The organism is Nonomuraea sp. NPDC051191, assembly GCF_044455665.1.
Lineage (GTDB): Bacteria > Actinomycetota > Actinomycetes > Streptosporangiales > Streptosporangiaceae > Nonomuraea.
In genome coordinates this window covers 113,385-162,767 of the sequence record NZ_JBITEZ010000022.1, presented here as the reverse complement: position 1 = coordinate 162,767, position 49,383 = coordinate 113,385, and the positions used below count along the sequence as shown (strand labels likewise).

Annotated in this window: 49 protein-coding genes; 34 read left to right on the top strand and 15 right to left on the bottom strand. The window is 69.9% G+C overall.

All coding sequences use genetic code 11. The features are described from left to right. From ACIA8R_RS45535 to ACIA8R_RS45520, 4 genes are all read left to right on the top strand, one after another. The coding region (locus ACIA8R_RS45535; protein WP_397044038.1) for a ricin-type beta-trefoil lectin domain protein at positions 1-191 on the top strand (191 nt) is incomplete at its 5' end. Positions 192-699: 508 nt separating this feature from the next. Then, positions 700-3,420, top strand: coding sequence for a beta-L-arabinofuranosidase domain-containing protein (locus ACIA8R_RS45530; RefSeq protein ID WP_397044036.1), 2,721 nt, complete (start codon positions 700-702; stop codon positions 3,418-3,420). After that, entirely contained in the window at positions 3,417-5,429 is a 2,013-nt protein-coding gene (locus tag ACIA8R_RS45525; protein WP_397044034.1) for an RICIN domain-containing protein, read from the top strand. The genes ACIA8R_RS45530 and ACIA8R_RS45525 overlap by 4 nt, the downstream gene beginning before the upstream one ends. A gap of 15 nt (positions 5,430-5,444) precedes the next feature. Then, positions 5,445-6,893: a non-reducing end alpha-L-arabinofuranosidase family hydrolase gene (locus ACIA8R_RS45520; RefSeq protein WP_397044032.1), complete on the top strand. Its 1,449-nt coding sequence runs from the start codon at positions 5,445-5,447 to the stop codon at positions 6,891-6,893. Between the two features lie 449 nt (positions 6,894-7,342). Here ACIA8R_RS45520 and ACIA8R_RS45515 read toward each other — a convergent pair whose 3' ends face one another. Continuing rightward, positions 7,343-7,756, bottom strand: a complete 414-nt coding sequence (locus ACIA8R_RS45515; protein ID WP_397044030.1) for a hypothetical protein — start codon at positions 7,754-7,756, stop codon at positions 7,343-7,345. A 72-nt stretch (positions 7,757-7,828) separates the two neighbouring features. Here ACIA8R_RS45515 and ACIA8R_RS45510 point away from each other — a divergent pair, with 72 nt between their 5' ends. Next, the gene (locus tag ACIA8R_RS45510) at positions 7,829-8,482 is read left to right on the top strand and encodes a TetR/AcrR family transcriptional regulator (protein ID WP_397044028.1); all 654 of its coding nucleotides are present in this window, start codon (positions 7,829-7,831) and stop codon (positions 8,480-8,482) included. Between the two features lie 26 nt (positions 8,483-8,508). Here the strand turns inward: ACIA8R_RS45510 and ACIA8R_RS45505 are convergent, their stop codons facing one another. Continuing rightward, on the bottom strand, positions 8,509-9,117 hold the full coding sequence (locus ACIA8R_RS45505) for a TetR/AcrR family transcriptional regulator (protein ID WP_357710595.1): 609 nt from the start codon (positions 9,115-9,117) through the stop codon (positions 8,509-8,511). A gap of 98 nt (positions 9,118-9,215) precedes the next feature. On the opposite strand from ACIA8R_RS45505, the gene ACIA8R_RS45500 reads away from it, so the two are divergent. The 3 genes from ACIA8R_RS45500 to ACIA8R_RS45490 all read left to right on the top strand — a co-directional run bounded on the left by ACIA8R_RS45500 (position 9,216) and on the right by ACIA8R_RS45490 (position 12,050). Continuing rightward, complete coding sequence (locus ACIA8R_RS45500) at positions 9,216-10,067, top strand: alpha/beta hydrolase (protein WP_364100751.1); 852 nt, start codon at positions 9,216-9,218, stop codon at positions 10,065-10,067. 111 nt (positions 10,068-10,178) lie between these two features. Further along, the gene (locus tag ACIA8R_RS45495; protein ID WP_397044025.1) at positions 10,179-10,670 is read left to right on the top strand and encodes an SRPBCC family protein; all 492 of its coding nucleotides are present in this window, start codon (positions 10,179-10,181) and stop codon (positions 10,668-10,670) included. Positions 10,671-10,730: 60 nt separating this feature from the next. Beyond that, the gene (locus ACIA8R_RS45490; RefSeq protein WP_397044023.1) at positions 10,731-12,050 is read left to right on the top strand and encodes a serine/threonine-protein kinase; all 1,320 of its coding nucleotides are present in this window, start codon (positions 10,731-10,733) and stop codon (positions 12,048-12,050) included. 573 nt (positions 12,051-12,623) lie between these two features. Here the strand turns inward: ACIA8R_RS45490 and ACIA8R_RS45485 are convergent. Both ACIA8R_RS45485 and ACIA8R_RS45480 read right to left on the bottom strand, forming a co-directional pair. After that, positions 12,624-13,871 (bottom strand): esterase/lipase family protein, encoded by a 1,248-nt coding sequence (locus tag ACIA8R_RS45485; RefSeq protein WP_397044022.1) that lies wholly within the window; start codon positions 13,869-13,871, stop codon positions 12,624-12,626. A 306-nt stretch (positions 13,872-14,177) separates the two neighbouring features. After that, positions 14,178-14,630 (bottom strand): MarR family winged helix-turn-helix transcriptional regulator, encoded by a 453-nt coding sequence (locus ACIA8R_RS45480; RefSeq protein WP_397044020.1) that lies wholly within the window; start codon positions 14,628-14,630, stop codon positions 14,178-14,180. 210 nt (positions 14,631-14,840) lie between these two features. Between ACIA8R_RS45480 and ACIA8R_RS45475 the strand changes: the two genes are divergently transcribed. From ACIA8R_RS45475 to ACIA8R_RS45435, 9 genes are all read left to right on the top strand, one after another. Beyond that, positions 14,841-15,803, top strand: coding sequence for a zinc-binding alcohol dehydrogenase family protein (locus ACIA8R_RS45475; RefSeq protein ID WP_397044018.1), 963 nt, complete (start codon positions 14,841-14,843; stop codon positions 15,801-15,803). Positions 15,804-16,394: 591 nt separating this feature from the next. Then, on the top strand, positions 16,395-16,700 hold the full coding sequence (locus ACIA8R_RS45470; RefSeq protein ID WP_397044016.1) for a hypothetical protein: 306 nt from the start codon (positions 16,395-16,397) through the stop codon (positions 16,698-16,700). A 31-nt stretch (positions 16,701-16,731) separates the two neighbouring features. Then, the gene (locus ACIA8R_RS45465; RefSeq protein WP_397044014.1) at positions 16,732-18,243 is read left to right on the top strand and encodes a hypothetical protein; all 1,512 of its coding nucleotides are present in this window, start codon (positions 16,732-16,734) and stop codon (positions 18,241-18,243) included. A gap of 201 nt (positions 18,244-18,444) precedes the next feature. After that, positions 18,445-19,287: an aldo/keto reductase gene (locus ACIA8R_RS45460; RefSeq protein WP_397044012.1), complete on the top strand. Its 843-nt coding sequence runs from the start codon at positions 18,445-18,447 to the stop codon at positions 19,285-19,287. Then, positions 19,287-19,886 (top strand): TetR family transcriptional regulator, encoded by a 600-nt coding sequence (locus tag ACIA8R_RS45455; RefSeq protein WP_364100727.1) that lies wholly within the window; start codon positions 19,287-19,289, stop codon positions 19,884-19,886. The genes ACIA8R_RS45460 and ACIA8R_RS45455 overlap by 1 nt, the downstream gene beginning before the upstream one ends. A 73-nt stretch (positions 19,887-19,959) precedes the next feature. Continuing rightward, positions 19,960-20,895 (top strand): NADP-dependent oxidoreductase, encoded by a 936-nt coding sequence (locus ACIA8R_RS45450; RefSeq protein WP_397044010.1) that lies wholly within the window; start codon positions 19,960-19,962, stop codon positions 20,893-20,895. A 309-nt stretch (positions 20,896-21,204) separates the two neighbouring features. Then, the gene (locus tag ACIA8R_RS45445; protein ID WP_357711071.1) at positions 21,205-21,537 is read left to right on the top strand and encodes a winged helix-turn-helix domain-containing protein; all 333 of its coding nucleotides are present in this window, start codon (positions 21,205-21,207) and stop codon (positions 21,535-21,537) included. Continuing rightward, a complete protein-coding gene (locus ACIA8R_RS45440) occupies positions 21,534-21,782 on the top strand; it encodes a hypothetical protein (RefSeq protein ID WP_352326865.1) in 249 nt (82 codons plus the stop codon). The genes ACIA8R_RS45445 and ACIA8R_RS45440 overlap by 4 nt, the downstream gene beginning before the upstream one ends. A 122-nt stretch (positions 21,783-21,904) precedes the next feature. Next, positions 21,905-23,899, top strand: a complete 1,995-nt coding sequence (locus ACIA8R_RS45435; RefSeq protein WP_397044008.1) for a serine hydrolase domain-containing protein — start codon at positions 21,905-21,907, stop codon at positions 23,897-23,899. A gap of 37 nt (positions 23,900-23,936) precedes the next feature. Here the strand turns inward: ACIA8R_RS45435 and ACIA8R_RS45430 are convergent, their stop codons facing one another. The 4 genes from ACIA8R_RS45430 to ACIA8R_RS45415 all read right to left on the bottom strand — a co-directional run bounded on the left by ACIA8R_RS45430 (position 23,937) and on the right by ACIA8R_RS45415 (position 28,319). Further along, a complete protein-coding gene (locus ACIA8R_RS45430; protein WP_397044006.1) occupies positions 23,937-25,454 on the bottom strand; it encodes an RtcB family protein in 1,518 nt (505 codons plus the stop codon). Between the two features lie 414 nt (positions 25,455-25,868). Beyond that, complete coding sequence (locus tag ACIA8R_RS45425; protein ID WP_364100713.1) at positions 25,869-26,495, bottom strand: TetR/AcrR family transcriptional regulator; 627 nt, start codon at positions 26,493-26,495, stop codon at positions 25,869-25,871. Between the two features lie 46 nt (positions 26,496-26,541). Continuing rightward, entirely contained in the window at positions 26,542-26,832 is a 291-nt protein-coding gene (locus ACIA8R_RS45420) for an antibiotic biosynthesis monooxygenase family protein (RefSeq protein ID WP_397044004.1), read from the bottom strand. A 485-nt stretch (positions 26,833-27,317) separates the two neighbouring features. Continuing rightward, positions 27,318-28,319 (bottom strand): magnesium and cobalt transport protein CorA, encoded by a 1,002-nt coding sequence (locus ACIA8R_RS45415; protein ID WP_364100707.1) that lies wholly within the window; start codon positions 28,317-28,319, stop codon positions 27,318-27,320. Positions 28,320-28,829: 510 nt separating this feature from the next. Between ACIA8R_RS45415 and ACIA8R_RS45410 the strand changes: the two genes are divergently transcribed. Genes ACIA8R_RS45410 through ACIA8R_RS45400 form a run of 3 tightly spaced genes read left to right on the top strand, consistent with a single transcriptional unit; the run spans position 28,830 to position 29,903 of the window. Then, the gene (locus ACIA8R_RS45410) at positions 28,830-29,264 is read left to right on the top strand and encodes an SRPBCC domain-containing protein (protein WP_397044002.1); all 435 of its coding nucleotides are present in this window, start codon (positions 28,830-28,832) and stop codon (positions 29,262-29,264) included. After that, complete coding sequence (locus ACIA8R_RS45405) at positions 29,251-29,550, top strand: ArsR/SmtB family transcription factor (protein WP_397044000.1); 300 nt, start codon at positions 29,251-29,253, stop codon at positions 29,548-29,550. Before ACIA8R_RS45410 ends, ACIA8R_RS45405 begins: the two co-directional genes overlap by 14 nt. Beyond that, the gene (locus ACIA8R_RS45400; RefSeq protein WP_364100701.1) at positions 29,520-29,903 is read left to right on the top strand and encodes a VOC family protein; all 384 of its coding nucleotides are present in this window, start codon (positions 29,520-29,522) and stop codon (positions 29,901-29,903) included. The genes ACIA8R_RS45405 and ACIA8R_RS45400 overlap by 31 nt, the downstream gene beginning before the upstream one ends. Before the next feature lie 192 nt (positions 29,904-30,095). Here the strand turns inward: ACIA8R_RS45400 and ACIA8R_RS45395 are convergent, their stop codons facing one another. Both ACIA8R_RS45395 and ACIA8R_RS45390 read right to left on the bottom strand, forming a co-directional pair. Further along, entirely contained in the window at positions 30,096-30,725 is a 630-nt protein-coding gene (locus tag ACIA8R_RS45395) for an NAD(P)-dependent oxidoreductase (RefSeq protein WP_397043998.1), read from the bottom strand. Next, entirely contained in the window at positions 30,722-31,183 is a 462-nt protein-coding gene (locus ACIA8R_RS45390; RefSeq protein ID WP_397043996.1) for a DUF6640 family protein, read from the bottom strand. The genes ACIA8R_RS45395 and ACIA8R_RS45390 overlap by 4 nt, the downstream gene beginning before the upstream one ends. Before the next feature lie 123 nt (positions 31,184-31,306). On the opposite strand from ACIA8R_RS45390, the gene ACIA8R_RS45385 reads away from it, so the two are divergent. The 3 genes from ACIA8R_RS45385 to ACIA8R_RS45375 all read left to right on the top strand — a co-directional run bounded on the left by ACIA8R_RS45385 (position 31,307) and on the right by ACIA8R_RS45375 (position 32,948). After that, positions 31,307-31,990, top strand: a complete 684-nt coding sequence (locus tag ACIA8R_RS45385) for a TetR/AcrR family transcriptional regulator (RefSeq protein ID WP_397043994.1) — start codon at positions 31,307-31,309, stop codon at positions 31,988-31,990. Positions 31,991-32,421: 431 nt separating this feature from the next. After that, positions 32,422-32,619: a hypothetical protein gene (locus ACIA8R_RS45380; protein ID WP_397043993.1), complete on the top strand. Its 198-nt coding sequence runs from the start codon at positions 32,422-32,424 to the stop codon at positions 32,617-32,619. 26 nt (positions 32,620-32,645) lie between these two features. Further along, entirely contained in the window at positions 32,646-32,948 is a 303-nt protein-coding gene (locus ACIA8R_RS45375) for a hypothetical protein (RefSeq protein WP_397043991.1), read from the top strand. Positions 32,949-32,964: 16 nt separating this feature from the next. Here ACIA8R_RS45375 and ACIA8R_RS45370 read toward each other — a convergent pair whose 3' ends face one another. Then, positions 32,965-33,291 carry a hypothetical protein gene (locus ACIA8R_RS45370; RefSeq protein ID WP_397043989.1) on the bottom strand — a complete coding sequence of 109 codons (327 nt, stop codon included), beginning with the start codon at positions 33,289-33,291 and terminating at the stop codon, positions 32,965-32,967. A gap of 655 nt (positions 33,292-33,946) precedes the next feature. On the opposite strand from ACIA8R_RS45370, the gene ACIA8R_RS45365 reads away from it, so the two are divergent. The 3 genes from ACIA8R_RS45365 to ACIA8R_RS45355 all read left to right on the top strand — a co-directional run bounded on the left by ACIA8R_RS45365 (position 33,947) and on the right by ACIA8R_RS45355 (position 37,573). Next, positions 33,947-34,522: an ABC transporter permease subunit gene (locus ACIA8R_RS45365; RefSeq protein ID WP_397043987.1), complete on the top strand. Its 576-nt coding sequence runs from the start codon at positions 33,947-33,949 to the stop codon at positions 34,520-34,522. 350 nt (positions 34,523-34,872) lie between these two features. Then, positions 34,873-36,276 carry an FG-GAP repeat domain-containing protein gene (locus ACIA8R_RS45360; RefSeq protein ID WP_397043985.1) on the top strand — a complete coding sequence of 468 codons (1,404 nt, stop codon included), beginning with the start codon at positions 34,873-34,875 and terminating at the stop codon, positions 36,274-36,276. A 451-nt stretch (positions 36,277-36,727) separates the two neighbouring features. Beyond that, a complete protein-coding gene (locus ACIA8R_RS45355) occupies positions 36,728-37,573 on the top strand; it encodes an SAM-dependent methyltransferase (protein WP_397043983.1) in 846 nt (281 codons plus the stop codon). Between the two features lie 328 nt (positions 37,574-37,901). On the opposite strand, the gene ACIA8R_RS45350 is transcribed toward ACIA8R_RS45355, so the two are convergent. Next, a complete protein-coding gene (locus ACIA8R_RS45350; RefSeq protein WP_357708141.1) occupies positions 37,902-39,005 on the bottom strand; it encodes an ROK family protein in 1,104 nt (367 codons plus the stop codon). Between the two features lie 72 nt (positions 39,006-39,077). Here ACIA8R_RS45350 and ACIA8R_RS45345 point away from each other — a divergent pair, with 72 nt between their 5' ends. The 6 genes from ACIA8R_RS45345 to ACIA8R_RS45320 are packed head-to-tail and all read left to right on the top strand — an operon-like array spanning position 39,078 to position 45,291. After that, positions 39,078-40,310, top strand: a complete 1,233-nt coding sequence (locus ACIA8R_RS45345; protein ID WP_364100672.1) for a Gfo/Idh/MocA family oxidoreductase — start codon at positions 39,078-39,080, stop codon at positions 40,308-40,310. Beyond that, positions 40,307-41,548: an ABC transporter substrate-binding protein gene (locus ACIA8R_RS45340; RefSeq protein ID WP_364100669.1), complete on the top strand. Its 1,242-nt coding sequence runs from the start codon at positions 40,307-40,309 to the stop codon at positions 41,546-41,548. The genes ACIA8R_RS45345 and ACIA8R_RS45340 overlap by 4 nt, the downstream gene beginning before the upstream one ends. A gap of 29 nt (positions 41,549-41,577) precedes the next feature. Continuing rightward, positions 41,578-42,438 (top strand): carbohydrate ABC transporter permease, encoded by an 861-nt coding sequence (locus ACIA8R_RS45335; protein WP_397043981.1) that lies wholly within the window; start codon positions 41,578-41,580, stop codon positions 42,436-42,438. Further along, positions 42,435-43,241 (top strand): carbohydrate ABC transporter permease, encoded by an 807-nt coding sequence (locus ACIA8R_RS45330; protein ID WP_364100664.1) that lies wholly within the window; start codon positions 42,435-42,437, stop codon positions 43,239-43,241. The genes ACIA8R_RS45335 and ACIA8R_RS45330 overlap by 4 nt, the downstream gene beginning before the upstream one ends. Before the next feature lie 23 nt (positions 43,242-43,264). Continuing rightward, entirely contained in the window at positions 43,265-44,092 is an 828-nt protein-coding gene (locus ACIA8R_RS45325) for an endonuclease/exonuclease/phosphatase family protein (protein WP_364100661.1), read from the top strand. A gap of 11 nt (positions 44,093-44,103) precedes the next feature. Further along, positions 44,104-45,291: a GDSL-type esterase/lipase family protein gene (locus ACIA8R_RS45320; RefSeq protein ID WP_397043978.1), complete on the top strand. Its 1,188-nt coding sequence runs from the start codon at positions 44,104-44,106 to the stop codon at positions 45,289-45,291. 248 nt (positions 45,292-45,539) lie between these two features. Here the strand turns inward: ACIA8R_RS45320 and ACIA8R_RS45315 are convergent, their stop codons facing one another. Beyond that, complete coding sequence (locus ACIA8R_RS45315; protein WP_397043976.1) at positions 45,540-45,761, bottom strand: response regulator transcription factor; 222 nt, start codon at positions 45,759-45,761, stop codon at positions 45,540-45,542. Here ACIA8R_RS45315 and ACIA8R_RS45310 point away from each other — a divergent pair. Both ACIA8R_RS45310 and ACIA8R_RS45305 read left to right on the top strand, forming a co-directional pair. After that, entirely contained in the window at positions 45,732-45,872 is a 141-nt protein-coding gene (locus tag ACIA8R_RS45310; RefSeq protein WP_397043974.1) for an alpha/beta hydrolase, read from the top strand. The genes ACIA8R_RS45315 and ACIA8R_RS45310 overlap by 30 nt on opposite strands. Before the next feature lie 105 nt (positions 45,873-45,977). Beyond that, positions 45,978-46,217 (top strand): hypothetical protein, encoded by a 240-nt coding sequence (locus ACIA8R_RS45305; RefSeq protein ID WP_397043972.1) that lies wholly within the window; start codon positions 45,978-45,980, stop codon positions 46,215-46,217. On the opposite strand, the gene ACIA8R_RS45300 is transcribed toward ACIA8R_RS45305, so the two are convergent. Then, positions 46,194-48,734: an excinuclease ABC subunit UvrA gene (locus ACIA8R_RS45300; RefSeq protein ID WP_397043970.1), complete on the bottom strand. Its 2,541-nt coding sequence runs from the start codon at positions 48,732-48,734 to the stop codon at positions 46,194-46,196. The two genes, ACIA8R_RS45305 and ACIA8R_RS45300, sit on opposite strands and share 24 nt — an antisense overlap. A 78-nt stretch (positions 48,735-48,812) precedes the next feature. Continuing rightward, the gene (locus ACIA8R_RS45295; RefSeq protein WP_364100646.1) at positions 48,813-49,124 is read right to left on the bottom strand and encodes a hypothetical protein; all 312 of its coding nucleotides are present in this window, start codon (positions 49,122-49,124) and stop codon (positions 48,813-48,815) included. Positions 49,125-49,383 lie beyond the last annotated feature (259 nt).

Here is a 49,383-nt window from a genome sequence, read left to right as displayed (position 1 = left end):
AGATCTACTCCTGCTGGGGCGGCGACAACCAGAAATGGCGCCTCAACTCCGACGGCACCATCACCGGCGTCCAGTCCGGGCTCTGCCTCGACGCCATCGGCGCAGGCACCGGCAACGGCACCGGGCTCCAGCTCTACACCTGCTCGGGCGGCACCAACCAGAAGTGGACCTACAACCCCGCCACCGCGTGAGCCGCACCGCCGGTCGCTCCGGCGCCCGGTGACCCGGACCGGCTCCAGTCGCTGACCGCACCGCCGCTGCGCCCCTCCCCTCGATGCAAGGCTCGGGGGGAGGGTGAGCCGCACCCAGGCCGCCCGAGCGGCGCATGTTCTTCTCCCCGCGCGCATGCCAGGCGCGTCAGCCGGTTCGGAGGGGGCGCAGAAGAGCCGGGAGCATGAAACTTTCATCCGCACGAGTAGTCCAGAGCGATCCCCGCGCGGGCAAAACTCCAGACGGGAACGCGTTCTGGCGGAAACGCCCGGCCGGCGGCGAGCGGCGCTTGTTGACGCCGGACCCGACCGTCCGATGTACTCCGCGACAACTCCTCAACACAAGCGGGCGAGCAGCTTGCGAAGGTCAATGTTAGCGCTAACACTCGGAGTGGCGTATCTCCGCCTGCGACCACCTCCAGGAAGGCTGCATCCACTGCGTACGTGACCTGCCACAGCCCTTCACCCCCCGATCCCCAAGGAGCTCCGCATGTCCTTGAGCCGTCGTCAGCTCTTCCAGGCCACGGGCGCGACCGCCGCGCTCACGGTCGTCGGCCAGGCAGCCGGCGCATCACCCGCCCTGGCCGCACTCCCCCAGGCCAGACCCGACATCGGCGTCTCGGCCTACGAGTTCGACCTCGGCCAGGTCCGGCTGACCTCCGGACGCCTGCTGGACAACCAGAACCGCGCTCTCGCCTACTTACGCTACGTCGACGTCGACCGGCTGCTCTACGTCTTCCGGGCCAACCACCGGCTGTCGACCGGCGGCGCGGCGGCCAACGGCGGCTGGGACGCGCCCGGCTTCCCGTTCCGATCACACGTTCAGGGCCACTTCCTGACGGCCTGGGCGCAGGCCTACGCCGTGCTCGGCGACACCACCTGCCGGGACAAGGCCACGTACATGGTGGCCGAGCTGGCCAGATGCCAGGCCAACAACGGCGCCGCCGGATTCACCGCCGGCTATCTGTCCGGCTTCCCCGAATCGGACATCACGGCACTGGAGAACCGCACCCTGAGCAACGGCAACGTGCCCTACTACTGCCTCCACAAGACCCTGGCCGGACTGCTGGACGTCTGGCGGCAGCTCGGCGACACCCAGGCCAGGACCGTGCTGCTGGCCCTTGCCGGATGGGTGGACGCCCGTACCTCGCGGCTCACCTCCAGCCAGACACAGGCCATGCTGGGCACCGAGTTCGGCGGCATGAACGCCGTGCTGACGGACCTGTACCAGGCGACCGGCGACTCCCGCTGGCTGGCCACGGCCCAGCGGTTCGACCACGCGGCCGCCTTCAACCCGCTCGCCGCCGGCCAGGACCAGCTCAACGGCCTGCACGCCAACACCCAGGTGCCCAAGTGGATCGGAGCGGCCCGCGAGTACAAGGCGACGGGAGTCACCCGGTACCGCGACATCGCCGCCAACGCCTGGTCCATCACGGTCGGCGCGCACACGTACGTGAACGGCTCCAACAGCCAGGCCGAGCACTTCCGCGCCCCCGGCGCGATCGCCTCCTACCTGACCAGGGACACCGGCGAGGCGTGCAACACCTACAACATGCTCAAGCTGACCCGGGAGCTGTGGCTGCTGTCCCCGAACCGGGCCGACTACTTCGACTACTACGAGAACGCCCTGCTCAACCACCTGATCGGCCAGCAGAACCCGGCGGACGCACATGGGCACGTCACGTACTTCACCCCGCTCAACCCCGGCGGACGGCGAGGCGTCGGCCCGGCCTGGGGCGGCGGCACCTGGAGCACGGACTACGGCTCGTTCTGGTGCTGTCAGGGCACCGGGATCGAGACCAACACCAAGCTGACCGACTCGATCTATTTCCACAACGGCACCACTCTGTACGTGAACCTGTTCGTGCCCTCCACCCTCGACTGGAGCGCGCGCGGCATCACGATCACCCAGACCACCTCCTACCCGGCCGGCGAGACCACGTCGCTGCAGGTCACCGGGAACGCGAGCGGATCGTGGACGATGCGCGTCCGCATCCCGGCCTGGACCCAGGGCGCGACGATCAGCGTCAACGGGGTCCAGCAGAACATCGCGACCACGCCGGGCAGCTACGCCGATCTCACCCGGACGTGGTCGTCCGGCGACACCGTCACCGTGCGCCTGCCCATGCGGGTGATCATGAAGGCCGCCGATGACAACCCCGGCGTGCAGGCCGTCACCTACGGTCCGGTCGTGTTGTCGGGCGACTACGGCGACACCGGCCTGTCGTCGGCCCCGGCCCTGAACCCCTCATCGATCACCCGGACCAGCACCTCCTCCCTGACCTTCACGGCCACGGCGGACGGCGCGCCGGTGCGGCTCGGGCCGTTCCACGAGGCGTACGACCACAACTACGTCGTCTACTGGAACACCCAGGGCGCCACCGCCACGGCGAGCTTCCGGCTGGTCAACGCGGCCAGCGGGCTGGTTCTCGGCATCCAGAACATGTCCACCGCCGACGGCGGCCCGGCCCTCCAGTGGACCGACAACGGCACCGCCGACCACGACTGGGTCCCGGTCGCGGACGGCAACGCCCTGCGGTTCCGCAACGTGCACAGCGGCAAGGTGCTCGGCGTCGAGAACATGTCGGCCGCCGACAACGCCCGGGTGCTCCAGTGGGGCGACACCGGCACCGCCGACCACCGCTGGACGGTCACCGACGTCGGCGACGGCTCGGTCAAGATCCGCAACGTCAACAGCTCGAAGCTGCTCGGCGTCCAGAACGGCTCGACCGCCAACGGCGCCCAGGTGGTCCAGGTGCCCGACGACGGCAGCCCGGACAACCAGTGGCGGTTCGTGCCGAACGGCGCGCGACGCCTCCAGAACGTGGGCACCGGGATGGTGCTCGGCGTCACCGGCATGTCCACGGCCGACGGCGCGCTCGTCGTCCAGTGGGGCGACACCGGCACCGCCGACCACCTGTGGACCGCGATCGTCGACACCGGCGGCCACCTGCGGCTGCGCAACTCCAACAGCCAGAAGGTGCTCGGCGTGGAGAACATGGGCACCGCCGCCGGGTCGCGTGTCGTGCAGTGGACGGACAACGGCACCGCCGACCATCGCTGGCGGCTGCGCCACTGGGCGGGTGCCGCCTTCCGCGTGCAGTGCGCCAACGGCGGCCGGGTCCTCGGTGTGACGGGCACCTCCCAGGGCGCGCAGGTCGTGCTCGCGGACGACGACGGCTCGAACGACAATCTCTGGAGGTTCATGTGAGGCGCGTCCTCGCGGCCCTGTCGGCCCTGCTTGTCGTGGCCGTGGCACTCACCGCTCAGGAGGCGTCGGCCGCGACGGTCGACACCGGCATCTGGTACGTCCTGGTCAACCGCAACAGCGGCAAGGCCCTGGACGTCTACAACCTGTCCACCGCCGACGGCGGCCGCATCACCCAATGGACCAGGAACAACCAGAACCAGCAGCAATGGCAGTTCGTCGACTCCGGCGGCGGCTACTACCGGATCAAGTCCCGCCACTCCGGCAAAGTCCTGGACGTCTACAACTTCTCCACCGCCAACGGCGGCGCCATCGTCCAATGGGCCGACCTCAACGGCAACAACCAGCAATGGCGGCTGACCGACAGCTCCGACGGCTACGTGCGATTCATCTCCCGCCACAGCAACAAGGCCCTGGAGGTCCAGGGCGCCTCCACCGCCGACGGCGCCAACATCGTCCAGTACGACGACTGGGGCGGCGCCAACCAGCAATGGCAACTCGTCCCGGTCACCGGCGACGGCGGCTACGCCAACCCGGTCGTCTGGCAGGACTTCGCCGACGGCGACATCATCCGCGTCGGCGACGCCTACTACTACTCGGCCTCGACCATGCACTACTCGCCCGGCGCGCCGATCCTGCGCTCCTACAACCTGGTCGACTGGGAGTACGCCGGACATTCGGTGCCGCGACTCGACTTCGGCTCCGGCGCCTACGACCTCAACGGCGGCCGGGCGTACGTCAAGGGAATCTGGGCCTCGACCCTGAACTACCGGCCCAGCAACAGCACCTACTACTGGATGGGCTGCGTCGAGTTCAACCGGACCTACGTCTACACCGCCTCCGCCGTGGACGGCGCGTGGACCAAGCGCTCACAGATCAACAACTGCTACTACGACGCCGGCCTGCTGATCGACTCCGACGACACCATGTACGTCGCCTACGGCAACAGCACCATCAGCGTGGCCCAGCTCTCGGCCGACGGCCTCAGCCAGGTGCGCAGCCAGCAGGTGTTCCAGACGCCGAGCAACATCGGCACCCTGGAAGGCTCCCGCTTCTACAAGCGCAACGGCTACTACTACATCTGGCTGACCCGCCCCGCCAACGGCCAGTACGTCCTGCGCTCCACCTCGCCGTGGGGCCCGTACGAGATGCGCCAGGTCCTGCTCGACCTGCCCGGCCCCATCTCCGGCGGCGGCGTCCCGCACCAGGGCGGGCTCGTCCAGACCCAGAACGGTGACTGGTACTACATGGCGTTCGTCGACGCCTACCCCGGCGGACGCGTCCCGGCGCTCGCACCGATCACCTGGACCGGCGACTGGCCGAACGTGCAGACCGTCAACGGAGGCTGGGGAGCCACCTACCCCAAGCCGAACATCCAGACCAGCCGCACCGTGGCGTCCATGACCGGCCCGGACACCTTCACCTCGGCCGCGCTCGGCCCTCGCTGGGAGTGGAACCACAACCCCGACACCGGCCGCTTCTCCACCGGCACCGGCCTGCGCCTGCAGACCGCGACCGTCACAGGCGACCTCTACAACGCGCGCAACACACTGACCCACCGCATCCAGGGCCCGTCCTCCACGGCGACGATCGAGCTCGACTACTCCCAGATGGCCAACGGCGACCGCTCGGGGCTGGCGATGCTGCGCGACCAGTCGGCCTGGATCGGCGTCAAACGCGACAACGGCGTCAACCGGGTCGTGATGACCAACGGCCTGACCATGAACGGCTCTTGGCAGACCACCGGCACCGGTACCGAGGCGGCGAGCGCGAACATCTCGGGCGGCCGGATCTGGCTACGGGTCAACGCCGACATCCGGCCCGGCTCCGGCAGGTCGGCCCGCTTCTCCTACAGCACCGACGGCAGCACCTTCACCAGCCTCGGCCCGGCCTTCACGTTGAACAACGCCTGGCAGTTCTTCATGGGCTACCGCTTCGGGATCTTCAACTACGCCACCCAGTCCCTCGGCGGCGCGATCACCGTACGCCGCTTCGACCTCACCACCCCCTGACCGAAAGGCGCAAACGTGAGACTCCGATTCCTGACCGTCCTGGCGACGGTGGCCACCTTGCTGGTGAGCCTGTTCATCGCCACACAGCCCGCCGACGCGGCCACCGTCGACACCAACGCCTGGTACGTCCTGGTCAACCGCAACAGCGGCAAGGCCCTGGACGTCTACAACCTGTCCACCGCCGACGGCGGCCGCATCACCCAATGGACCAGGAACAACCAGAACCAGCAGCAATGGCAGTTCGTCGACTCCGGCGGCGGCTACTACCGGATCAAGTCCCGCCACTCCGGCAAGGTCCTGGACGTCTACAACTTCTCCACCGCCAACGGCGGCGCCATCGTCCAATGGGCCGACCTCAACGGCAACAACCAGCAATGGCGGCTGACCGACAGCTCCGACGGCTACGTGCGATTCATCTCCCGCCACAGCAACAAGGCCCTGGAGGTCCAGGGCGCCTCCACCGCCGACGGCGCCAACATCGTCCAGTACGACGACTGGGGCGGCGCCAACCAGCAATGGCAGCTCGTCAAGGTCGACGGCGGCACCCAGAACCCGGGATGCGACCTTCCGTCGTCGTACCGCTGGAGCTCGACCGGCGCGCTGGCGACCCCGAAGTCCGGCTGGGTCTCGCTCAAGGACTTCACCGTCGCCCCCTACAACGGCAGGCATCTCGTCTACGCCACCACCCACGACACCGGGACGAAATGGGGCTCGATGAACTTCAGCCCCTTCACCAACTGGTCCGACATGGCCTCGGCCGGTCAGAACGCCATGTCCTCGGGCACCGTCGCGCCCACGCTGTTCTATTTCGCCCCGAAGAACATCTGGGTGCTCGCCTACCAGTGGGGCGGAACCGCCTTCTCCTACCGCACCTCCAGCGACCCCGCCAACCCCAACGGCTGGTCAGCCCAGCAGACGCTGTTCTCCGGCAGCATCTCCGGCTCCGGCACCGGCCCCATCGACCAGACCGTCATCGGTGACGACACGAACATGTACCTGTTCTTCGCCGGCGACAACGGCAAGATCTACCGGGCCACCATGCCCATCGGGAACTTCCCCGGCAGCTTCGGCACCACCTCGACCGTGATCATGAGCGACACCACGAACAACCTGTTCGAAGCCGTCCAGGTCTACAAGCTCCAGGGCCAGAACCGCTACCTCATGCTCGTCGAGGCGATCGGCGCGCAGGGCCGCTACTTCCGCTCCTTCACCGCCACCAGCCTGAACGGCACATGGACACCACAGGCCGCCACCGAGGGCAACCCCTTCGCCGGCAAGGCCAACAGCGGCGCCACCTGGACCAACGACATCAGCCACGGCGAACTGATCCGCACGAGCGCCGACCAGACCTTCACCGTGGACCCCTGCAACCTCCAACTCCTCTACCAGGGACGCAGCCCCAGCTCCGGCGGCGACTACGGCCTCCTGCCCTACCGACCGGGTCTGCTCACACTCCAGCGCTGAGCCTGCTGAGCGCGGGTTGATCGTCCCGCGGACATCGAGACGGCCTTGAGCGATCACACCCGGTGCCGACCCACCGGTGATCGCTCAAGGCCGTGACAGACGTCGTCGCACGCCTGGCGCAACCAGATCTGGCGGCACCGGGACCGCTCGTTCGCCGAGTGGTAGTCGTCCCTGGAGCCGCCCGTCGCCGCCCTGTGCTGGCACAGGCACGTGGCGGACGATGTCGTGCTCACCGCACACGGCCTCGTTGCGCAGCGACTCCACCAGCGGACGGGCGATGCTCACCAGCCCCACCCACAGGCTCGACAGCCGGGAGGATGATCACGCAACCATGCGAAACCGCAGGTGGAAGCTCTGAAGATTTCGCGCGCCCCCCTCCGAGGCACCACGTCCTGCGCGGCGGTGGCGCCATCCTGTCCGCCCTCGCCGGGAACCGATTCGTCAGAGGCTCAGGAGGCACGTAGCTTGGCGTCGGCCGCGTCCGTACGGGCCCGGCTGCCCCAGAACCACTCCAGGTGGGCGGTCCGCCGCTGCTCCGTCAGCCACTCCTCGAACAGGTGCCGCTCGATGAGCCCGCGGCGGATCTCGTCGAGCACCGCCGGCTCCGTCGCCAGCACGTACGCGACGCAGAGCCCGCCGTCCGGGAGCCGCCCGGGCCCGAGCACGTCACCGGCGGCGGCCTTCTCGACCTCGGGGCCGAAGAGCCCGATCAGCGAGCTCCGGTCGTTCGCCTCCATTCGGCACGTGGCCGCGCCCGCCAGCACCTCCTCCGTGGCCAGCGCGACCGGGTCGGCCTTACCACCCCGCAGCATCGCGGCGGCGGTCGCGGCGCGGGCTGCGTCGACGTACCGCAGCCTGACCACGCGCAGCCCTGGCGTTTCCCACAGGCCCGATCGGGCCGCGGCCGGCCGCCCAAGGTGTCCCTGGACAAGATCGTGGCTGCGGCCATGGCGCTGGCGGACCGGGAAGGACTGGCCGCCATGACCATGGACCGGCTCGCCGCATCCCTCGGCGTCGGCACGATGACGCTCTACACCCACGTGCCCGGCAAGGCCGAACTGGTCGACCTGATGGTGGACTCCGCCTGGCAGGAACTCGACCTGACTCGATCAGGCTCCTGGCGGGACCGGATCGAGCACTACGCGAAGCAGAACACGGCCTTGCACGAACGCCACCCGTGGCTTCGCATGGTGTCGACCGTACGACCACCCCTGGGTCCCGGCCTGCTCGCCAGGGCCGACTTCCTCCTGGCCGCTCTGTCCATGACCGGGCTGTCCGCCACCGAGAGGTCCGCGGCGAGCGACTCCGTCGTCACCTTCGTCGACGCCGCGACCGCCACCCTTGCCGAACACACCCATGCCGAGCGGCTCAGCGGCCTGTCCGACGACGACTGGTGGGCCGCCCGTCAGGAGTTCTGGGAGACCATCTTCGACCCGGCGCGCTACCCGGCGATCGAACAGACCTGGCAGAACGGCGGCCTCGACCGCAGCGCGGCCGAGGCCGCGGTGCGCGCGTTCGACCTCGGCCTGCGTGCCCTGCTCGACGGAATCGCCGCGACGGCCCAGCGGAATCGCCGATCGACCGGCTGATCTCCACAGGGACCTCGATCGGCTAGCTAGCCCTGTCCGGCGACAGTCGCGCGGAGGGTCTCGATCCACCAGTCGAGCAGACGATCCCGGGCGGTGTCGTCCAGCCCGACGCTCCGGCGGAACTCGTCGCCGAACAGCGGCTCCGTCGCGACCGCTTGGTGCAGGGCACACACAGTCAGCTGGATCGCCTCGCGTGACGGCGGCGTTCGCCCGGTGGCCGCGCACTGCCGCCGAGCCTGGGCGTGCAGCCGGTCCACCACCTCGTCCAGCATTCCGCTACCGGCGTCCCGCCAGCCGGAACGGTGCAGCGCGAGCGCCAGTTCGGCGTAACCGCCCGCGTACAGCGCGGCCAACGTGCGCACCAGCTCGGCGGGATCGATCGGGGCGTCGGCCCACGTGTCGAGCACGATGTGCAGTTCGGCCTTCAGTTTGGCCCCGCCGAACCGCAGCAGCGACTCCAGCAGTCGTTCCCGCGTGCCGAAGTGGTGGTTGACCGCGGCGTCGGACACACCGACCTCCGCCGCGACGGCGCGCACCTGCACGGCGGCAGGGCCGCCCGCGGCGAGCAACCTGCTCGCCGCTTCGAGGATCAGCCGCTTGGCGTCCTCGGGCCGGCGTCGTACTCGGGGGGGCATGCGCCCACCTTACCTTGACCGGTCAAGGCAGCGTCGCTTACCTTGGTCGCTCAAGGTAAGGAAGGTGGCGCGTGCGGGGACACTTAGCGATTCCGGCGATGACCGAGCTGGCGACGGCACTGGGTGTCACGATCGACGATCCGGCGCCGCCCCGCGAGATCCACTTCTCCCGTGCGGGCTGCCGGTTGCACGGATTCGACTGGGGTGGAACCGGATCCCCGGTGCTCCTGTTGCACGGTGGCGCGTTGACCGCGCACACGTGGGACTTCGTCTGCCTCGGCCTGCGCGGCGCTGCCCGGCTGATCGCGCTGGATCTGCGAGGTCACGGCGAGAGCGGCTGGTCCGGTGACTACCGCGTCGGCACCCTCGCGGCCGACGTCGTCGCCGCGGCCGATCACCTCGGCTTCGACCGGGTCCGGCTGGTCGGCATGTCTCTGGGCGGCGTCATCGCGGCCCACGTCGCCGACCGGCATCCCGCTCGGGTGGAGCGGCTGGTGCTCGTCGATGTCGCGCCCGGCGTGGACTTCGACAGCACCTGGCGGGTGCGGTTGTTCATCAGCGGGCTCGGTCCGGTGCGGGATCTGGAGACGGTGGTGGAGGCCGCGATGCGGGTCAATCCACGCGCCGACCGGGCCAGTGTCACCTACCGCATGAGCACGCTGTTCCGCCGTGCACCCGGCGGCGGCTGGGTGCCGAAGAGCGATCCGCGGCCTCCGGACTTCCCCGCCATCCTGGCGGCCATCGATCGGCTGCCCGATCAGCTGAGCAGGACGCCGGTGCTGCTCGTGCGCGGCGGACGCAGCAGGGTGCTCCCCCAGGCCGCCGCCGAACGCCTGGCCGCGCGCCTCCCGGACGGCGAGCTCGTGGTCGTGCCGGACGCCGGGCACAACGTCCAGGAGGACAATCCGGCAGCACTGATTACCGCGTTACGTGCCTTCCTGACACGCTGACCGCGACAACGCCGGATCAGCAACTACGGCCGTGACCGGCTGCGAACCGCAGAACCCTGCTGGAGACCCGGCGAGTCCCTTACCGCCGGACCGCGAAAGGAGAACCAGCGCATGTCCGCACGAACGTTCGAGCTCACCACGATCCCCTCGGTGAAGGTCGGGATGCTCATCCGCCGCCCCGCCCGCGAGGTGTTCCAGGCCATCGTGGACCCCGCCATCACGAGCATGATCTGGTACACCAAGAGCAGCGGGATGATGACCCCCGGCGCCGAGCTGACCTGGGAATGGGAGATGTACGGGGCGTCGACTCAAGCCTCGGTCGAAGAGGTGGACGAAAACAGTCGGATCCGCTTCACCTGGGGCAACTACGCGCCCGACGCCCCCACCACAGTCGAGTTCCGTTTCATCCCCATGCCCGACGACACCACCTACGTCCACGTCACCGAAACCGGGTTCACCGGCACCGGCGACGAACTCGTCCACCACGTAACCGACTCCACCGGCGGCTTCACGTTCCTGATCAGTGCACTCAAGGCGCTGCTGGAGCACGACATCGTTCTCGGCCTCGTCGCCGACGCCGACCCGAGCGGCCTGTCGGCCTGAAAGAACTGGCATCATCGCAGCATCTTCTGTCCTGTCCGTTCATGTGTTGCAGGGAGCCAGATGGATCAGCTGGTGGAGGACGATCCGCGCACGCTGGGGCCGTACGAACTCGTCGCCCGGCTCGGCGAGGGCGGCCAGGGCGTCGTCTATCTGGGACGCGACCTCTCCGGCCGGCAGGTGGCCGTCAAGCTGCTGCACAACGGCCTGCTGACCGATCCCGGCGCGCGCGACGGGTTCCTGCGCGAGGTGGAGCTCGCCCGGCGGGTGGCCAGGTTCTCCACCGCGCCCGTGCTCAACGCCGACCTGGCGGGCCGGCGGCCCTACATTGTCAGCGAGTACGTGCCCGGCCCCTCGCTGCGTGACCTGGTCGCCACCGAGGGACCACGGCAGGGGGCCGCGCTGGAGCGGCTGGCGATCAGCACCGCCGCCGCGCTGGCCGCCATCCACCGGGCCGGGGTGCTCCACCGCGACTTCAAGCCGGCCAACATCCTCATGGGGCCCGAGGGCCCGGTCGTGATCGACTTCGGTATCGCCCGGGCTCTGGACGCGCCAGGCAACACCTCGACGGGCCCGCTGATGGGCACGCCGTCCTATCTGGCGCCCGAGCAGATCGGCGGCGGGCAGGTGACGGCCGCGGCCGACGTCTTCGCCTGGGCCGTGACCATGGTGTTCGCGGCTTCGGGGCGACCCGCGTTCGGCGCCGACTCCACGCCCGCCGTGATCAACCGCATCCTGAACGAGCAGCCGGCCGTCTCCGGGCTGGACGGCGTCCTGCTCCGGCTCGTCACCGCCGGCCTGTCGAAGGACCCGGCCGCGCGGCCGAGCGCCGACGACCTGGTCACCGGGCTGACCTCGCGCGAGTTCGTACCGGGACCGGCCGCCGGGTCTCCCCCGCCGCCGGAGCGTCAGGCCGGTCGGGGGCGGCGGCGCGCGCTGCTGGCGACGGCCGTCGCCACGGCGGCGCTGCTCGTCACGGGCGGCGTGCTGATCACCGCGGACACCCTGCCCCCACCGCCCCCGGCCACGATCGGCACGGCCTCTCCCCCGTCGTCCGGCACCGCCACCGCCCAGGCTCCGGCCGCGGCCACCGCCTCGCCGCAGGAGGTCAAGAGCACTGCGCGGGGGACGTCGTCCCCACCGGCCAGGCAGCGGGCCCGCCCCAGGAGCTCGCCCCCCGCCACCCGGCCGACCAGGACGGGCGACACGGTGAGCAGCCGCATCGACGACGGCTCAGTACCCCACCCGACACCCGCCCGGCACACGGAGAACCCGCCGGAGCCCACGCGCGAGCCGTCGCAGCAGCCCACCCAGGCGCCCGCCCAGCCGCAGCCGCCGTCCCCGATGGAGAACCCGTTCACCTGCATCCCGTCGATGTGCTGAGGCGTGGCCCGCGTCAGTCGTCCCGGGGGATCTTCGAGACTCGTGGTCGGCGTGGAAGAGCACCTCCTGCACCCGACGGTCGTCCCTGCGGGTGCACATCTGGCCGACCAGGGGCAGTGTGGGGGCCCGGCAGCGATGGAGCAGAATTCACGCTGTCGGCGCTGACCCGCGGGAACTCCTCGAGAAACACGATCACGGGACGGCGGGGTCCGGCGTGGCGCTGGACGACATCGCGCGCCGCGCAGGAGTAGGCAACCCTCTATCGCCATTTCCCCACGCGCGGCGACCTGCTCGTCGCCGTCTTCACCGAGGAGGTGGCCGAGCGCGGCGGTCGTGGGTGATCGACGAGGCCTCCGGCAGTTGGTTCAAACGACGAAGAAGAGCCAAATACCGGAGACCTCGATGGCCGGCGTAGCGGTGACGAGGCGGCACGACCTCACCGACGAGCAGTGGGCAGCGCTGGAGCCGCTGTTACCCGCCGCTCCGGGACGTGGTCGTCCGCCGAAATGGAGCAGAGGGCAGCCGGGATGGCCGTCTGCGGAAGGAACCGCCCGGTGGGACGGGGAGCGAACCCTAGTCGGGCAGGCGGTCCAGGAGCCAGGTGGCGGCCTCTTCCGTGATCTCGGTGTGGCCGCGGTTGTCGCCGGCGCACAGGAAGTCGTCGAAGTCGCTCTCGTCCGGGGACAGCGCGTCGATGTCGGTGTACAGCTCGGCGTCGGTGATGTCGCGGACGGAGACGGCGCTGATGGACGGGACGAAACAGTGCCCGGCGATCGCATTGTCGACGTCCAGGCCGAGGCCGGTGGCTTCGGCGATGGCGTTGAGCGCGTCGGCGAGGATCTTGAACCCGGTCAGGATGCCGCCGGGCGCGCCGTCGACGCACGGAACGCCCGGCGCCTGGACCTCGATGACGTCGGGCGTCAGCAGGCGAAGCAGGCCGGCCAGGGTCTCCGGTGCCTTGGGCTGCGTGCGCAGGTCGGTGCCGGTGATGAGGTCGCCGGTGCCCAGCAGCGCGCTCTCCCCGGCGCCGGTGCCGTTGCCCGCGCCGTTGCCCGCGCCGTCGGCGACGGCGAGCAGGCGCGGCATACGCGGCCAGCCGCCGACGGATTCCAGTTCGCGCAGGAACTGGGTGCGCAGCGGGTCGACGCCGGGCACGCCGTCGGTGCCGGGCAGGTGCCAGGCCAGCAGCTGGCGGGCGGCCGGGCTGTTGAACAGGTCGGAGAAGCGCGAGTCGTAGGCGTTGATGTGGTGCGCGAACGCCTGGAGCGAGATCGGCACGTAGGCGCCGCGGTGCGGGGTGTCCCAGGAGAAGTACACGCCGACCTGGTGGTCGATGCGCTGCGTCTCCATCCGGGCCAGGGCGTAGCGGGTGACCAGACCTCCCATGCTGAACCCACCGGCCAGCAGGCGGCTGCCACCGACCCGCTCGGCGGCGGCGCGGTGGATCGCCGCGGTGGCGGTCTGCGCGTTGTCGAGGATGGAGGCGCCGCGGTCGTCGAAGCCGATGACGACGACGTCGCGGCCGCGCCGGCGCAGCTCGCTGATCAGCGGGAAGGCGCGCCGCTCCAGGCCGTCGTAGAGCTCGTCGATGTCGCTGGCCCCGGATCCGAAGCCGTCGGCCAGGAGCACCGGCCGGGTCAGGGCCTGGTTGCGTTCGCCGTAGTACACCCATGCGGTCCCGCCGGGCAGCTGCCAGCGGTCGCTCCACTCCGCGGCGGGTGGAGCGGTGGTGGTGGCGCCCGCCCTGGAGCTGGCGCTGGAGGACAGGACGACCGGCGGCGCGGCGCTCAGAGCGCTCGCGATCTGCTTTTTGTTGATCACCCCAGAGTTATCACCATTAGTGGTCGTACGGACACCTAAAGCTATGATCTCGGTCGGCTCCTCGTTTGGTCCGCATGAGACCGCAGCAGCGAGTCCACCGGCCGGCCGAGAACACCCGCGCGCGTGGGATCGCACGCAGCGGCTTGTGCTCGGTCAGGACGTCTTCCAGGTGAGGGTGATGCGCCAGAGTCGCCCAGTGTGGGCGCGGAGGTCGTGCCCCTCCACGCGCTTGGGCCCGGCTCCCCACGCGTTGCGGGCGGGCGTACGTCGCAGGCGGCACGAACTGGCCGCGGCCCCGCTCGGTGATCAGCGCGCGACAGTCGGGCCCGGTTCGGCGTGTGCGCGCGACGGGCGGGCCGAGACGACGTCGAGCAGGTTGGCGAGCTGACCGAGCCGTTGTGGGTCCAGCCGACCGGTCGCCGGTGTCAGGGCACGCCGGATGTCGTCCTTCACGCGTTCGGTGAGTTCGATCCCGGCCGGGGTCATGTACACCTCGACGACCCGGCCGTCATCGGCGTTCTTGCCGCGCGTCAGCAATCCCCGGCGCTCGGCGCGAGCGATGAGGGTGGACATCGTGGACTTGTCCAGACCGAGGTAGGCGGCCAGGTCGGTGACGCGGAGGCGGCGGTCGCTGAGGATACCGAGCACCCGCAGCTGGGTGAGCGACAGATCATGCTCGCCACCGATGCGGGTCAGCACGCCGGCCACTTCGAAGGTGGTCCGGACGAGGGCGTCCATGACGTCGTCGGCGACGGTCATGCCGCCATGCTAGTCCGGCATGGTTGGAAATGCCAACCATGCCGAGGCGTGGACGCCTGACATCGCCGTCGCCCGAGGGCGCCTCACGGCTCGATCCCGCATCAGGTGATCGACGGATACGGCGTCGATCACACGGCCCGGTTGACATGGTTTGCATTTCCAACCATCCTGAAGATAGTTGGAAATGCAAACCATCCTCAGGAGGTCTCCATGCATGCTGCCGTCATCCCTGAAGCCGGTGCTCCGCCGGTCTATCAGGACCATCCCGACCCCACGGAACGCCACGACGAGCTCGCCGTCGAGGTCCTCGCGGCCGGGCTGCACCATCTGACCAGAGCCAAGGCGAACGGCTCGCACTACTCCGGCAAGGGCATGTACCCGCTCGTCCCAGGCGTCGACGGCGTCGTACGCGACAAGGAGGGCAACGTCCGCTACGTGGTCCTGGACGACACAGCTCTGGGAACGTTCGCCGACCGCACCCTCATCGACCCGCGTCGCAGCGTGATCCTGCCCGACGGCGTCGACCCCGTACGGATCGCCGCCGCGATGAATCCGGCCATGTCGTCCTGGGTCGCGCTGCGCCGGCGCGTCGAATTCCGAGCCGGTCAGCGTGTCCTCGTCCTCGGCGCCACCGGCAACGCCGGACGGATGGCGGTCCAGATCGCCAAGCTGTTCGGCGCCGCCCACGTCATCGCCGCAGGCCGTGACGCCACTCGCTTGAGAGCGCTGACCGCCCTCGGAGCCGACGAGACGATCACCTTCGACGAGATCAGCCGCGCGGCCGCTGTCGACGTGGTCATCGACTACGTGTGGGGCGAGCCCGCAGCCGGCGCCTTGATCCCGATGCTCACCGCCCGCGCCGACCGCGCCGTCCCGCTGACCTGGATCCAGATCGGATCCATCGCCGGCCAGAGTGCGCCGATCCCGTCCGCGGCACTGCGCTCGGCCCGCCTGCAGATCGTCGGCAGCGGCATCGGCTCGGTCCCTGCCCGCGACATCCTCGCCGAGCTGCCCGAACTGGCCTCAGCGGTGACCGCCGGCGCGATCGACGTGCGGGTCCGCGCCGTACCCCTCCCCCAGGTCGCGCAGGCGTGGACCGACGAGACCGAGGACCGCATCGTCCTCGTCCCCCAGCCGCCGAGGGCGGCGGGGGACGCGGCGTCGGGGTCATGATCGGCCCGTTGTCGGCAAGTGAGGCGCCTCATGTCGGCGGCGATGGTCGGACGCGGGGCCATGGCGAGGCCGAGGGAGGGGCGCGGATGTCGGCTGAGGCGTTGGCAGCGGTGGCGCCTCCGTACGTGCCGTTGCCCCTGTCCGACGCCCCGGACCCACCGACCATCACCACCCCGTGAACCACTTCGCCACGATCGGGGACCGCCGTCGAACCCGCCGACTCCACCTCGCTGCTGACGAACCTGACCTCACGCGGACCGGATCGGCAGCCATGAAGATCAGTACCTCCGAGAGCCCACCCGACGCGCAGTGGGGCCGGCCGTCCTGCGGGGAGATGAACATGATCGCCGCCAAGGTCTGTCCTGGTACGACCATGGCCCCGAGCCGTCCGGGGCCGGCGGGCGGCCTCGGACAGCGCGGTGACTGTTTGACGGTGGATTCCCGTCCACCCTGGTGAGCCTGTCGCCGGGGTACCCACGGCGTCGGCGCCACCCGAATGAGTAGGCGTTACTCATGCCGGGCGGCGTCCGGCGGCGGAGGCTGGTCCTGGAACGACTCCAGAAGATCAACGACTGTCGGGCAGGAGAATCCATGGACACGCATTGGGGCACGATGCGCCGCCACTACACGCGGGCCGCCGCGCGGGCACAGGCGATGACCGCGCTGGGCACGGCCGGATACGAGGTCTGGAGCGACCCGGCCGGCGACGAGTACTTCGTCCTGGGCGGCAACGACCAGGTGAACGTGACGATCGTGATCGTCCCCGAGGGGGACGACGAGTGCTTCCTCGCCGTCATCGCCAACAGCTCCAACGGCACGGCCGAGAGCGCACGCAACAAGGTCCGCAGCCTCATCCCGGACCTGGCGGCTCCCGCCCCGATGCCCCACCTGCCGTAGGTCCGGTCGTCCGACAGAGGGGAGCACGGTCATGGTTCAGGTGGCCCCGACATTCGGCCCGTGGTCGAGCAACGCGACCAGCGTCGTCAGCACCTGGGTGCCCAACGGCGACACACCGCTGGGCTACCGCGTCTGGGTGAACCCGTTCGACCTGCGGGTCACGATCGACGTCGACCTCGCCCTGTTCACGGCCGATCCCTCGGTCGGCGGGTGGGGCGGCCGGTACACCTGGACGAACCTGCCCAGCGACCGTCAGATGACGTTCATCGTGGCGTGCGTGTACCCGGGAGGAGTGATCGCGGCCAACAGCTTCCAGGCACGTACCCTGCCCTCGGCGACCGCTCCGGTGGAGCCGCCACCGCCGCCCGCCGGCCATTTCCGCGCGGTCGGGAACATCGGCGGGGCCGTCGAACTGACGTGGGACCGCGTCGACGCGGCGGCCGTGAGGGAGCTGTTCGTGGTCCGGCTGGGGCCGGAAGTGAGGTTGTTCAGCTCGCCTGGGGCCTCCGACCCGGGACGGTTCACCGACCACGTGGGCGGGCCGGGCGACTACACGTACATGCTGCGGACCATCGCCCCGCACGGGGCCTTCACGGACGTACGGGCGACGGCGACGGTCGTCCCGGCCCCAGCTCCGATGCCGCACCTGCCGGGCTGGTCGGAACGGCGCGGGATCGCCATGAGCCACGGTGTCCCGATACCGGCGATGACCGCCGTCTCATGGGGGCCGAACCGCATCGACGCGGCATGGAGCTCGTTCTCGGACTTCAAGAAGATCGCCAGGGTGGCCTGGACCGGGGCGGCGTTCGAGTCCCAGCCGGGACCGGCGGGACCGGGTGACGGGAGCGGTGACCCCTCCGCCATCGGCTCGATGGCCCTCAGCTCGCTGGGTCCGGGGCATCTGGACTTCCTCTACGCGCACCCGGGGACGGGCCCCTGGCATCGCTGGTGGGACGGGCAGTCGTGGACGGCGCCCGAGAACCTGGGCTGGGGGACGATCAACGGGCTCTGCGCCGTGGGGTGGCCCGCGTCGGACCAGTTGCACGTGTTCTACACCACCGCGAGCGGAGGCAGCCGCCTCCTGCACCGCCACTGGAGCGGCGGCGCCTGGTCCGGCGAGGAGGACTGGGGCGGGACCGTGCAGGGGCGGCCCACGGCCGCATCCTGGGGCGAAGGACGGCTGGACGTCTTCTACCGATCCCCCGCGAACCATCTCATGCACCAGTGGCTGGACGCCGGAGCCCGGGGCGCGGAGGAGGACCTGGGCGACTCTCTCACCTGCGACCCGGCAGCGGTCGCCGACCGGTTCGGGTCGCTCCACGTGTTCTACAACTCCGGAGGGCGCCTGGTCGATCGGCGATGGAACACCGGCGGCCACGGCTGGGACCGTCCTGCCGAACCGCTGGACCACACCGCCACCGGGCCCCTCGACGAGAAGCGCGCCCCAGCCGCCGCGTCCTGGGGGGCGGGCCGGGTCGACGTGTTCTTCGTCCGCTTCGACCAGGGGGCGGTCCCGTACGTGTATCACATGGCCTTTCACTGACCGGTGACCCGGCCCACGCGCGTCGGTTGTCAGGGATGCCTGGGTTGCTCCCTTGCGCGGCTCTGGAGAAACCCACGACGACCGCGCCGACCGGCTGCCGCACCAGGAACTCGAAGAGGCCGTCACACTCTGGACCCGTAAAGCCGAGGTAGCAAGTTACAAGTTTTGACATCTGTTACCAACCCGCTTAGCGTCTCTCGTATGGAGCAGAGGACATTCGCCGCCGACATCTGTGTGGGGGCGGTCGGGCTCGGTTGTGCAGGCATGTCCGGCGCGTACGGACGCAGCGCCGACGAGCAGAGCATCGCCACGCTTCGCAACGCGCTCGACGCCGGGATCACGTTCATCGACACGGCCGACCACTACGGGATGGGGCACAACGAGACGCTCATCGGGCAGGCGCTGCGACCCGCCGATCGCGACCGCGCCGTGGTGAGCGTGAAGTTCGGCGCGTTGTTCGGTGTGGACGGCAGCGTCCGCGGCATCGGGCTGTCGGAGGTCGGCGCCGAGACGATCCGCCGCGCCCACGCCGTGCACCCGATCACCGACGTCCAGATCGAGTACTCACTGTTCAGCCGCGGCGTCGAAGATGAGATCCTGCCCACCTGCCGCGAGCTGGGCATCGGCGTCACCGCCTACGGGGTGCTCGCCCAAGGGATGCTGACCGGGACATGGCGGCCGTCGGCCGGCGACGCACGGCATCACGGGCACCTGCCCCGCTTCGCCGCCGGCAACATCGAGACCAACCTCGCGTTGGTCGAGCGGCTGCGGGAGGTCGCCACCTCCCGCAGCGCCACGGTCGCCCAGCTCGCGATCGCGTGGGTGCTGGCGCAGGGTCGCGTGCACCAGGACATCGTCGCGCTGGTCGGGGCCAGCCGACCGCACAGCGTCACCGAGGCGGTGGACGCCGCCGGCCTGCGGCTGACCGAGGACGACCTGGACGCGATCGAGCAGGCCGTCCCCCGTGGGGCGGTCGCGGGAGAACGCTACGCCCCCGCCCTGCTCGCGCTCCTGGACAGCGAGCGAACGGGCGGCAGGCACTGATGCCGGCCCGAACCCCGCTGGATGCGAACGCCATCCTGGCGGCCACCGAGCAGATCCTGCGCCGCCACGGACCGGACAAGGCAACGGTCGTCGACGTCGCCCGCGCACTCGGGGTCAGCCACGCCGCCGTCTACAAGCACTTCCCCTCCAAGCAGGCGCTGCGCGAGGCCGTGACCCGGCGCTGGCTCGACCGCAACCGCGACGCCCTCGCCGTCATCGCCGCCGACAGCGCGGTCCCGCCGGTGCAGCGACTGCGTACCTGGCTGCACGCCGTCCTGGCCGTGAAGCAGGCCAAGATTCGCGAGGACCCCGAGCTGTTCGCCGCCTATGGAATCCTCGCGGCCGCGCACAGCAGCGTCGCCACCGACCACGTCGCCGACCTCCTGGGCCAGCTGACGGCCATCATCGCCGACGGCGCCGCCGACGGCAGCCTCCGCACCGACGACGCGGAGGCCACCGCCCACGTGGTCTTCAACGCCACCGCCAAGTTCCACCACCTCGCCCACGCGGCCGAATGGCAGCACCCCGGCGTCGGCGCCGAACTCGACGAGGTGTGCAACCTGCTGCTGGAGGGCCTGCACGTCCCCACATCGCCGTAGCCGAAGCGGGTCGACCACGGTCGGCCCTGCCCATCACCACCCAGGCGGCAACGAACAAGGAGGACGAACGACCATGGTTCAAGCAATCGGAGTGACGCGGCCAGGCGGACCGGACGCTCTCGGCGAGCTCGATCTGGCGGCCGAACCGATCGGTCCCGGTCAGGTCAGGATCCGGGTCACCAGCGCCACGGTGAACCCGGCCGACGCGATGATCCGTTCTCGTCCGCGGCAGGATGAGGCGGACGCGGTGCGGGTGCCGGGCATGGAGGTCGCCGGCGTGATCACCGAGATCGGCCCCGCCGTCGACCGCCCGTTCACGACCGGGGACGCCGTCATGGCCATCGTGGTGCCCTCGGGCGAGCACGGCGGCTACCGGGCAGATCTGGTCATGTCGGCACGCTCGGTCGCGAAGATCCCGGCCGGGCTCTCGGACGTTCAGGCCGCCACCATCCCGATGAACGGGCTCACCGCCCGGCTCGCACTCGACACGCTGGCGCTCCCGGCCGGCGCGACGGTCGCCGTCACCGGCGCAGCCGGCACCGTCGGCGGATACTTCGTCCAGCTCGCCAAGCAGGCCGGGCTCGTCGTCCTCGCCGACGCCGCCCAGCAGGACGAGACCTTCGTCCGCGAGTGCGGAGCCGACGAAGTCGTGCCGCGGGGGGACGACTTCGCCGCGATGGTCCGCCGCCACCACCCGGGCGGCGTCGACGGGCTCGTCGACGCCGCCGTGCTGGAGGCCGTCGTGCTCCCTGCCGTCAAGGACGGCGGCACCGTCGTCACCGTCCGCGGCTACCAGGGCGACGGGACCGGCCGGGTCCGCGTCGTCCCGATCTTCGTCCGCGACTACGTCGAGGCCGCGGCCGAGCTCGACCGGCTCGCCGAACTCGCCGGTGAAGGGCGGCTCACCGTCCGCGTGGCCGGCGAGCTGCCGGCCTCCCGAGCCGCCGACGCGCATCGCTCGCTCGAACGGCGCGGCGCACGCGGGCGGTTCGTCCTGCGGTTCGGCTGACCGATCCGCGCCAGGGCTGCACACGACTCCCGAAAGCGCTGCCACCACCGGAGGAGCCGTCGCCGCCGTCGAACCGCGAAGGGCGACCGGGACGAACCTGCTGCCTGTTCAGCAGTGACAGACGCCCGCAAGCGTTCGGCCGGCAGAGCAGGGCGGTGGCGATGGAGCAGGACAGTCCGACCGCGAGCACCGCGTCCCGGGCCGCCTTTGCCTCCGTCGCGGTAGTGGGGGTGGAGCCGGTTTGACGCGTACACTTGCACCTGTAAGACTGAACTAACAGGTGCAAGACAGACGCTCCCCAAGGACGACATGCCGACCAGCGAAGAGTTGCTCCGCCTGCTCGGCGCGGTCGGGCATCCACTCAGGTTGCAGATCCTCGCCGAGCTCGCCGGCGGCCGGGTCCACGTCAGCGAGCTGGCCCGCCGGATCAAGGTGTCCCGTGCGCTGCTCTACATGCATCTGGAGCGGCTGGAGAAGGCGGGGCTGATCGAAGGGCGGCTGGAGCTGTCGGCCGACGGCAAGGCGATGAAGTACATCGAGCTGCTGCCCTTCGAGCTCAGCCTGACGATCGACACCGTCCTCGCGGCTCTGCGCGCGGACGACGAGGAAGGACCCCATCAGGTGCAGGAGACCCCGCAGTGATCGACATCGGTTCCATCGTGATCCCCATCGTGGTCGTGCTGATTCTGTTCGGCGCGATCACGGCCTGCATGGCGTTCTACTTCCGGTTCGAACGGCACCGCACCGACGTGCTGACGGCCGAGATGGCCAGATATCGCGAACTGGCCGAGCAGGCCGTGCAGCGGCAGGGTGAGGTGCAGGCCAGGCTGGGCGAGCTGACGGAGAAGGTCGCGGCGATGGAGAGGATCCTGCTCAGCGTCGACTGACGAGCCTGTGACACAGGTCCGGGGGCGAGCGGCAACTCACCCCCGGACGGCGGAACCGCACGACCACGCCGTGACGGCGTGCCTTTGACGCGTACGTGCTCCCACAGAAAGGAGAGCAGCTCATGCTGCTCGAACGCAAATCGTCCCGCTGGCGTGCCCTCATGTGCTCGCTGGCGGTCGCCGCGCCGCTGCTCGCAGTGAGCGCCCCCGCCGCCGCGACGGCGGCCGATCCGGCACGGTCGGTACGGGAGTTCGCCGACGCCTACGTGCCCCGCCAGCTCAAGGAGCACCACATCCCGGGGGCGGCGATCGCCGTCGTGGCGGGCGGCCGTCAGGTCTTCGCCCAGGGGTACGGCGTCGCCGAGGTGGAGACCGGCCGTCCCGTGGACGCCGAGCGGACCGTCTTCGCCCCCGCGTCGGTGGCCAAGCTGATCACGGCCACCGCCGTCATGCAGCTCGTCGAACGGGGCCGGATCGACCTGAACGCCGACGTCAACCAGTACCTCACCACGTTCAAGATCGACGACGCCTACCCGGGCCGGCCGGTCACCATGGCGAACCTGCTGACCCACACCGCCGGGTTCGCCGGCGGTGACTTCGGCACCGGCGCGGCCACCGCCCGTGACGTGCACCCGCTCGGCGCCCACCTCGCCGACCACCAGCCGCCCCGGATCCGCCCGCCCGGCACCAGGGCCGTCTACTCCAACTACGGGATGGGCCTGGCCGGCTACCTGGTCGAGGTGCGCTCGGGCCTGCCCTTCCAGCAGTACGTGCAGGAGAACATCTTCCGCCCGCTCGGCATGACGCGCTCCAGCATGGCCCAGCCCGAGCCCGGCCCCGTCGCCCAGGCGCTGGCCCCCGGTTACCGTCTCCAGGACGGCCACCAGGTCCGGGCCGAAGGGGCCAAATACGGACACATGCCGCCGCACGGAGCCGGCTTCCGCTCCACCGCCACCGACATGGCCGCGTTCATGCTGGCCCAGCTGACCGGCGGCGGGAGGATACTCAGGCCGGACAGCGTGCGACTCATGCAGAGCCGCCACTTCGGCAACGCCGAGGGCACCGCCGGCATGGGGTACGGCTTCCAGGAGTACACCAGGAACGGCCGGCGCCTGCTGGTGCACCGGGGCAACATTCCCGGCTACTTCGCGATCATGGCGCTGATCCCCGACCGGGGCATCGGCGTCTACGCCTCCTACAACGGCATCGGCAAGGGCGGCCCCGACTCCGCCTGGTCCCTGGTCAACGCCTTCGCCGACCGCTTCGCCCCGGCCCCCGCCCCGGCGGACGGCACGCCGGGCCCGCTGCCCGACGTCGCCCAGTACACCGGCACCTACCGTACGGCCCTGGCCGCCGACATGACCGACCTGGGCAAGCTCAGCTCGCTCACCAGCACCGTGACGGTCAGCGCGGGCGGCGACGGCCTCCTGACCACCACCGGCGCGGTCGCGCTCGGCCCCACCGAGAGCCGCCAGTGGACGCAGATCGCCCCCGCCCTGTTCCGCGAGAAGAACGGCTACCGCACGATCCGGTTCCGCCCCGACGGCCTGCTGGCCACGGAGAACCCGGCGGGGCCGCTGGAGCGCCTGGCCTGGTACCAGTCGCCCACGGTGCATCTCGGCGTGCTCGGCGTGAGCCTGACCGTGCTGCTGCTGTCGGCTGTGGGCGGACCCCTCGCGCATGCCGTACGCCTCGCGCGGCGCCGCCGCAGGCCCGGCGGGTCCAGTGACGGATCCGCACCCGCAGGTGCCTCCGGGGCTGCCGCCGGAGTCGGGCGGGCGGCGCGCCGGCGGCCGGTTCGCGGGCCACGCCTGGCCGGGCTGCCCGCGTGGATCACGGCGGTGCTCGTCACGGCCTCCGCCGGATCCCTCGTGGCGATGTTCGCGGACTTCGACGCCAACCAGGCCGAGTTCTTCCTGGGCGGCAGCCCGTTGTTCACGACCATCACCACGCTGCCCGTCCTGGCCGCGGCCGGGGCCGGCGTGACGCTGGTCACCGCCGGGCTGGCCTGGGTCAAGGGCTGGTGGACCCTGGCCGGGCGGGTTCACTGCACCGTCGTGGTCCTGGCCGCGCTCGCCTATCTGAGTGTGGCCGCCGCCTACAACCTGATCGGCTGAGAGCCTCCGGCACCCGGCCCTTGGTTCGGGAAGGCGGTCAGCCCTTGACGGTGAGGAGCGGGCGCAGCTCGGCCACCGGGTCCGCCACGCCTCCCGCGTGCAGGCTCGACACCACGGGCCCGATGTCCTTGTACGCCCACGGAGCTTCCTGCTTGAGGTCGCGCCGCCAGGCCGCCATCACGTCCGCGCGGCGCGCCACGGTCGGATCGCGGTGGTCCAGCGGCGTGACCACGCGGAACTCCCGCAGGAACGCGTCGAGGTCGCGGTCGCCGGCCCGTGCGGTGGCGCCGCGCGGGACCCGCCGTCCGGCGCCGTGGCAGGCGCTGGCCAACGTGCGGGCGTTGCCGTGGCCCCGCAACAGGTAGCTGGACGCTCCCATCGACCCGGGCACGATCACGGGCTCACCCCACATCGCGTACGGGCCGCCGTTCATCTGCTCGTGACCACCCGCCGGCGTCGCGCCCTTGCGGTGGACGACGCGGTCCCCGTCCTGCCAGAACAGGTTGTGCGGCGCGTCGTAGAGCAGGCGCGCCGTCATCCGACCGCATTCGGCGGCGAGTCCGGCCCGCATGGTGAGGGCGAGGAAGAACCGATTGCCTGAGGCGAAGTTGGCGGCGTTGCCGAAGGCGTCCAGGTAGCGGCGCCGGGCGGCGGCCGTGCGCCCGTTCAGCAGGAACGGCAGGATCTGGTTGCGGGGTCGCGACAACCCCGGCGGCCAGGTCCGGCGCAGCCGGTCCAGCGCTGTGGCGTTGGCCTGGTGTCCCAGCGCCAGTGAGCCGCTGTGCACCATCAGGACGACCGCGCCCGCCGTCAGACCCCACGCGTACGCGGCGGCGGGATCGTGGATCCGTGCCACGTACTGCAGTTCGGCGAAGTGGTTGCCGCCGCCGATGCTGCCGATGAGGCTGTCGTGGCTGGCGGCCTCGGTGCCGCCCGCGCTGGTGATCCAGTCGGCGAACGCCTCGGCGGTGCCGGTCGGGTGCGCCGGGGCGTGCATGCGGTCCAGGCAGTCCTCGGTGTCGGTCGGCTGGTGGCCTTGCCAGGGGGCGTCGCCGGTGAGCATGAGCCCCGGGAGCCCGTCGCGCAGGAGCGCCTCCCGCTGGGCGGGCGTGAGGGCGATGCGGCGGCCGCCCTCGAAGAACAAGTGCCGCAGCCGCCGTTCCAGGGCGTCCAGGCGCGGCCGTACCTGCTCCACGGTGAGTGAGGTGACCTCCAGCCGCATGCCGCAGTTGACGTCGTTGCCGACCGCCTGCGGGAGCAGCGCGCCCTCGGTCTCGATGACCGTGCCGATCGGGATGCCCGCCCCCTTGTGGAAGTCAGGGGTGAGGACGAGGCGGACCAGGCGGGGCAGCGGACCGTCGTGGCCGGGTACGGCCTCGGCGAGGCGGTCGAGGGTGTCGGCGGTCTCCAGGACGGACAGCACTTCGTCGACGGCGGCCGGTTCGAGAGGCACACGCTCGTCGGCACAGATGTCGACGGGGACGTCCCAGGGGTTCGGGAGGGTGAGCCACTGCTCGTCGCGGCGCACGAGACGGCGGTCCTGACGGGTGCGCATGATGGTGAAGTCCTTCGGGCTGCTGAAACGCGATCTAAGGGCGGGCGCGGTCGAAAGCGCGCCGAAGAAGGCGACGGACCGGAGCCGCCGCCGTGGGCCTCGTGGTTCAGCAGCCGCGAGGGTGAAGGCGTGCCCGACTGTAGTACGGCACACGCCTCCCACACCACGGATTTACGCCTCCACCGAGGAGGCGATGCCGGCACTGTCCCCTTCCACCCTTTGAACCGACTCAGGGAAAACCCGATTTCATGCTGTGAGCTGCGGCCACCGTGTATCTGACCCGCGCCCCCTCCCCCGCAACGAGATGTGGGAGATGACCACAAGGCGCTGCCGATCCCGGTGCTGCCGCCGCGCGGATTCGCCGTCTGCCCGTGGCGTGCGGTCGACGTGCTCAGCCCCACCCCGCCCGGCCGGTCAGGGCAGTGTCCGGGTCGGGTCCTCAAGTGTGGCCAGTAGCGGTTCGACGGTAGTGAGGGCCTGGTCGACCAGGGCGGCGAGCGGGGTGGCGCCCTGGTCGGCCACCCATCTGCGGGAGGCGGTGAACAGGACCCCCGCGAGGACGAAAGCGATGAGTTCGAGCTGGTAGTCGTCGGCCGGGCGCCCGGTGCGGCCGGCGAGCAGGGCGGTCAGGAGCTCGATGGTCCTGCGCTCTTCGCCGGCGTAACGAGCTTCGAGGGCCGGGACGGTCGCGACGAGCCGCATGCGGGCGAGAGTGAGGTCGCGGTCGGCTTCGACCGCCGCCACGACCGCGCCCATGGCGGCGCGGACCGTCGCCGTCAGGGGCTCGCCCGCGGGTCGCTCAGCGGTGGTGGTCTCGAAGAGGGGGGAGGCGTCGTTGTCGAGGACGACGTCCTCCTTGGTGGGAAAGTAGCGGTAGAAGGTGGTGGTGGAGGTCTCGGCGGCCTCGGCGATCTGCTCAACGGTGGTGTTCTCGTAGCCCTGGCTCTCGAAGAGGCGCAGCGCCGCGGTCTGGATGGCGCGGCGCAGCTTGATCCTCTTGCGTTCCCGCAGGCCCGGGGAGGGATGAGTCGGTGGGCTCATTGTGCCGATCTCTGTTCGCAGGCCGACAGGGCCGCTCCGCTGTGGGTCATGCTTGCAGCACGACCTCGTAGACGGCGACCGGAGGAGGGGTGACGCCCAGCTCCGCACTCGCCTCCTGACGCGCCTGGGCGCCTCGGCCTTCGTTGTTCCTGCGCAGGTCGTCGTCGCTGTCCCACAGGGAGATGGTCAGGACCTTGCCGCTCTGGCGGTCGGCAAGCAGGTAGAAACCCTTGAAACCGGGAACTTCGCGGAAGCTTGGGAGCTGCTCCTCGCAGAACGTGAGGAGACCGGCGAGCTTGTCGCTTTCCGCCTCCGTGGAGACAACCTGAGCGAACATGACATGACGTCCTTTCGGAGATCGAGCCACGAGGGGTCGCCCGCCGCCCTGCGGTGTGCTGTCGATGAAAGGCAGCGCCCGTAGGAGCGATGGGATGAAGCCACGCCAAACCGACCCGATCCACACGCAGACCGTTTCGGGTCAATGGCACAAATAGTAGTTTGACCCATATTTTTCAGTCTGTCACCCACCCGTGAAAGCCGCCACCACCGGCGCCGCCACCGGACCACTGGACGCTGTTGCGGCGGGCAACGGCCCGATCGAGGGTTTCGCGCCCATGGCGACGAGCCTGCCAACCCTCACCGTGGAGACCGTCGCCGGCTACCGGCCGGGACCGTCCCGCCCACCGAAGATTGCAGCCGGGGCACATGTGCGCTCGTCTGGGGCCATCGGCATGTCGGAGGTAGCGGACGGCGCGTCGAAGGCCCCTTGCTTCCACTGAGGATCATCTCATCGGCAGCCGTCGCTCCACCCGGCGGAGTCGTTCACAACCATCCGCTCCTGCGCAGCAGCCGGTACACGATGATCACGGCGATGACCATGACGCACAAGCTCAGCGGGTAACCGAGCAGCCAGTGCAGTTCGGGCATGTGGTCGAAGTTCATGCCATAGACCCCGGCGATCATGGTGGGGACGGCGATGAGCGCCGCCCACGAGGAGATCTTGCGCATGTCCGCGTTCTGCTGCATGGCCGCCGCGCTCTGCTCGCGGCCGACGAGGGCCAGGTGGGCGTTCAGGGCGTTGGTGAGCAGTTCGTTGTGCTCGTCGACGGCCGCGTCCACCCGCAGCAGATGATCGAGGACGTCGCGGAACTGGTCGCGGGCCACGTTGCACAACTCCACCCGTCCCTTGACGATCTCCTCAAGGACGGGGATGAGGGGATCTTGAGCGGCCCGGAACTCCAGCACCTCACGCTTGAGCGAGTAGATGTCCTCGGTCACGTCGGCCTGCTCGCCGCTGAAGACCCGCCGCTCCAGCACGATCAAGTCGTGCTCGACCTCGTGGGAGATCTCCGAGTAGGTGTCGACGATCTGGTCGCAGATCGCGTACAGCACCCCGGCCGGCCCTGCGGCCAGCAGCTCGGGATCGTCCTCGATCCGCCTGCGCACCCCTGTCAGCGGGTTGGCCTGCCCATGCCGGACACTGATGACGAAGTCCGCGCCGACGAACAGGTTGATCTCGCCGACCTCGATGTCGGAGCCGTCCTCCACGTACAGCAGCGTCTTGAGCACCACGAACAGGGTGTCGCCGTAACGTTCGAGTTTGGGCCGCTGATGGGCGTGGATGGCGTCCTCCACCGCCAGCGGGTGCAGCTTCACCTCGCTGGTGATCAGGTCGAACTCCTCCTGGCTGGGCTCGTGCAAGCCGATCCACAGGAAGCAGTCGCCCCGGGTCCTGGCATCACTGAAGGCGTCGCTGATGTCGCCGTGGATGGTGTGGCGTACGCCGTCGCAGTAGATCGCCTTGTCCACAATCACATCCGGCATTGTCGCCCATCGAACGACTCACCGGCCGACGCGTTCGACCTCAAGGCTGCCTTCTCCACCTCGATGCCCGCCGCGCGTCCCTGCGCCGTCGGCGCGGACGGGGGACGATCTCGCGCCGTTCCATCCGCAGCCAGACGGGGCTGCGCCGGTATCGTGACAGCGCGCATCCGGGAAACTTCGGCCAGGACTGACACGATGCGCCGCCTCTCTCACCCCGGCCCGACTCGGCCTGCCGAGTGAGCAGAGCCTGCAGGCGGGAGCCGGTTCAAGGGGGCGCCGCCCCGGCCAACCGGCTCCCGCCGCCTGCGGCTGTCGCGTTCTCGGGGCGACGGGTTTCTCGCAGTGGCGGGGGAAGGGTTCCGGCGAGGGTGCGCACGCCACCGTTGCGGATCTGGTGAGCGGGAGAACCGGCGCCCTGATCATGCGGAAGTCTGGGGCTGGCGGGCGCCTGTCGCAACCTTTATGTTGCTATATTGATGGCAACACAAAGGTTGCGACAGGAGGGTGGGCATGGTCCCGGACACGATCGAACGCGAAGTGGTGCTGAGGCATCCCATTGAGCGGGTGTGGGCCGCCCTGATCACCGCCGAAGGCCTCTCGCGGTGGTTCGGTTCGGTGGCCGAGGTAGATCTGCGGCCCGGCGGGCGAGCGTACTTCCGCTGGGAGGACCTCGGCCAGGAATCTGTCGCCACGATCACGGCGGTCGAGCCACCCCGCCGTTTCGCGTTCAGGTGGGGGATCGAGGGCCTGCCGGCGAACCATGAACTGCAGACGCTTGTGGAGTTCACGCTGGAGCAAGTGCCGGACGGCACCCGGCTGCGTCTCGTGGATAGCGGATTCGCCCAAGCCGCCGACGACGTCGCCTGGTCCGCCCATAAGGCCAACAGCCAGGGATGGGACGCAGAACTCGTCGACCTGAAGACCTACCTCGATGCGGCCGCCTGATGCGGAAGGGCAGGCCGTCGCGGTGTTCGCGGCGCTCACCGACCCGACGCGGCGGGCGCTGCTGGAGGAGCTCTCCCGCACCGGGCCGGCCACCGTCACTGATCTGGCGCGACGGTTGCCGGTCAGCCGTCAGGCGGTAGCCAGGCACCTCGGCCGGCTCGCCGAAGCGGGCACTGCTCGCCAACAGGTGGGACGACCGCCTGACCGCGCTGGAACACGCACTGGACGCCACCGACACGAAGGAGTCGAGCAACCATGGACAAGCCTGAATTCACCGCCGGCCTGAACATCGCCATGAAGATCCCCAAGGCGCAGTACGAGGCCACCGTGGCCTTCTATCGAGACACCCTGGGCTTCGAGGTCAAAGAGGATGACGTCTCGTATGCACCGACCGTCTCGAGAACTCATTCGGTGCGGTTCGGGCCCAACACGCTGTGGCTCGACTGCGTGGACAACTACAGCCGGCCCGACCTGTGGCTGCAGCTCCACACCGATGACCTGGACGCGGCGACGGGCAAGCTGGCCGACATCGGCATCCACCCCTGTGATGAGCTGGAACCCCTGGAGAACCTCGATTCCAGAACCCATTGGATCAAGAACCCGGCCGGTATCGTCCATCTGCTCGCACAGTCCGGCTGATCACCGTCGTCGGGACCGGAGCGACGAGGCGTCGCAAGCGTTGCCTCTCCTTGTCGACAGCCAGGCTGCCATCGAGGCCTCCACCCGCGTACTGGCGGCGATGAGGCGAGCACCATCCCCATGATCGGCGACGTTCGCGGGAAAGGCCTGCCGGACCTCGACGACAACATCTGCGCCGACAACAACGCACGATCACCGGGATATCTCGATGATGGACCGTCGGCTCGCCTGATCGTCGAGATGGTTGAGCATGTAGTGCGCGAGATCGGCACGCGACAGGGTACGCGGGCGCGGCAGGTGCTGGTTGGCGGCCGTCCGGTACTGGCGGGTGAGCTCGCCGTCGGTCAGCTTCGGCGGTCGGACGATGGTCCAGTCCAGGTCACTGGTGGTGACGACGTCCTCCATCTTGGTCATGTCGGTGTAGACGTGGCGGTACAGCGGCCGGACCACACCGCCGATCAGCAGTCGCCGGCTCAGCGGTGCGGTCGGGGGCAGGCTGAGACTGGCTGAGGTGACGCAGGTCAGTCGGCGCACTCCGCTGTCCCGCATGGCCGCGATGATGCCGGTCATACCTTGCGAGTAGACGGTCGTGGGACGTCGATCAGCGCTTCCGAGGCACGACAGCACCGCGTCGTGGCCCGCGAGCACCCGGCGCCAGCCATGGGGTTCCAGCACATCGCCGGGCAGGATCGTCAGGCGGGCATGGCCGGGGATCGATTCGGGGGTGCGGGCAACGGCGGTGACGCGGTGGCCGGAGGCCAGGGCCTGGTCGAGCACCTGCGCGCCCAGGCCACCGCTCGCACCGAAGACGAACAGCCTCACGACGTGACCTGACGGCGGCGCGTCACGGCGAGGAGCACCGCGATGGCGAGGATCACGCAAGTGACGGCGGCCATGAACAACTGGCCGTGCAAGCCGAGAACGAACTGGGTTTCGTCCTTGAATTCCGGGTCGTACGTGGCGGTGCCGGGGAACAGCAGCGCGGGGAACATGCCGGCCCACGGTACGGCCACGATGCCTGCCGCCCACAGCAGGCGGGAGTGCGTGTCCCCATGGCGGCGGACCAGCAGGAGCAGGGCGAGCAGGCCGAGAGCCAGCGACGTGACGATGTACTGCGCGTCGTGGAACTTGGCGTGCGGAGGCCAGGCCGGGTTGTACATGTGCTCGTGGGCCGTGTCATGGAGGACCAGGTCGAACAGGAGCGCTCCCAGGGCGGTCTCGACCGCCACCAGGGCGATGAGTACGCGCGGCAGGGCCCAGTGTCGCTTCGATGTCGTCACGCTTACCTCTCACGGTGATTGGAGACGTTCCATAAGTGTAGTGACTACATCGACAGTGTCTATACATGAATAGAGTCACACTATTTATGTATCGGCCGCCGCAAGGGCTCGTACGCTTGGCCCATGAGCGAGATGACGAGCCGGCGAGACCGCAAGAAGCAGCAGACGCGACAGGCGATCGGCGAGGCAGCGATGCGGCTCTTTCTCGCGCGGGGATTCGACGCCGTCACCATCGCTGACGTGGCCAGGGAGGCTGACATGGCGGTCCAGACGGTCTTCAACCACTTCCCGACGAAGGAGGACCTCTTCTTCCAGGAGCGCGACAGCTTTGTGGCAGCACCGAGCGCGGCCATCAGGAGCCGTCGAGACGACGAATCGATCGCACAGGCCTTGGCCCGCGGCTACCTACGGCTGCTCAGCGACTATCACGTCGCCGGCCTGCTCGTGCAGAGCGTCGAGTACCAGCGGACCATGGACGCCAGCCCTGCACTGCGCAGCAGGGAACTGGAGCTGCGCCGGGAGCGAGAGGATCTTCTCGCCGCCACTTTGGCCGAGGACATGCCGCCGCAGGGGGATCCGCTACGCCCGCGCCTGGTGGCGGCACTCGCATCGGCCATTGACCGGGTGCTGGACGGGGAGTTCCGGCACCGACTGCTCGCGGGAGAGGGGGCCAGTGAGGTCCGGACCGCGCTGGCGCCGATGGCCGAAGAACTGTTCGGCACCATCGAGGCCGCCTGCCGGCACCTGGATGCGTCCGGAGCTGAAAATCCCCGCATCACCGAGCCTGCGCGCCGATCACCTGCCTGAAGCAACCTCCCGAGATCATTTCGGCTGAGATCAACTCATTGCTCTTGGACCTGTGGACGAGGATGTGGCGCGGGCCCCCGCTGGGCGACGCCCACCTCAACTGCTTGGGCCGCAGCGCGCTCGCCTGCTCGGCCTCGGCGCAGGGCCTGCGGTCGCTCGGATCGCCGCGTTCCTCAAGGGGCACAGACGAACCGGCGGCGTAAGCGTCGAGGAGATGGTGGCCGCCACCCTGAAGGGTGTTCAATACCCCGTTCACGGTCGTGAGCTGCACGTTCGTCCTGGCTTCCGGGCCGGAGCAGTAGCCCGGGTCGGCATGCTCGAACACGTGGCTCTGGGAGAAGCGCACTTAAACCGGTGACAGATGCCTCTGGGCAACCCCTGGCCGGGCTCCCTAGCTTCTTGAACGGAACCGTCTCCGCGAAGGGAGCATCGTGCGTCCGCTCAAACGTTCGGTCATCGCCACCGCAGTGCTCGCGGCGCCCCTCCTGGCGACCCCCGCCGCCCACGCCGAAGGCTCCTACGAATGCTTCTTCGGCAGCATCACCCCTGGTCAGTACGGCTACCACCTCTCCGGCAACCCATGCGACGGCACCGGATACGGCGTGGGCCCGGGCAGCTTCGTCCGCTGACCCTCAGGACTCCGAAGGGAATCATCATGCGCCCCGTCCGAACGCTCCTCCTCGCTCTCGTCGCGGCAGCGCTCCTGCCCGCGACGGCGGCCGCGGCCCAGGAGCGTGTGTACGACTGCGCCCAGGGCTTCTGGTCGCCCAACCCCTACCGCGGAGGGATCGACATCCTCGCCGGCCCCTGCACGGGACCGGCGTCGGGCACGGAACCGGCCTACGTCACGCTCCGGTCCGGGGTGTCCTCGCCTCCCCAGATGTTCCTGTGCCCGACGGCCGCGTATGTCGACGGCACCGTGGTCGCGTCGCGGTGCGCCCACGTGCCGCCGGTCTGACACCCTTCAAGCGGGGTCAGTCCCGCGCCGGCTGAGGGTGGGCGCGTTCGTGGACGAGGGTCTGCGCGCTCAGGACGCAGGTGGCGAGGACGGTGAGGACGGCGCCGGTCCACCTGGCGGCGGCGGTGGCGTCTCCGGTGGCGCAGACGGCCACGTCGCCGATGGCGCTGCCGGTGACGACGTCCAGCGTGATGACGGACGTGTGCACGCTGTCGACCAGCCTGCCCGCTCCGGCGACTTCGACGACGCGGGCGAAGAGGGCGAGCACCACCAGTGAGCCGGCCCGGGCCAGGTGACCGATGCGCAGCAGGGTCACCGCATGGCGGCCCACGGAGCGGCCCACGACGTTGTTGCCCAGGACCGTGCACAGCCGTAGCCGAAGAGGATGAAGGGCGTGGTGGTGGGACAGAAGCCCGCGTTCTGCTTGTACCGCTTCAAAAGCCGTCGCAGTGCGCTTGACCTGCGGAGCGACCGGATGCGGTGGTCCGGATAGGACGTCTCTCCGTCTCCTGTGTCTGATCGCGCTCCGGGTGTTCGGCTGGTCGGCGCTGCCGAGGTCGAAGCGAGGCGGTCAAGGATGTCGAGATCATGGTGCTGCGGAATGAAGCGGCGATACTGCGGAGGCAAGTCACCCGGCCGAAGCCGAACTGGGCTGGTCGGGCGGTCCTGGCCGCGCCTGCACGGTTCCTACCGGCCTGGCACCGGTGCCTGGTCCGAGATCGGTGGATGTATGCGCACCGGTCCGGCCGTCCGAAGACGTGCAAGGAGATCCGGGAGTTAGTGGTGCGCCCGGCGTGGAAGAACCCGTCCTTAGGGTATCGCCGGGTGCACGGTGAACTGGTCCGGCTCGGCTTTCGTATGAGTGAAACGACACGATCTCCTTGAGGCGCTTGTACCTGCTGTTCGTGATGGAAGTCGCCACCCGGCACGTGCGCGTCCTCGGCGTGACCGCCAACCCGACCGGTGCCTGAACGGCTCAGCAGGCCCGCAGCCTGCTCATGGACCTCGGTGTCCGGATCGGCTCGTTCCGCTTCCTCGTCCGCGACCGAGACACCAGGTTCGCTGATATCTTCGCCGGCGCGGGCGTGGCGGTGGTGAAGACGCCGCCGCGGACGCCGCGGACCAACTGCCATGCCGAGCGGTGGGTGCGGACGGTAAGGACCGAATGCACCTACCGCATGCCGATCTCCAACGAACGGCACCTGCGGCCCGTTCTGATCGAGTATGCCGCTCACTACAACGTGGCACTGGTCCCACTGTTCTTCGTCGTCCAGAACCTCGGGCTCGGCAACTCCCTGCCCGGGCTCATCCTCGTGTACACGGCGTACTCCCTGCCGTTCTCGATGTTCTTCCTGGTGGCCTTCTTCCGGACGCTGCCCGAGGAGGTCGCCGAGGCCGCCAAGCTCGACGGGTGCGGCGAGGCGCGCACCTTCTTCCGGGTCATGTTGCCGCTGGCCCGGCCGGGGCTCATCAGCGTCGGCATCTTCAACTTCATCGGCCAGCCGATCCTCATCGTCTACGCCCTCCTCCAGGGCCGGATCCAGGCGGGCATGACGGCGGGCGCGCTGAAGTGACCCGTGCGAGAAAGCACTCTCACTCGCGGCAGGGAGACCGGGAAAGGGGCCGCTTCCCAGCGTGAGCGGCCATGAAAGCGCACGAACGGCCGGCGCTGCCGACCGCGCGCTGGGCCGCCTCGGCCGCGCCGGCCGTACGTGTGCTGGGACGGTCCGTCCTGTCCCCTGGGCCAGGGCGGCGGCCGTCGGCCTCAGGCGGCTGACCGGCAAGTTCGCCGGACAACCCAAGATGGCCGTCGAGAAGCATGTGCCTGCGGTCAGGTCCGGCGGCTCGCGCGCGTCCGAACTCTCGGCGGTCGTCGCCAGTCAGCCTCAACCCGGCCACAAGTCCCAGGCGCAATCCTCGCCCCATGCGCGTGAACAAGATCGCCTGGTCGGCCGCGATGCTCGCAGTGACCGCAGGGCTCACCACACCCGCCGCGTCCGCCGCGGCGGCGCCTGCCATCACCGTCAAGAGCGACTTCAACGCCGACGGCTACAACGACGTCGCCGTCGGCATGCCCACGTACCCGGGCTACCTCGGCACGAACAACAGCGGCATGATCGCCGTCCTGTACGGCGGCCCGAACGGCCTCAGCGGCGCCAAACAGCTCATCCGGCCCACGACCGGCTGCTCAGGTGAATCAGCGGGTGTCTGCCAGGGCTGGGGCAAAGGGCTGACCTCAGGCGACGTCGACGGCGACGGCAGGACCGACCTGGTCACCGTGGGGCTCCGCGAGCGGCAGGTCTTCTCCTGGACACCGGCCGGCATCACCCAGCAGGGCAGCCCAAGCTCGGCGTACTTCCAGGGGCTGACCGTCGGCAACGCCGACAATGACTCGCGAACCGACGTCGTGGGACTGTTCGCGTCCGGCTGGTTCGCCTCCTTCGGAGGCTGGTACAACGGCGGCGCCTTCGAGAAGACGTCGCTCAACGCCCCGAGCGGCCCCTTCCTGCAGTCGACGGCGATCGGCACCGTGAACGGCGACGACATCATGGAAGCGATGGTTCTGCTCGCCCCCACCTATGGCTCGACCAGCCATGAGCTGTGGTACATCGACAGTCTGCGCGATCCGGCCCACACCCCCATGCTCATGGGCAACACGGCGGCCTGCGACACCCCCGAGGCGACCAAGCCCGCCTGCACCAAGAAGGACTCCCAGCTCGGCCTCGGCGACGTGAACGGCGACGGCTACCGCGACGTCGTCATGGTGACGCCCAGTACCGGCACAGTGCACGTCTGGTACGGCTCCTACTACGGCGCCGGCATGTACCAGCCCGGGTTCACGGCTCGCAACCTGTCCTGGCTGACCACGCTCGGATCCACCGACATCAGCGTCACCGTGGGCGACGTCAACGGCGACGGACGCGGCGAGATCGCCATCGGCCTGCCCAGGGCGACCGTCGCGGGCAAGGCGGCCGCGGGGGCCGTCGCGCTGATCCCCGGAACCGCCTCGGGCCCGGACGTCTCCGCTGCCCGGATCCTCACTCAGGACGGCATCGGCTCACCCGACACGGCGCCTTCGGCAGACCCGATCGCCGAGGAGTCCGCGGCCGACGACCGCATGGGCGAGGCCGTCTCCATCATCGACGTCACGGCTGACGGCAAGGGCGAGCTGATCGTCGGCGTGCCCGGCAAGAACGGCGGCAGAGGCATGCTCGCGGTGCTTGCCGGCAACGCCACCGGGCTCTCGTCCCCTGCGCAGTCCGTGCATGCGATTCCCACCGGGGTGAACGCCGCGGATGCCCGGTTCGGCGCCATCATGCTGAGATAGCGCCACCACGAGCGAAGTCGATCCAGGAGCGAGAAGCAGCGGGCCACGCCATGAACGCTCCCGTGGTGCTGGACCGTGGCGAGTGCCGAGGCGTTCACCTGTTCATCAACCGACGCGGCTCACTGGTCTGCCCTCCGGGCGGCGGCAACCCGTTCCTGACCCGGATGTGGGAGACCCTCGAACCGAGCCTGCGCGCCACCGCCGACACGCTCTTCGACGGCGACCGGCACGCGATGGCCGGCGAGCACGGCCGCCTGGTCTCGCTGCTGCCCGACGGCGACCCCGGCCAAGGCGGCCGAGGCGTTCGCCGACCATTCCGCGGGCCGCTCCCCCGTCCCCGACCGCCACACCCGCAAGAAGAGCAAGCCCTCTTCCCGCTGAGCCAAGGATGTTGTCGTTCCAGGTGGGATTCGCCGGATCCCGCCCCCTGAATCCCGCTAACGTGGGGCACATGGCAGATGATCAACATGGAGGTGCGGGGGTGACCGGCGACAGGCGGACGGGGGTCGATCTCAGGACGAACGTGCCGCACTCGGCGCGGGTCTACGACTACCTCCTGGGAGGCAAGGACAACTTCGCGGCCGACCGCACGGCGGCCGAGGAGGTCATCAAGATAGCCCCCTACATGCCGACGTCCGTACGCGCCAACCGCGACTTCATGGTCAGGGTGACCCGCCATCTGGCGGCCGAGCGCGGCGTCGACCAGTTCATCGACATCGGCACCGGACTGCCCACCTCGCCCAACCTGCACGAGGTGGCCCAGCAGGCCGACCCCGCCGCCCGGGTCATCTACGTGGACAACGACCCGCTCGTCCTCGTCCACGCCCGCGCCCTGCTCACCAGCACCCCGGAGGGCAGAACCCGCTACATCCAGGCCGACCTGAACGACCCCGACGCCATCATCGGCTCGGCCGAGGTCCGCGACACCTTCGACTTCACCCGTCCCGTCGCGCTGTGCCTGATCGCCGTGGTGCACTTCATCCGCGACGACTCCGACGTCCGCTCGATCATCGAGCACCTGATGAAGCCGCTGCCGCCGGGCAGCTTCCTGGCCCTGTCCACCATCACGCTCGACAGCGCGCCGAGCAGGCTGGTGAGCGAGGCCGTCGCCCAGTACAACCGGCGCGGCATCATGTCCAAGGCCCGCACCAGAGCGCAGATCGAGGAGTTCTTCACCGGGTTCGAGCTCATCGAGCCGGGTGTGGTGCCGGTGCACCGGTGGCGGCCCGACGACCAGGCGCTGCTCGTGGAGGACTCCATGGTCTCGATGTACGGCGGGCTCGCCGTCAAGGCCTGACCCGCCCCCGGAGGGCGGTGGTGAGGGCTCTGAACTCGGCGATGCGCAGGACTCACGCGGCCAGGGCGTAGAGGACGGCGCCGATCGCCGGAGCAGGCGATGTTGGCATGTAGTGGCACGGGAGCCGGATTCGGCTCCCGCCATGAGTAAGGCGTCGGTTCGCCATGCAGGGCCGCGAACATCGTGCTGTCGACTGCAACGCTCAAGGTCACTTCTCGTCCTACTGCCTGCAGCGGAGGTTCCGCCCACCCGTGGTGAGCGTGTTCGGCGGGTCGAGCACAGTGACGACGTCCACGTCGATGACGCTACGCCACTCGCGTCACAGTGCTCACAGCCCCAGCCGTTCCCGATCGACGTGGTCCAACGCCATGCGCACCGCGCCGAGCGCGATGCTCTCCTCGCCGAACGTGGACAGCGTGACCTCGGGAGGGTTCAGGCACATCTGGGCCAGATGCGCCCGCATGCGCCCGAGCAGCAACTCGCCCGCGCGCGAGAACCCACCGCCCACGACGACCAGCTCGGGGTCCACCACGAGGACGAGCGCGGACGCGCCGCGCGCGAGCCCGTGCGCGAGCCGGTCCACCACCGCGAGCGCCCGCTCGTCGCCCGCCCGCGCCGCCCGGAAGACCTCCTCGGCGTCCCGTCCCGCCTCGGCGAGCACGACGGAGGAGTCCTCCCAGCCGGTCAGCGGCAGCCTGCCCAGCTCGCCGGCGCTCCCGGTGCGGCCGGTACGCAACCGGCCGTCGAGCAGCAAGCCGTGCCCGGCCCGGTACCCGGACAACACGTAGACGAGGTCCTCGACGTGGCGGGCGCTGCCCCGCCAGTGCTCGGCGACGGCCGCGAGGTTGGCGTCGTTGGCCGCGAACCCCGGGCAGCCGAACCATCGCCCCACCAGGCCGCCGAGGTCGAGCCCGGTCCAGCCGGGGATGAGGTGCGAGACCGACACCCGGCCGGACCGGTCCACGACGCCCGAGGTGCCCGCCGTGGCCGCCCACACGCCCCCGCGGGCCAGCTCAGCCGCCTCCACGCAGGCGGTGGCGGCCCGCTCGGCCAGCGCGAGGCGTTCGGCTGCGGGCAGGTGCTCGTCCACGTCGAGCCGCCGCTCCTCGATCACGTCGCCGTCGAGGTCGGCCAGCATGGCGAGAATCCGCCGCGGCCCCACGTCCAGGCCGACGACGTGACCGGCCTCGGACCTGAACCTGAAGCGGCGGGCGGGCCGCCCGGCCCTGCCTTCGGTCGGCGCGGCCTCCTCCGCGAGCCCCCGCTCGGTCAGGTCGGACAGCGCCACCTCAGCCGTCTGCCGCGACAGGCCGGCGGCGCGTGCGAGCTGGGTCAGTGTCTGCGGCCCGCCCTGGCGCAGGGCGTGCAGGGTGGCGCGCGTGTTGAGACGGCGCAGCAGGGCGGTGTCGTTGGTAACACCGAGACTTCTCATAAGGCCCCTTGACGGTAGGACTACGCGAACTCTAGCTTTACGTCGCGTCTTCTCATAATTGGAGTTGGGGATATGCGGCAGGTTGGGCTGGCCTTGGTCGGTGCGGGCGACCGAGGGACGAGATACACGCGATACGCGACGGCGGACGGCCGTGCCAGGCTCACCGCCGTGGCCGAGCCCGATCCACGGCGCCGGGAAGGACTGCTCGCCGAGCACCCGGACGCCGTGGGCTTCGGCGACTGGCGGGAGCTCGCCGAGCAGCCGCGGCTCGCGGACGCGGTGGTGATCGCGACGCTGGACGCCGGCCATGTGGAACCGGCGGTGCGCTTCGCCGAGCTCGGCTACCACATCCTGCTGGAGAAGCCGATGGCGATCCGGCTGGAGGACTGCCGCAGGATCGTCGCGGCCGCCGAACGGGCAGGCGTGTTGTTCGCCGTCTGTCACGTGATGCGCTACACGTCCTACACCCGCGGGGTGAAGGACGTGCTCGACAGCGGACGGCTCGGCGAGATCGTCAACATCGAGCACCTGGAGCCCGTCGGCTGGTGGCATCACGCCCACTCCTATGTGCGCGGCAACTGGCGCCGCACCGATCAGGCCACGTTCATGCTGCTGGCCAAATCGTGCCACGATCTTGACTGGCTGACGTACGTGATGGGCCGCCGGGTGACACGGGTGTCGTCGTTCGGCGGGTTGAAGCACTTCACGGCCGACAACCAGCCGGCGGGCGCGGCGGAGCGCTGCCTGGACTGCGCCGTCGCGGACACCTGCCCCTACGACGCGCAGCGCATCTACCTGCCCTTCGTGGGCAGCCAGGACCGCTGGCCGCTGACCGTGCTGAGCGAGGACACCACCGAGGCGGGCGTGCTGCGCGCACTGCGCGAGGGCCCCTACGGCAGGTGCGTCTACGCCTGCGACAACGACGTGGTCGACCACCAGGTGGTCAACCTCGACTTCGACGGCGGCGCGACCGCCTCGTTCACCATGACCGCCTTCTCCCCCAAGACCCCGCGCCAGACCCGCATCTTCGGCACACACGGCTCCCTCGAAGGGGACGGCGCCCGGCTCACCGTCACCGACTTCGTGACCGGGGACGTCGAGGTCATCGACACCAACCCGCCCGCGGACGGTCACAGCGGCGGCGACCAGGGCCTGGTCACGGCGTTCCTGGACGCCCTCACCCGCAACGACCCCTCCCCCATCCTCTCCGACCCCCGGGAAAGCCTGCACAGCCACGAGATCGCGTGGGCGGCCGAGGAAGCCCGCCTCACCGGAACCGTCGTCACCCTGAAGGAACCACGATGAAGAAGACCCTCTTGCTCGCCTGCGCGCTGACACTCGCCACGACCACCGCGTGCGGCGCCGACGAGGAGGAATCGCCCGCCGACGGACGCGGCCCGATCACCATCGTCGACACCCAGAGCCACGAGGCCGCGACCAGAAAGGTGATCGACGCCTGGAACGCGGCGCACCCCGACCAGCAGGTGACCCTGGACATCCAGCCCAAGGACGCCGACAGCCAGCGGCAGCGCCTGATCAACAACGCGCAGACCAAGTCCGACGCCATGGACGTCATCATGCTGGACGCCGTCTGGACGGCCGAGTTCGCCGCCAACCGCTGGGTGGACCCCATCGCCGCCGGCACGTTCAAGGCCGAGGAGTTCCTCGCCCCCACCCTGCAGACCGCCACCTACCGGGGCACGCTGTACGCGATGCCCTGGCTCACCGGGACCGGCCTGCTCTACTACCGCGGCGACCTGGTCGACAAGGCCCCCACGACCTGGGCCGAGATGAAGGAGACCTGCGACGAGGTGCTGCCCGAGCACAAGGAGATGTCCTGCTACGCGGGCCTGCTCGACAAGTACGAGGGCCTGACCGTCTCCTTCTCCGAGGCCGTGCAGTCCGCGGGCGGCACCGTGGCCGACGAGTCCGGCGTGCCGCACCTGGACACCGACGCCGCCAAGGCGGGACTGGCCTTCCTCGTCGACGGACTCAAGAGCGGCATGATCCCCAAGGAGGGCATCACCTTCAAGGAGGACGAGGTCAAGAACGCCCTGCAGAGCGGCAAGGTGCTCTTCGCCCGCAGCTGGGCCTCGCTGTACGGCACCGCCAACGCCGCCGACAGCCCCGTGGCGGGCAAGGTCGGGGTCGCCCCCATTCCCGGCCTCGACGGTCCGGGCAGCGGCACCCTCGGCGGGGCGAACCTGGCGATCTCCGCCTTCTCCAAGCACAAGGAGACCGCCAAGGACTTCCTGGCCTTCCTCACCTCGCCCGAGCAGATGAAGACCTGGGCCACGGTCAACAGCACACCCGTCGCCCGCGCGGCACTCTACGACGACCCGGAGCTCGTCAAGCGGTACCCGTACCTGCCTTCCCTGAAGGACGGCATCGTCGCGGCCAAGCCCCGGCCGGTCGCCGTCAAGTACGGGGACGTGACCGCGGCGATCCAGAACGCCGTCTACCCGGCGCTGTCCGGCGAGGTGGCCGTCGACCAGGCGCTGTCCGGGCTGCAGCAGCAACTGTCGGGGCTGCTCAAGCAATGAGGCGCGGCTCGCGGTGGTTCACCGCACTGATGATCTCCCCGACACTGCTCGCCCTCGCCCTGGTAGTCCTGTACCCGCTGGTCGCGGCCGCGCGGGAGTCGATGTACGTCCGGGGCGAGGGCCTGGACGCCGACGGTTTCGTCGTCGAGGGCGAACGGTTCGTCGGCCTGGCGCACTACGCCGAGCTGGTCGGCGAGCGCTTCCTCAACGCCCTGGCCAACACCACGGTCTTCACCGTCGTCACCGTCTCGCTGGAGACCGTGCTCGGCGTCGCGATGGCGCTGGTCATGCACAACGTCCTGCGCGGCCGCGGCCTGGTGCGGGCCAGCATCCTCATCCCCTGGGCGGTGCCGACCGCCATCTCCGGCCTGATGTGGCGGTGGGTGTTCCAGGCCGACGGCGTGGCCAACGCCGTCATCGGCGAGAAGATCCTGTGGACCACCGAGGGCGTCCAGGCCAAGCTCGCCGTCGTCATCGCCGACACGTGGAAGACCGCGCCGTTCGTCGGGCTGCTGGTGCTCGCCGGGCTGCAGATCATCCCCACGATGGTGTACGAGGCCGCGAAGGTGGACGGCGCCTCGGCCTGGCAGACGTTCTGGCGCATCACGTTACCGCTGGTCAGGCCCGCGCTGGTGGTGGCGGTCCTGTTCCGCATCCTCGACGCGCTGGCCATGTTCGACCTGCCGTTCGTGATGATCGGCCGGGGCAAGCTGTCCGTGGAGACCCTCTCGGCCCTGGTCTGGGACGAGGCCACCCAGCTCCGATACGGGTCGGCCGCCGCCTACGGGATCGTGCTCATCTCGTACGTGGCCGTGTTGGTGTTCGTCTTCGTCCGCCTGCTCGGCGCCGACCTGCTCGCCGACGCACGATCAAGGAAGAGGACGGCATGAAGAGGGCCTTGGGGGCCGGGCTCGTCGTGGTGTACTGTCTGGCGCCGTTCTACTGGATGGTCGTCTCCAGCCTGCGGCGCACCGGCGACATCTTCTCCACCACGCCCTGGCCGTCGCCGCCGTCACTGGAGAACTACACCGCGGTGTTCTCCGGGCACAGCGACTTCGGCCGGGCACTGCTCAACAGCCTGATCGTGTCGGCCGGCACCACCGCGCTGACGCTGATCCTCGGCATCTGCTGCGCCTACGCGCTGGCCCGGCTCACCTTCCGTGGCAAGAACCTCGTGCTCGGCCTGATCATGGGCACCTCGATGTTCCCGGGCGCGCTGCTGATCGTGCCGCTGCTCAAGCTCTTCACCGAGCTGGGCTGGATCAACACCTACCACGCGATGATCGTGCCGAGCATGTCGTTCGCGCTCCCGCTGGCCGTCTGGACGCTCACCGCGTTCTTCCGCCAGATGCCGCACGAGCTGGAGCAGGCCGCCACGATCGACGGCTGCACCCGCTGGGGCGCGTTCCGGCGGGTGATCCTGCCGATCGCCGCGCCGGGCGTGTTCACCACGGCCATCCTGGCCTTCTTCGCCACCTGGAACGAGTTCATGATCGCGCTGACCATGATCAGCAAGGCGGACATGCAGACCGCCACCGTGCGGGTGGCCCAGTTCGGCGGAGCCTCCGACTTCGACACCCCGTTCGGCACCCAGATGGCCGCAGGGGTCGTCGTCACGATCCCCCTCGTGATCCTCGTCCTGGTCTTCCAGAAGAGGATCGTCGCCGGGCTCACGTCCGGCGCGCTCAAGTAACCCCCGGAAAGGAACCCCCCATCATGAGCATCAGCAGGAGAGGTCTGCTCGGCGCCGGCGCCGTGGCGGCGGCCGGCGTCGGACTGGCCGCGATGCCCGCCTCCGCGACCGTGGAGAAGCGCAGGATCCGGCGCGGGGTCATCCGCGTGGCCACCTTCAACATCCACTACGGCGCCGGTCCCGACAACGTCTTCGACCTCCGGCACACCGCCGAGATGATCGAGGCCATCGACCCGGACGTCATCGGCCTCCAAGAGGTCGACAAGCACTTCCGCGCGCGCAGCGAGTGGCTCGACACCGCCGGCGAGCTGGCCGGCATGCTCGGCATGCACCAGGCGTACGGCGCCAACTACGACCTGGACCCGCTGGAGCCGGGCCGGCCGCGCAGGCAGTACGGCACCGCGTTCCTGTCCCGCTGGCCGATCCTCGAATCGAGCAACACCCGCCTTCCGCAGTACACCGGCAGCGAGCCGCGCGGCCTGCTGGAGGTCGTCGTCAACATCCAGGGCAAGCAGGTGCGGCTGGGCAACTCGCACATGCAGCACACCAGCGACGCCGAGTGGCAGGAGCAGGCCGACGCCATCACGGCCCGGCTCGCCCAGTCGGCCCAGCCGGTCATCCTGCTCGGCGACACCAACGCCGTGCCGGCCTTCCCCGGCATCAAGACCTTCACCGACCGGTACGACGACGTGTGGGCACGGGTCGGCGTGGGCCCCGGCCTGTCGGCGGCGAACACGTGGCGCTTCGACTACGTCTTCGTGCCCAAGGGCTCCGACGTGCGCTCGGCCTGGCTGGTGAGCACCGACGCCTCGGACCACCTGCCGCTGGTCACCGACCTTCTGCTCCCGTGAAGAACGCCTTCATGACCCCCCGGCGCCTGCTCACCGCGTTGCTCGGCGTCGCGCTGACCGCGCCGATCGCGCTTCCCGCGCGGGCCGGCGGGCACTGGGCCGACGCCTGGGCCACCTCCCTGCACTCCTCGGCCGCCGCCGTCGTGCCGCCCGCGTACGAGAACCAGAGCATCCGCATGGTCGTACGGATGCGCGGCGACGGCGACCAGGTGCGCGTCCGGCTCTCCAACCTCCATGGCGACCGGCCGGTGACCTTCGGCGCCGCCACCGTGGCACTGCGCAGCTCCGGCCCGGCGCTGGCCGAGGGCACACTGAGGCGGCTCGCCTTCGGCGGCGCGCCCTCGGTGACGGTCCCCGCCGGTCAGGACGTCTCCAGCGACCCGGTGGAGCTGAAGGTCAGGAGCGGCCAGGACCTGGCCGTCAGCATCTACCTGCCGGACGCCACCGGGCCGGCCACCTGGCACCGCTCCGCCGTGCAGACCAACTACCTCACGACCGGCGACCACACCGCCGACGAGGACGGCGGCTCGTTCACCACCACGGTGAGGAGCTGGCTCTTCCTCAACGCGGTCGCCGTCACCCACGGTCCCACGCACGAGACGCTGGTCGCGCTCGGCGACTCCATCACCGACGGCTCCGGCACGGCCGTCGACGGGTTCGAGCGCTGGCCGGACCATCTGGCGGCCCGGCTCGCCGCCGTCCCCGGACGCGACCCCGCCGTCGTGAACGTGGGCATCGGCGGCAACCGTGTGCTGGCCGACACCGCACAGGACGGCCTGAGCGTGCTGAACCGGCTGGAGCACGACGTGCTCACCCGCGACGGCCTGAGGTACGTGCTGCTCCTCGAAGGCACGAACGACCTGCGCAACCGTGCCACAGCCGGCCGGCTCGTCACCGCCTATCGCCAGATCGCCGACCGGGTGCACGCGGCGGGCGCGCGGATCATCGGCGGGACGCTCCCGCCGCTGAAGGGCAGCGCCGGGTACGACGAGGCGTTGGAGGCCGAACGCCAGGCCGTCAACACCTGGATCACCACCGGCGGCGCGTTCGACGGGGTCGTGGACTTCGCGAGCGCGCTGGCCGACACCGCGGACCCGCTGCGCTACCTGCCCGCCTACGACCGGGGCGACCACATCCACCCCAACGCCGCGGGCTTCGCGGCCATGGCCGCCGCCGTGGACCTCGACCTGCTGCGCTGAACACCGCCGAGCTGAACACCACCGGGCGGGACGCGCACACCGCGTCCCGCCCGGTCCGCCGTTTTGACACCGTTCAGGCCCTGTACCTTCTCGGCACCGTCATATCCGCGTGAGCCGGTGGCGACGGTCTCCGCGGCCCGCAGTGACTGCGGGTCGGTGATCCCCGCGTTGGGTTCCGGCGCCTGGGGGCGGGAAGCCGTAGGGAAGTGCCTCACTTGAGGGGCCCCGAACCGGTGAGTTGCCGGGCATCAGGTGCGGTCTCCGGCTCCAGGGACGATCAAGCCGGTCTCGTATGCGATGACCACGGCTTGGGCGCGGCTGGACAGCTTGAGCTTGGCCATGAGGCGGCCCAGGTGGGATTTGACGGTGGCCTCGGCGATGTTCAGGCGGGAGGCGATCTGCTGGTTGGTCAGGCCCTGGCCGCGCTGACCGGCTCCCGCATGATCACATTGAACGGCGCCTTCCGCCACGGGGTCTACCTCGCGGCGGGCAACGCCTGCGTCGACACCAAGGTCGCCGGCTACCTGGCCGACGGTGTCCTGCCCGGTGAGGACGTCACCTGCGGCCGCCCGGCCGTCTGACACGTTCGCGCCCCACCACCGGCCGTCCCGGCCGGAACCGGGCCTCGAAGCCGGAGATCTACGCTGACCTCGCTGAACCGGCTGCACGAGATCCCTCGCGCCGTCATGGACGACGTCGCGCCCCCGGGGGGGCCGGCGACGGCGGTGCGCATGATCCGGGCCGGGGCCGACGCGCACCCCGATCGACTCGTTGGGGAAGCCTTTCGCGCCGGTGCCGCGTGGCTGAACTCCAACGCCCCCGACCGGCTCGGCCGCAACCTCCTGGAAGGGCTCAGCGTCCTCAACGACCTGTTCCAGCACGGCATCGCGGCCTGGTGTCCCTCACAACCACTGTGCGGCTGGTGACACGGACCCGAGCCGCGGCCCTTCCAGGAGCGGCAGGCCCGCCGCGTACCGCCGGAAGTAGCCGGCGGTCGGGGTGTTCGCGGTTGCGACGGCGTCCGGGGTGCCCTCCGCGACCACCGCGCCCCCGTCCGGACCGGCTCCCGGCCCCAGGTCGATCACCCAGTCCGCGGACGCGGCGACGGGGATGTCGTGTTCGGCCACGACGACGGTGTTGCCCGAGTCGAGCAACACGTCGAACGCATCCACCACACGCTGGATGTCAGAGGGGTGCAGGCCCGAGACGGGTTCGTCGAGAACGACAAGACCGGCCTTGCGGCCCGCGGCACCGCGCTGGATGGCGGACGCCAGCTTCAGCCGCTGCGCCTCGCCGCCGGACAACTCCGTGGCGCTCTGGCCGAGCTGCAGATAGCCGAGCCCGACCTGGTTCAAGGCTCCCAGGGTTTCGGCGAGTTGCCGGGGTTCGGGGAACTGCTCCACCGCCTCGGAGACGGTCAGCTCCAGCACCTGATCGATGGCCAATCCCTGGTACTTGATCTCCAAGGCCTCCGGCGTGTAGCGCCGCCCCTGGCATGCGTCGCAGACCACCCACACATCCGGCAGGAAGTGCATGTCGACCAGCTTGCGGCCATAACCGGTGCAGGGTTCGCAGCGGCCACCGCCCGCGGTGTTGAAGCTGAACCAGGACGCATTGACCCCACGTGCGCGTGCCATGCCGGTTTCGGCGAACAGCTTACGGACGACGTCGAACGCCTTGCTGTAGGTGGCCGGGTTGGATCGCGGCGTGCGCCCGAGCGGTTCCTGATCGACGACGGCGACCCAGTCGAACCCCTCCAGGCCGGTCACCTGTCGCACGGCGTCGATCGTCGTCCCGTTCAGAGCGGCCTCCACGCTCGCCGCGAGCGCACCGAGCAGGCTGCTCTTGCCGCTGCCGCTCACCCCGGTCAGGCAGGTGAGCCGGCCGGCGGGGAAACGCACCACGTCTGCGGTCACGTTGTGCGCACGCAAGCCGTGCAGTACCACCCAGCCGGTGTCATCCCCGGCCGGACGGCAGGTCCGGCGCAGCCGTGGCCCCTCACCGGCCAGGTAGCGTCCGGTCAGTGACGTGGGGTGGGCGGCCGCGTCGGAGGGAAGCCCCGACACCAGGATCTCACCGCCGAGGCGGCCCGCGCCGGGCCCCATGTCGATCACCCAGTCGGCCCGGGCGATCAGTTCGGGGTCGTGCTCGACCAGGAGCACCGTGTTGCCGGCCTTGCGCAGCTCCAGGGCGATGTCGAGCAGGTGCGCCTTGTCCGCCGGATGCAGCCCGGTCCCGGGCTCGTCCAGGACGAAGACGATGCCGCTCAGCTCGGTGCTGAGCTGCGCGGCGAGCCGGGTTCGCTGCAACTCGCCCCCGGACAGTGTCGCCGCGCTCCGGGACAGCTGGAGATGGGCCAGGCCGAGGCGGTCGAGGATCCCGAGTCTGCGGCCCAGGTCCTGCAGCAGCGGCTCACCCACCTCGCGCTGCCGGGCGTCCAGGTCGCCGGCCACCCGCTCGGCCCAGCCGCGTACCTCCCGTACGTCCACCTGGAGCAGGTCGGGAAAGGTCAGCCCGCCGAGCCGCACGGACCGGGCCACCTGGTCGTACCCGCTGCCGCCGCAGGTGCCGCACGGCTGCTTGCGCATGTACGGCAGGTAGCGCTGCTTGGCGCTGGCGGTCTGGGCGTTCAAGAACACCCGCTCCACCTCGGCCAGCGCCCCCCGCAGCGGCTGGCTGGAGGTGTAGGTCACCGAGACCGTCTCCTTCTTGCTGGTCATGTCGACGGTCGCCTCGACCTTCTCCTCACCTGTGCCGTACAGCACGCAGTGGCGGAACTCCTCCGGCAGCGACCGCCATGGCAGGCCGAGGTCCACGCCGCGCTTGTCGGCGAGCGCCGGCACGAACGCGTGCTCCCCCGACCGCCACTTGGCGTACCAGGGCGAGGCCCCCTCGAAGAGGGGAAGCTCCGGATGGGTGATGATGAGGTCCTCCTGCGCCCGCCAGCGCCCGCCCACGCCGTGACAGTCCGCGCAGCTGCCTTCCGGGGAGTTGCGATCGAAATGAGCGGTCGTCAGAGGCCCGTTGACGCTCTGCGCCGCCGGGTCCGCGCCGATCCCCGGAAGGCGCGAGTACAGCAGTCCCAGATGCCCGTCGATGCCGGTGATCGTCGCGACCGTGGACCGGGGGTTGCGGTTCAGGCGGCGCTGGTCGACTGCGAGCGTCGCGCCGAGTCCCAGGATGCGGTCGACCTTCGGCCGATTGCGCTGGGTGATGTACTGCCGCACGAACGGCGAAAGCCCCTCCAGGTACCGCAACTGGGCCTCGTTGTGCAGGGTGTCGATGGCCAGCGAGGTCTTGCCGCTGCCGCTCACCCCGGTGAAGGCGGTGAGCCACCCTTTGGGGATGCTCACCGACACGTCCCGCAGATTGTTGGTACGAGCCCCCACCACCTCGATGGCCTCTCGCCCCATGCTCGCGACGTCCCGTACGAACGCAGTCAACCTTGATCCACCCTCTCGCAACACAGCAGAACACAGGCGGACGGACTCCCACCCACGTCGAACAAGTTGATTCCGCCACTACGCGGCCGTTTGACCAGATCCCTCGGCACGTGGCCGGTCTGGATTCGGCCCGTGCCGCAGATCAAGACCGGGCCCCCCGGTGAGCTTGTCGATGCCCGGGGCATGGGCGGTCATCCAGTGCGGATGCAGCCGGCAGCAGACCACGTCGTTGTCCCAGTCGAAGGCGTCGTCGCCGGTGCCGATTCGGGTGATCTGCTCCGCGGTCAGGGTGTTCCCGGTGACGATCGAGCGGAGGTGCGAGGTGGAGCGGGACAGGGAGGCTTCGAGGAGAGTCTCAAGCTCCTTGAGCTCCTCGGGCGTTTCGCGCATTGAGGTCCTTGTCTATCCATGAGGTCCCCGGTCCACACCCACATCGGCGCCGACCGGTGCATTGATGATCACTCTGAAACCCGACGCCTTGTGTCATGTTTTCATCCGTGTCCTGTCCCGGGACACGCTTGACACGTCGATCCCAAGACCTGGGTGAAGGTGCTGTCTTCGGCCCGTCTGACGTGCGTCGTTGCGGCGTCGCGCGTCAGGACGCCGGGAATGGCCCTGGTGGATATGTCCGTTGTCGAGCAGCGGTATC

What these genes read in the sequence shown, in the direction of transcription:
- ACIA8R_RS45480 (WP_397044020.1), bottom strand. Translation starts at nt 14,630, where the DNA reads ATGACCGTCGCCGACGACGTCATGGACGCCCTCGTCCGGACCACCTTC.
- ACIA8R_RS45435 (WP_397044008.1), top strand. Translation starts at nt 21,905, where the DNA reads ATGCTGCTCGAACGCAAATCGTCCCGCTGGCGTGCCCTCATGTGCTCG.
- ACIA8R_RS45335 (WP_397043981.1), top strand. Translation starts at nt 41,578, where the DNA reads ATGATCTCCCCGACACTGCTCGCCCTCGCCCTGGTAGTCCTGTACCCG.
- ACIA8R_RS45460 (WP_397044012.1), top strand. Translation starts at nt 18,445, where the DNA reads ATGGAGCAGAGGACATTCGCCGCCGACATCTGTGTGGGGGCGGTCGGG.
- ACIA8R_RS45355 (WP_397043983.1), top strand. Translation starts at nt 36,728, where the DNA reads ATGGCAGATGATCAACATGGAGGTGCGGGGGTGACCGGCGACAGGCGG.
- ACIA8R_RS45420 (WP_397044004.1), bottom strand. Translation starts at nt 26,832, where the DNA reads ATGTTCGCTCAGGTTGTCTCCACGGAGGCGGAAAGCGACAAGCTCGCC.
- ACIA8R_RS45495 (WP_397044025.1), top strand. Translation starts at nt 10,179, where the DNA reads ATGTCCGCACGAACGTTCGAGCTCACCACGATCCCCTCGGTGAAGGTC.
- ACIA8R_RS45350 (WP_357708141.1), bottom strand. Translation starts at nt 39,005, where the DNA reads ATGAGAAGTCTCGGTGTTACCAACGACACCGCCCTGCTGCGCCGTCTC.
- ACIA8R_RS45310 (WP_397043974.1), top strand. Translation starts at nt 45,732, where the DNA reads ATGATCACATTGAACGGCGCCTTCCGCCACGGGGTCTACCTCGCGGCG.
- ACIA8R_RS45415 (WP_364100707.1), bottom strand. Translation starts at nt 28,319, where the DNA reads ATGCCGGATGTGATTGTGGACAAGGCGATCTACTGCGACGGCGTACGC.
- ACIA8R_RS45445 (WP_357711071.1), top strand. Translation starts at nt 21,205, where the DNA reads ATGCCGACCAGCGAAGAGTTGCTCCGCCTGCTCGGCGCGGTCGGGCAT.
- ACIA8R_RS45475 (WP_397044018.1), top strand. Translation starts at nt 14,841, where the DNA reads ATGCATGCTGCCGTCATCCCTGAAGCCGGTGCTCCGCCGGTCTATCAG.
- ACIA8R_RS45425 (WP_364100713.1), bottom strand. Translation starts at nt 26,495, where the DNA reads ATGAGCCCACCGACTCATCCCTCCCCGGGCCTGCGGGAACGCAAGAGG.
- ACIA8R_RS45450 (WP_397044010.1), top strand. Translation starts at nt 19,960, where the DNA reads ATGGTTCAAGCAATCGGAGTGACGCGGCCAGGCGGACCGGACGCTCTC.
- ACIA8R_RS45465 (WP_397044014.1), top strand. Translation starts at nt 16,732, where the DNA reads ATGGTTCAGGTGGCCCCGACATTCGGCCCGTGGTCGAGCAACGCGACC.
- ACIA8R_RS45365 (WP_397043987.1), top strand. Translation starts at nt 33,947, where the DNA reads ATGGACCTCGGTGTCCGGATCGGCTCGTTCCGCTTCCTCGTCCGCGAC.
- ACIA8R_RS45345 (WP_364100672.1), top strand. Translation starts at nt 39,078, where the DNA reads ATGCGGCAGGTTGGGCTGGCCTTGGTCGGTGCGGGCGACCGAGGGACG.
- ACIA8R_RS45530 (WP_397044036.1), top strand. Translation starts at nt 700, where the DNA reads ATGTCCTTGAGCCGTCGTCAGCTCTTCCAGGCCACGGGCGCGACCGCC.
- ACIA8R_RS45400 (WP_364100701.1), top strand. Translation starts at nt 29,520, where the DNA reads ATGGACAAGCCTGAATTCACCGCCGGCCTGAACATCGCCATGAAGATC.
- ACIA8R_RS45360 (WP_397043985.1), top strand. Translation starts at nt 34,873, where the DNA reads ATGCGCGTGAACAAGATCGCCTGGTCGGCCGCGATGCTCGCAGTGACC.
- ACIA8R_RS45320 (WP_397043978.1), top strand. Translation starts at nt 44,104, where the DNA reads ATGACCCCCCGGCGCCTGCTCACCGCGTTGCTCGGCGTCGCGCTGACC.
- ACIA8R_RS45295 (WP_364100646.1), bottom strand. Translation starts at nt 49,124, where the DNA reads ATGCGCGAAACGCCCGAGGAGCTCAAGGAGCTTGAGACTCTCCTCGAA.
- ACIA8R_RS45330 (WP_364100664.1), top strand. Translation starts at nt 42,435, where the DNA reads ATGAAGAGGGCCTTGGGGGCCGGGCTCGTCGTGGTGTACTGTCTGGCG.
- ACIA8R_RS45470 (WP_397044016.1), top strand. Translation starts at nt 16,395, where the DNA reads ATGGACACGCATTGGGGCACGATGCGCCGCCACTACACGCGGGCCGCC.
- ACIA8R_RS45375 (WP_397043991.1), top strand. Translation starts at nt 32,646, where the DNA reads ATGCGCCCCGTCCGAACGCTCCTCCTCGCTCTCGTCGCGGCAGCGCTC.
- ACIA8R_RS45340 (WP_364100669.1), top strand. Translation starts at nt 40,307, where the DNA reads ATGAAGAAGACCCTCTTGCTCGCCTGCGCGCTGACACTCGCCACGACC.
- ACIA8R_RS45490 (WP_397044023.1), top strand. Translation starts at nt 10,731, where the DNA reads ATGGATCAGCTGGTGGAGGACGATCCGCGCACGCTGGGGCCGTACGAA.
- ACIA8R_RS45305 (WP_397043972.1), top strand. Translation starts at nt 45,978, where the DNA reads ATGGACGACGTCGCGCCCCCGGGGGGGCCGGCGACGGCGGTGCGCATG.
- ACIA8R_RS45325 (WP_364100661.1), top strand. Translation starts at nt 43,265, where the DNA reads ATGAGCATCAGCAGGAGAGGTCTGCTCGGCGCCGGCGCCGTGGCGGCG.
- ACIA8R_RS45385 (WP_397043994.1), top strand. Translation starts at nt 31,307, where the DNA reads ATGAGCGAGATGACGAGCCGGCGAGACCGCAAGAAGCAGCAGACGCGA.
- ACIA8R_RS45410 (WP_397044002.1), top strand. Translation starts at nt 28,830, where the DNA reads ATGGTCCCGGACACGATCGAACGCGAAGTGGTGCTGAGGCATCCCATT.
- ACIA8R_RS45505 (WP_357710595.1), bottom strand. Translation starts at nt 9,117, where the DNA reads ATGCCCCCCCGAGTACGACGCCGGCCCGAGGACGCCAAGCGGCTGATC.
- ACIA8R_RS45500 (WP_364100751.1), top strand. Translation starts at nt 9,216, where the DNA reads ATGACCGAGCTGGCGACGGCACTGGGTGTCACGATCGACGATCCGGCG.
- ACIA8R_RS45455 (WP_364100727.1), top strand. Translation starts at nt 19,287, where the DNA reads ATGCCGGCCCGAACCCCGCTGGATGCGAACGCCATCCTGGCGGCCACC.
- ACIA8R_RS45430 (WP_397044006.1), bottom strand. Translation starts at nt 25,454, where the DNA reads ATGCGCACCCGTCAGGACCGCCGTCTCGTGCGCCGCGACGAGCAGTGG.
- ACIA8R_RS45405 (WP_397044000.1), top strand. Translation starts at nt 29,251, where the DNA reads ATGCGGCCGCCTGATGCGGAAGGGCAGGCCGTCGCGGTGTTCGCGGCG.